This window comes from Microbacterium sp. 2FI (genome assembly GCF_005502885.1).
Lineage (GTDB): Bacteria > Actinomycetota > Actinomycetes > Actinomycetales > Microbacteriaceae > Microbacterium.
Map to the genome: position 1 here is coordinate 1 of NZ_SCMR01000027.1, position 55,063 is coordinate 55,063.

A 55,063-nucleotide genomic window follows, 5' to 3' on the forward strand; every position below is an offset into this window, starting at 1 on the left:
TCAAACTCTCCATAAAAAATGATTGCCACAACCCACCGGAAAAAGGCAGAGAAGCAGCGAGTTCGAACTGACCAAAAGGATGCCAAAACTGGCAATCCATAACGCCAACCCCCGGAAGGAGTTGGACTTGATCCAAAGGAATCTCACCCAACCAAACAAATGGTCAGGACGAGGTAATTTGGCATTTGACAAGTGCACGCTGTTGAGTTCTCAAGGATCAGACGCTCCCCCAACCAGCCTCACGACCAGCCCGAAGGGCAACCTCATAATCTTATCCATCTCGTTCCGTCTGTCAAATCGACGCGCCGGATCGTGAAGATCCTCGGCGGCGATCGATGACCGCGGTCCACGAGGTGGATTCCCCATCCTAGACCGCAACGGTCACAGTCTCAATGGACTGAGTGGAAGGGGATCGTTCTCCGCTTGAGGGGGGAAGGCTCTGGGCCTCTCCGCATCCCTGTGGGGCGAACAAGTAATACGTTACGTGGGGGTCTCGCGAGCTGGCAAATCCTGCGTGCAGCCCGGGCGTGTCGCACCCTGGGAGGCCCGGAATTCCGCGGCTCAGCGCGTCGGGCGCCGAGACTGCACGACGACGCACAGCGCGATGGTCAGCATCCCCCAGACTGCGCACGCCGGCGGCAGCACGCGGTACGCGAGGTGCGCGACGGTGAACTCCGCATCCAGTGGGCCGAGCGCAATCAGTCCGAACAGCCACGCCCCGATGAGCACGACAGGCAGCGAGACCCACCACCCCCACCGCCCCCATGCGGGGAGCGTGCGGGGCACCGCCGGTGCGGCATCCGTCCGCACGAGCCGAAGCACCGCCCAGATTCCGATGATCGCGAGGCCGAGCACGCTCGATCCGTGCTGTAGCCACTTGTAGCCGAGGAGTGGACCCCATTGCTCGGCGAGCGCGGGAATCATCGCAATGCCCCACCGGCCCTCATGCGTGAACAGGTCCCACACGATGTGGCTCACGACCCCGATGACGAGCGAGACGAGGAGCAGCAGCATCCCGCTCCATGACACCGTCCAGCGCTGCCGCCGACCGCGCTCGCGCATGGCCGAGATCGCGAGCGTGTCGCGCGTCGCACCCAGCGCGCCACGGTCCCACTCCCCCGGCAGGCGCCGCGCGAGCCAGTCGGGCGAGAGCTCGCGAACCACGGGACGCAGCACCGCGCGCCACACCAGGAGCAGCACGAGCGCGAGCAGCACGGTCGCCGGAAGCCACACCAGGTCGTGCGTTCGCCCGTAGTGCAGTGGAAGACCGCGCACGAACAGCGGCAGATCCGGCGCCATCGCACCGATCGCGATGGCCGCCGGCACCAGCGGCGTGCGGATGAACGGCAGCGCGACGACCGCGTGACTGGGCGTGAACGGCATGCCGTGTGCCGGGGCCTCAGCCGGTGACGAACACGCCCGCGAGCGTCTTCTTCCCGCGACGCAGCACCGACACACCGCCCGGAAGCGACCCGGTGACCGGCGCGGATTCGTCGTCGACTTTCGCGCCGTCGAGCGAGACGCCGCCCTGGGCGATCGCACGGCGACCCTCCGACAGACTCGCGACGAGTCCGGTCTCGACCAGCGCCTGGACGACGCCCGTGCCGGTGACCACCGACGCGTTCGGCAGCTCCTCGAGAGCGTTGCGCAGGGTTTCCGCGTCGAGCGCTGCCAGATCGCCCTGCCCGAAGAGCGCTTCAGAGGCGGCGATCACAGCATCCGCGGCATCCGTCCCGTGGACGAACGCCGTCACCTCGTGCGCGAGGCGCTTCTGGGCCGCGCGCCGGAACGGCTCGTCGGCGACGAGGCGCTCGTACTCCTCGATGTCGGCACGCGAGAGGAACGTGAAGATCTTGAGCCGCGGGATGACATCGGCGTCGTCGGTGTTGAGCCAGAACTGGTACATCCGGTACGGACTGCACATCGCGGCGTCGAGCCAGATGGCGTTGCCCTCGCTCTTGCCGAACTTCGTGCCGTCGCTGTTCGTGATCAGCGGCGTGCCGATCGCGTGGACGTGCGCGCCCTCGACGCGATGGATGAGATCGGTGCCGCTGGTGAGGTTGCCCCACTGGTCGCTGCCGCCGGTCTGCAGCACGCAGCCGTACTGCCGGTACAGCTCGAGGTAATCAAGGCCCTGCAGGATCTGGTAGCTGAACTCTGTGTAGCTGATGCCCGCGTCGGAGTTCAGACGCGCGGCGACCGCGTCCTTCTTGAGCATCGTGCCGACGCGGTAGTGCTTCCCGATCTCGCGGAGGAAGTCGATGGCGCTGAGCGGCGCGGTCCAATCGAGGTTGTTGACGATGCGCGCGGCGTTCTCGCCCTCGAAGCTGAGGAACCGCTCGACCTGCGAGCGCAGGTAGCCGACCCATTCGGCCACCGTCTCCTTCGTGTTGAGCGTGCGCTCGGCCGACGGCCGCGGATCGCCCACGAGTCCGGTCGATCCCCCCACGAGCCCGAGCGGCTTGTGACCGGCCAGCTGCATCCGGCGCATCGTCAGCAGCTGCACGAGGTTCCCCAGATGCAGGCTCGGCGCCGTCGGGTCGAACCCGCAGTAGTACGTGATCGGGTCGCCTGCGAGCAGGTCGCGCAGCGCCTCCTGGTCGGTGGACACGTGGACGAGTCCGCGCCAGACGAGTTCATCCCAGACGTTCTCGAACGTCGGATCGTTGGCGGGCGCGGTCGCGCTCAGGGCAGAAGACACGCGTTCGAGCGTATCAGCGGGGTTCGGGCGCGACGGCGAGCGGTAGCGTCAGATCGTCGCGAACGACCACCACACGAGGAACGCCGCGGCGAGGGCGATCACCCAGCTCACGAGGCTGCCGACGAGGAAGTACTCGGCCCGGTTGCCGAGCTCGCCGTCGCGCGAGATCTCGGGGAACCGCACGATGCCCTTCGCCGCGAGCACAGCCGCGAGGAGCGTGTAGATGCCCGCGAGGGTGAGTGCGAACACGACGATCCGCTCGAGCGGTCCGATGAGGCGTCCGCCCTTCAGGATCGGCGCAGCGAGGGGCTGCGTGACAGGCGCTGCGGTTGCCGCGCCGTGGTCGGGGGCGCCCTCGATGGAGTCTTCGATGACGGATGCCGCCAGCTGCGGCATCTCGACCGTGAGCGCCGCTCGCACCACGACGTTGCCGGACTCGAGCAGGAAGAGCACCGCACCGATCGCGAGCAGCGTGTGATCGACGGTCAGATCGCCGACCGGCGAGGGCAGCAGCCAGACGTCGCCGATGATCCCGGCATCCGCGCGCGCGCCGAGCGTCGCCGCGAACACGCCGCAGATGACGGCGACGGCGACGGCCGGCCAGAGCCCGGCCCGCGCCGGCGCGTCGGTCGGGAAGAGCCAGACCCATGCCCCCGTGACCGCGATGGCCAGCAGCGCCGCGAGCCACGCGCCGGCGAGCGCCCCGAGCGCGAAGACGAAAAGGGCGAGCAGTGCGTAGCCGATGGCCCGGTGCGCAGGCCGCAGGTACTGTCGCGCGATGTCGGCGACCCCGATGGCGACGAGGATCAGCGCGGCGACGATCATGCCGGCGCTCCCGGGACGAGGGCGAAGTAGCCCTCGACGACGGCCGCAGCGCCCGCCGCGGCGAGCGCCTGCGACACGGCAGGCTGGGAGATGCCCTCGGCCGCCGCGAGCTCTCGCTGCGGCACACGGCGGCACCGGCCGTAGGTGAGTCGCCGCGTGCGGTCGGTCATCGCGCCGACCACCTCATCGCGAGCAAGCAGGTACGCGTTCGCGAGTCGGGCGGCGTGGTGCATGTGGCCATCTTCCTCGGGGGCGGCGACCACCCACGTGCGCGCGCTCGGCGCGGCGCGCTGCTGCTTGGCGTGAACGGCGTCGATCGCCTCGCGCGCGGCCCACCAGCCCGGCCCTTCGTGGATGTCGCCCGCGGCGGTGGCGACACTGCCGACGGGCCCGATCCCGATGCCGAATCGGCACTCGATGCCGTCGGGGAGCGCGAGCTGCAGCAGCAGCAGGGAGGCGAGAGCGGAGTCGAGGGAGGAGTACACCGCCTGCTGCTCATCGCCGACGATCGGCCGCATCGGCACCGTCGCGACGGGCAGATCGCGCTCGACCCGTGCGATCGCGGTGTCCAGCTCGCGCTGAGCGGCTTCCCTGTCGGGAAGTCTCCGCGAACCGACGATGTCAGCGATCACAGCGATGGCCATGACATAAGCGTATCACTTATGCGGCATTCTTATAAGAATTTCGCTTATTCAATCGATCAATAAGCGCATCGCTTATGCTTGCGGACTATAACCGGAGAGCGTGGGCGGCGGCCTGGACGCGCTCGATGAGCTCCACCCGCTGCTCCGCCACACGCACGGGGGCCGTGCCGCCCACTCCCGTGCGGCTCGCGACGGAACCCTCGATGGTGAGCACCTCGCGGACATCCGGAGTGAGGTGCGTGGAGACAGACGCCAGCAGCTCGTCCGTGACCTCGTCCAACTCGATCCCCCGCTGCTCGCACACGCGCACGAGGTGGCCCGAGATCTCGTGCGCGTCGCGGAAGGGCACGCCGCGCTTGACGAGCCACTCGGCCACGTCGGTCGCGAGCGAGAATCCCTGCGGCGCGAGCTCTGCCATCCGATCGGTGTCGAAGCGCAGTGTCGCCACCATCCCCGCGAACGCGGGAAGGACGACCTCAAGAGTGCGCACCGAGTCGAAGACAGGCTCCTTGTCCTCCTGCAGATCGCGGTTGTACGCGAGCGGAAGCGCCTTGAGGGTCGCCAGCAGACCGGTCAGGTTCCCGATGAGCCGGCCGGCCTTGCCGCGCGCGAGCTCGGCGATGTCGGGGTTCTTCTTCTGGGGCATGATGCTCGAGCCGGTCGAAAAGCCGTCGTCGAGGCGCACGAAGCCGAACTCGCGTGTGTTCCAGAGGATGATCTCCTCGGCGAAGCGCGAGAGGTCGATGCCGATCATCGCCGTGATGAACGCGAACTCGGCGACGACATCTCGCGCCGCGGTGCCGTCGAGAGAATTCTCGGCCGGGCGATCGAGGCCGAGCTCGCGCGCGACCAGCTGCGGGTCGAGGCCGAGCGTGGATCCGGCGAGCGCTCCCCCGCCGTAGGGCGAGACCGCGGCGCGCACAGACCAGTCGCGCAAGCGCTCGAGGTCGCGCACGAGCGGCCAGCCGTGCGCCTGCAGATGATGGGCGAGGAGCACCGGCTGCGCATGCTGCAGGTGCGTGCGGCCGGGCATGATCGCCGCGGGATGCGCCTCGGCCTGTGCGACGATCGCGTCGACGAGCCGCAGGATCTCGCGCGCGATCGTGCGCGAGTGATCCAGCAGGTACATCCGCACGAGGGTGGCGATCTGGTCGTTCCGACTGCGCCCGGCGCGCAGCTTGCCGCCGAGTTCGGTCCCGACCTCGGCGATGAGCGCCTGTTCGAGAGCGCCGTGCACGTCTTCGTCGGACGGCGACGGACGGAGCGTCCCCGCGGTGATCCCCTGCGCGAGGACGTCGAGCCCCGCGCGCATCGCCGCCGCCTCGTCGGACGTGAGGTACCCGGCTGCGGCGAGCGCGGTGGTGTGGGCATGCGAGCCGGCGATGTCGTACAGCGCCAGATCCCAGTCGAAGTGGGTCGAGCGGCTGAGCTCGGCGAGCTCGGGCGACGGCCCCGTCGCGAAGCGGGCGCCCCACAGCGCGCCCTCGTTGGTCCCGTCACCCTTGCTGTCGCTCACCGCACCAGCCTAGCGACGGGGCGAGGAGTCGCCGACTGCGCGGTCGGACTCGAGCGCGCTGGGAACGATCAGCCGTGCCACGCGGTCGACCGCCCACTCGAGCGGACCGCGGCCGATCAGCAGCGCCCACGCCGTGCACAGCACGAGGGTCGCGAGGACGAACGGCCAGAACGGCTCGAGGTCGCGGAACCCGGTGAGGTCGCCCGTGCGGCCGAGCACCTCGAGCGCGATGAGCGCCCACACCACGAGCTGCGCCGTGTACGCGGTGAGCGGCATCGCTCCGACGGCGCGCAGCGGCAGCACGATCCACACGACGACCGAACGGCAGACGAGCATGCTCGCACCGATCACCGCCAGAGCGAATCCGCCCGATCCGATCACCTCGAGCAGACCACTGGAATGCGGGGCGGACGTCCAGGCCGCCGACCAGAGCGACGAGGGCTCGGATGCCGGGGCAGCAGCATCCGATCCCCCCGCCGAGTAGCCGACGAAGGCGAGCGCAGAGCCTGCGCCCAGCATCCAGAGCTGCACCGAGAGGCGCCGCACCCCCGCGCGCGCGACCCCGAGACCGGCGACGACGAAGGCGATCCACGTCGTGAACGGATAGTGCCATCCGATGGCCAGCGACAGATCGCCACCCGCGCGCGTGCCCCACACCGGCAGGTCGTCGAGCATCACCTGCAGGATCGGCATGACGATCGCGAGCGCAGCCGCGAGCGGCAGCAGCACGCGCGCACGGAGTCCGGTGAGCGGGATGGCGAGGAGGAAGAGGATCGCGTACGCGGGGAGGATGACGTAGACCGGCACGCCGGTGAGGATCAGCAGGATGCCGAGCAGCCATAGGAGTCCGGCGCGCACCCCCAGCCGCCACCGCGCGGTCGCCATGGCGTCCCACTGCAACGGAGTGCGTCCACCGGTGACGATTCCGATCGAGACGCCTGCCAGAGTCGCGAACAGGATCGACGACCGCCCATCGACGACGGCGATCCAGGTCGCCTGGTCGGACCAGTCGAAGTCCTCGCGGATCCACAGCAGATGCGCGGCGAACATCCCGAGCACCGCGAGCCCACGGGCGAGATCCACGCCCGCGATGCGCTGGGGTCCGTTCAGGCGCTCCCAGCGCGTCGCGAGCCGCGAACGTCGGTTCGTCAGTCCTGCCGAAGCAGCCATACCAGCAGCGCCTTCTGGGCGTGCAGGCGATTCTCGGCCTCATCCCACACGACGCTCTGCGGACCGTCGATGACCTCGGCCTCGACCTCGTACCCGCGGTCTGCGGGAAGGCAGTGGATGAAGATCGCGTCATCCTTCGCGAGCGACATGAGATCGCGCGTCACCTTGTACGCGCCGAGATCACGCAGGCGCGCGAGCTTCTCCTCTTCCTTGCCCATCGACACCCACGTGTCGGTCACGATGACGTCGGCACCTGCCGCAGCCTCGTTCGGGTCGGTGTAGAGCGCGACGGAGCCGCCGGTCTCGGCGGCGCGGCGGTCGGCATCGGCGATGAGGTCGTCGCGGGGGGCGTACTCCTCCGGCGAGGCGACGCGCACGTGCATGCCCGCCGTGACGCACGCGAGAACATAGGAGTGGGCCATGTTCGACATGCCGTCGCCGAAGAACGCCAGCGTGAGGCCGGCGAGGTCGCCCTTGTGCTCCTTGATCGTGAGCAGATCCGCAAGCAGCTGGCACGGGTGGAAGTCGTCGCTCAGGGCGTTGACAACCGGCACGCGGGTGCCGCGCGCCATCTCCTCGAGGCCTGCCTGCGCATACGTGCGCCACACGATCGCGGCGACCTGACGCTCGAGCACGCGCGCCGTGTCGGCGGGAGTCTCCTTGCCGCCGAGCTGGCTGTTCGCCGTCGAGATGATCAGCGGCGAACCGCCGAGGTCGGCGATGCCGACCGCGAACGACACGCGCGTGCGGGTCGAGGACTTGTCGAAGATGACCGCGACCGTCTGCGGCCCTTCGAGCGTCTTGAGCTTCCAGCGATCCTTCTTCAGGGCCAGCGCGAGATCGAGGATCTCGTCCTGCTCGGCCTGGGTCAGATCGTCGTCGCGCAGCAGATGGCGGGTCACGCGGGAACCTCCGTCGTCGGGGTGGATGAGTGCTCGTCGAGCAGCAGCGCATCGGCGACGGTGTGCAGGCTCGCCGTGAAGAGTGCGATGAACTCGTCGATCTCGACGTCGCCGATCGTGAGAGCGGGAACGAGGCGGATCGTGTCGTCGTTCGGCGCGTTGATGATGAGGCCGTGCACCTGCGCGGCGGCGACGACGGCCTTGGCGACCGGGTGCGCGAGGGCGATGCCGATCAGGAGACCCCGGCCGCGGCATCCGCTGATCAGGGGTGAGCCGATACCGAGGATCGCCGCGCGCAGCTGGTCGCCTCGCTCCGCGGCGTTTCGGACGAGGTCGGCACGCTCGATCTCGCCGAGGACGGCGCCGGCGACGGCCGTGCCGAGCGCATTGCCCCCGAACGTCGACCCGTGAGTGCCCGGATAGAACAGCTCGCTCGCCTCGCCGAAGGTGATGAGCGCGCCGATCGGGAATCCGCCGCCGATGCCCTTTGCGACCGTGATCGCATCCGGCGTGATCCCGGCGTGCTGGAAGGCGAACCACTCGCCGGTGCGACCCGCACCGGTCTGGATCTCGTCGATGATGAGCAGCACACCGTGGCGCCGTGTGATCTCGCGCGCCGCCTCGAGGTAGCCCTCGGGGAGGTCGATGACGCCGGCCTCGCCCTTGACGGGTTCGACGAAGAGAGCGGCCACGCGATCGTCGATCGCCGCCTCGAGCGCCTCGATCGTCGAGTCGATGAACTCGACGCCGGGGGTCATCGGCAGGAAGGGCTGCTGCATGTAGGGCTTGCCGGTGAGGGCGAGCGTTCCCATCGTGCGCCCGTGGAACGCATCGGTGAGGGCCAGGATCCGCGGCCGCCCGGCGCTGCTCTCGGTGGCAGCGCCGTGCAGTCGCGCGAGCTTGAAGGCCGCCTCGTTGGCCTCGGCGCCGGAGTTGCCGAAGTACACCCGGCCTGACTCCCCCGTGCCCGCGAGGCGCTTCAGCTGCGCCGCGAGCTCGAGCTGCGGCGGTGTGGCGAAGTAGTTCGACACGTGCGACAGGGTCGCGGCCTGGGTCGCGATCGCGTTCACGAACACCGGGTGCGCGTGCCCCAGGGAGTTCACCGCGATCCCGGCGAGGAAGTCGAGGTAGCGCTTGCCGTCGGCATCCCATACGTACGCGCCCTCGCCGCGCACGAACATCGCCATCCGGTCGCCGAAGCTCTTCACGAGGTCGCGCCCCGCATCGTCCTGCCATGTCATCCGAGCACCACCTCTGTTCCGATTCCCTTACTGGTGAAGATCTCCACGAGCACCGAGTGCGGCACCCGCCCGTCGATGATCGCGGCCGTCTCGACGCCGCCTTCGACGGCCTCGAGGCACGCCTGCATCTTCGGGATCATGCCCGATTCGAGCTTCGGCAGCATCGCGCGCAACTCGGTGGACGTCAGGTGCGAGACGAGCGAGTCGCGGTTCGGCCAGTCGGCGTAGAGACCGGCGACGTCGGTGAGGACGACGAGCTTCGCGGCGCCGAGGGCGGTGGCGAGGGCGGATGCCGCGGCATCCGCATTCACGTTGAGCGAGTGTCCCGGGTGGTCGAGGTCGGGCGCGATCGACGAGACGACCGGGATACGACCGGCGGCGATCTGGTCGAGGACCGGCTGCGGATCGACCTCGACGACGTCGCCGACGCGGCCGAGATCGTGCTCGACACCCTCGATGACGACGCCGCGGCGGCGGCCGCCGAAGAGGCCGGCATCCTCACCGCTGAGGCCCGTCGCGTGCGGACCGTGCGCATTGATCTTCGCCACCAGTTGAGGGTTGATCTGACCGGTGAGCACCATCCGCACGACGCTGATCGCCTCGGTGCTGGTGACCCGGTACCCGCCCTTGAACTCGCTCGGGATCGCGAGCCGGTCGAGCATCGACGAGATCTGCGGCCCGCCGCCGTGGACGACCACGGGCTTGACCCCGACGTAGCGGAGGTAGGCGATGTCGGCGGCGAACGCGTCCTGCAGTTCGTCCGAGACCATGGCGTTGCCGCCGTACTTGATCACCACGATCTGATCGCTGAACCGGCGCAGCCACGGCAGCGACTCGATGAGCGTGACGGCCTTGTGGCTCGCCTCGGCGGGATCGGTGTCCTGGATGTCGGTCATGAGGAGTAGGCGCTGTTCTCGTGGACGTAGTCGTGTGTGAGGTCGTTGGTGAGGATCGTCGCCGTCGCGGCGCCGACCTTCAGATCGATCACGAGGTCGGTGGCGCGCGGGGTGAGGTCGACGTCCTCACGCGGGGCGTCGGGGCCGCCCTGCGTGCACACGCGCACCCCGTTCATCCAGACGTCGACGTCGTACGGGTCGAAGGCGGCATCGGTCGTGCCGATCGCGGCGAGCACCCGGCCCCAGTTCGGGTCGTTGCCGAAGATCGCGGCCTTGAAGAGGTTGTTGCGGGCGACCGAGCGGCCGACCTCGACGGCGTCCTCCTCGGACGCGGCATTTCGGACCTCGATCGTGATGTCGTGGCTCGCGCCTTCGGCGTCGCCCTGCAGCTGGCGGGCGAGGTCGGCGCTCACCTCGGCGAGAGCGGCGGCGAACTCGTCCGGGTCTGGCGCGATGCCCGAGGCGCCGCTGACCATGAGGGTCACCTGGTCGTTCGTCGACATGCAGCCGTCGGAGTCGAGCCGGTCGAACGTGCGCCCGGTCGCGGCGCGCAGCGCCGCGTCGGCCTGGGTGGCATCCAGTACGGCGTCGGTGGTGATGACGACGAGCATCGTGGCAAGGCCCGGCGCCAGCATCCCGGCGCCCTTCGCCATGCCGCCGATCGACCAGCCGTCGCGTGCGACGTGGGAGCGCTTGGCCTTCGAATCCGTCGTCATGATGGCCTCGGATGCCACGACCCCGCCCTCGGGATCGAGAGCGGCGATCGCCTGCTCGGTGCCCGCGAGCACCTTCGCGCGGAACACCTCGTCGCCGGTCCCGATGAGCCCCGTCGAGCAGATCAGCACGTCACCCGCGCTGACGCCGAGGAGATCGGCCGCCTTCTCGGCGGTCTGGTGGGTCGTCTGGAACCCGAAGGCCCCCGTGAAGCAGTTCGCCCCGCCGGAGTTGAGCACGATCGCCTCCACGACGCCGTCCTGGATCGCCTGCTGAGACCAGATGATCGGGTTCGCCTTCGCGCGGTTGGACGTGAAGACCGCGGCGCCGACCTTGAGCGGCCCCCGGTTGACGACGACCGCCACATCGGGCTTGCCGCTCGACTTCAGTCCGACCGCGACACCGGCGGCCTCGAATCCCTGGGGTGCGGTGACGCTCATGGCGCAACTCCGTTCACACTCAGCGCGATGCCCTCGGAAAGGCCCAGCGCGATGTTCATGGACTGGATCGCGGCGCCCGCCGTCCCCTTGACGAGGTTGTCGACAGCGGTGACGACGACGACCCGGTTCGCGGCGCGATCGATCGCCAGCCCCATGAGCGCGGTGTTGGCGCCCACGACGTCGGCGGTGCGGGGGAACTCCCCCGCCGGCAGCAGCTGGACGAAGGTCTCGTCGGCGTAGGCCGCCTCCCAGGCGGCGCGGATCTCGGCATCCGTCACGCCATCGGCGATGGGGGCCGTGGACGTCGCGAGGATGCCGCGGGCCATGGGCACGAGGACGGGTGTGAAGGAGATGCGGATGCCGTCGGCGGGTGCTCCGGCGTGCGCGAGAGCCTGGCGGATCTCGGGGATGTGCCGGTGCGAGCCGCCGACCGCGTACGGATTGGCGCTGCCGAGGATCTCGCTCGCGAGCAGGTTGGTCTTGAGGCTCTTTCCCGCACCGGAAGGCCCGACCGCGAGGACCGTGACGATGTCGGACGGGTCGATGACGCCCGCCGCGACGCCCGGCGCGAGGCTGAGGCTGACGGTCGACGCGTTGCAGCCGGGCGCCGCGATGCGGGTCGCGCCGACGAGGTTCGCGCGCTGCTTGCCGGCGCCCGTGCCGATCAGGAGTTCGGGGACGCCGTACGTCCACGGGGTGTGGAAGGCGCCGCCGTAGAACGCGTCCCACGCGGCCCCGGATTCGAGCCGGTGGTCGGCGCCGGCGTCGATCACGAGCGGCGTATCACCCAGCGCGTCGGTGTATTGGCCGGATTGGCCGTGCGGCAGCGCGAGGAAGACGATGTCGTGCCCCGCGAGCACCTCGGGCGTCGTGTCGGAGAGCGTCAGGTGCGCGAGCGAACGCAGATGAGGTTGATGCTGGATGAGCGGCTGTCCCGCGTTCGAATGCGCGGTGACGGTGCGGATCTCGACGTCGGGATGTGCGGCGAGGATCCTCAAGATCTCGCCGCCCGCATAGCCGGATGCGCCGGAGACGGCGACCGAATATGTCATGGATTCCACCTTAGGGTCTGGGGGTCGGGAGCCGGAGACGGCGACGCCCGCAGAGTCCATGACAGGACCGCACGCAGGGTCGCCTAGAGTCGGCGGCCGTCCAGACGTCGGCGCGCGGGAGCGAGGCTCGTAACGAGCGTCGCGGATCCCTGGGTCGCCGAAGGCATGGGCCGACGATAGCGGCCGGGTCGCGGCATCCGCAAATCGAGGGATGGGCGGATGCCGGGCGGTGTTCTCTCGGGTTTGGGGCGCCCCGCGTGCTCGACACGCCGTAGGGGGCGGCGTGTCGAGCACGGATCGCGCCCCGAACCGGAAAGGGGGCGGATGCCGAGGTCAGGTGAGCTCGGCGATGAGAGCCAGTTCGTCCTCACGTGAGAGGCCGGCGCGGCGGTCGCGGTCGAGGCCGCGCTCGCGCTCGTCGGAGAGAGTGCGCTCGAGCGTCTCGCGCAAGGGTCGCAGCACGCCGCCGGCCGCGCGGAACCGGTCGTTGCGGTGCGTCATGAACCCCGGCATGTCGGCCGGGAGCCACAGCGGCAGCGAACGCGGCCCCGCCCAGTGGGCGACTTCATGCTCGACCAGCCAGTCGTCGGCGGCCACCACTGTCGCGCCGGTGTGCCCGGCTGCCTCGCGGGCGAGGTCGAGCACGTCTTGGAGTGGGATCACGTCGCCGATCGCGTTTGCGGTTCCCATCCATCCGCGCTGGGCTGCCGCGACGACGAAGTCCACGAGATCGTCGACGTCGATGACCTCGGCGAGACGGGCGTCGGCATCCGGAACCAACACCGGACCTTCCCCAGCGAGCGCGAAGCGCGACACCCAATAGCCGAAGCGGTCGGTCGGGTCGCCCGGGCCGACGATGAGCCCGGGACGGACGATTGCGGCGCGATCCCCCAGCGCCGCACGGACGGCTTCCTCACACGCGACCTTGTCGCGGCCGTAGTCGGGCTCGTCGCCCGGAGCCGTCGGGATGAGCAGCTCAGCCGACTCGTCGGGGCCGATCTCATCCGAGCGCGCGTAGACCGACAGGCTCGAGAGGTAGGTCCAGTGCCGCGCCGCGCCGGCCAGTGCGCCGACGGCCGACACGACGTGCGCGGGGCGCGACGAGATGTCGACGACTTCGTCCCAGTCTCGCGACGCGAGCGGATCTAGTGCGCCTGTGTCGTCGCGATCGGCGATGACCAGCTCGGCACCGACAGGACCCGGGCGCCCGCCGCGGGCGACACAGGTCACCGATGCTCCCGCGTCGAGCCACGCGCGCGCGATGCGTCCGCTCAGCCAGCCCGTTCCGCCCAGGATCAGCACATCCGTCATGGCGGAGATTCCACCAGATGCGTCGCGTCGCGGCATCCGATTCCGCCGTCGGCGCAACCAAGGTGGAGGCGCCGGCCTGACCCGGGGTTCGGGGCGCCGTACGCGCACGACACGCCGACCCGTCCGGCGCGCCGTGCACCGAACGCGCCCTAATCCCGGCGGGCTACTCCCGGATCGTCGCGCCGAAGCGCTCGGCGGCGACGGCCACTCCGGCGAGCTTCGCCCCGGTCGCTTCCGCGGCCGTGAGCGTGCGGTCGTCGGCGCGGAAGCGCAGTGCGAAGGTCAGGCTCTTGGTGCCGTCGGGCAGCCCCTGACCGCGATAGTCGTCGACCAGCCGCAGCGACTCGAGCAGCTCCCCCGCACCCGAGACGAGGGCCGCGCGCACCTCGGCCGCCGGCACATCGGCGGCGACGACGAGCGATACGTCCTGCGTCGCCGCCGGATAGCCCGACAGCGTCTCGGCCACCACGTTGCCGCCCGCGAGTGAGATCACGAGGTCGAGATCGAGCTCGGCCACGATGACGCGACCCGGAAGATCGGATGCCGCGGCCACCGCCGGCAGCACCTCGCCGACGTAGCCGACCTCGGTGCCCGCGACCGAGAGCGTGCCGGTGCGTCCGGGATGCAGCGCTGCGCGCTCGGCCTGGACGACGTCGATCGATACTCCGGCCGCGGCGGCGATCGTCCGGACCGCTCCGAGAGCGTCGGCGAGGTCGGCCGCGACAGCCGCCTGACCGGGCTGTTTCGGGACGCTGTTCCCGGCGAGCAGCACCGCGACGTGCCGGTGCTGCGGCGGGATCGACGCATCGAGGGCCGCCAGAGTCGCGGCATCCGGCCGAACGGCGCCCGGCGGGACGCTCGCCGTGCCGTACACGACGCCCGCCGCGGGCAGGAAGACGGCGCCGGTCTCGAACAGCGCGAGGTCGGTGAACCCGCGCGAGACGTTGCGGTGCGCGATCTGCAGCAGTCCCGGGATCAGCGAGCGGCGCAGGAACGGCGCCTGGCCGTCGAGCGGGTTGGCGAGCTTCACGCTCGGCAGGTGCTCGCCCGACGCCGAGCCGTGGAGGTCGTTGGCCTCTTCGGTCGTGAACGGGAACGACGGCGTCTCGACGAAGCCGGCCGCGGCGAGCGCGTTGCCCACGCGGCGCCGGCCCTGCTGGGCCACGGTGAGCCCGCGACCCGACGGCGGCAGCGGCAGCACCGAGGGGATGCGGTCGTAGCCCTCGATGCGGGCGACTTCTTCGGCGAGCGTCCACTTGTCGGTGAGGTCGGGGCGCCACGACGGCGGCAGCACCGCCCAGCCGCCGACGGCCTCGGCGACCTCGCACCCGATCGTCTCGAGCGCGGCGACGATCTCGACGGCCGTGTAGTCGACGCCGATCAGTCCGTCGGTGAAGCCGCCCGGAAGCAGGATCGCGTCGGTGGAGATCTCGGCGAAGAGCGCCCCGCCGAAGCCCCGGTCGAGCGTTCCGCCCGCGTATTCGACCATGAGCTCGGCCACGCGCAGCGCCGCGACGAACGGGATCCCGGGGTCGACGCCGCGCTCGAAGCGCCGCGACGCCTCGGAGGGCAGCTTGTGGCGTCGCGCGGTGCGCGCGATCGAGACGGTGTCGAAGGTCGCGGCCTCGATGAGGACGTTCCGCGTCGTGCCGCTCATCTCGGTCGTGCCGCCGCCCATGACGCCGGCGAGGCCGATGGGGCCGGACTCGTCGGTGATCAGCAGATCCTCGACGTGCAGCGCCCGCACCTTGCCGTCGAGCGTCTCGATGCTCTCCCCCGGCGTCGCGCGGCGCACGGTGATGCCGCCGGTGAGCTTGTCGAGGTCGTAGCCGTGGATCGGCTGGCCGAGTTCGATCATCACGTAGTTGGTGATGTCGATGAGGATGCCGAGCGAGCGGATGCCGGCGAGCGTGAGGCGCGCGACCATCCACGCCGGCGTCGGCTTGGTGGGGTCCACGTCGCGCACGACACGCGCGACGAACTCGCTGGCGCCGACGCGTCCTCGGATCGGCGCGACGTCGTCGACGGCCACCGCGAATCCGCTGCCGGGCTCGAGGTCGTCGGTGGTGCGCAGCGCGGGGTCGCGGAACGCGGCGCCCGTGGCGTGCGAGTACTCGCGCGCGACGCCGCGGATCGACAGCGCGTAGCCGCGGTCGGGCGTCACGTTGATGTCGACCGCGACGTCGTCGAGACCGAGGAGCGCGATGGCGTCGGTGCCGACGGGTGCGTCGATGCCGAGTTCGACGAGGCGAAGGATGCCGGAGTGCTCGTCGCCGAGGCCGAGTTCCTTCGCCGAGGCGATCATTCCGTCGGACACGTGGCCGTAGGTCTTCCGCGCCGCGATCGGGAACGGGCCGGGGAGCACGGCTCCCGGAAGCGTCACCACGACCTTGTCGCCGACGAAGAAGTTGCGGGCGCCGCAGACGACCCCGTGCACGGCTGGGCCACCGTCGGCGGCAACCTCGGACCCGGGCGCGACACGCACCTGGCACCAGCGGATCGTCTTGCCGTTGGACTGGGGCTCTTCGACGAAGTCGACGACCTCGCCGACGACGATGGGGCCCTGCAGCTCGAAGCGGAAGACGTCCTCCTCCTCGAACCCGACGCGCACGAGCGCCGCCAGGACGTCTTCGGGTGCGGCATCCGCCGGCACATCGACGAATTCACGCAACCACGACAGCGGGACGCGCATCAGACCACCATTCCGAACTGCTCGCTGAAGCGCACATCGCCCTCGGCCATGTCGCGCATGTCCTGCACGTCGCTGCGGAACATCAGCGTCCGCTCCACGCCCATGCCGAAGGCGAAGCCCGAGTACTCCTCGGGGTCGATCCCGGCCGCGCGCAGCACGTTCGGGTTGATCATTCCGCAGCCGCCCCACTCGATCCAGCGCGCCCCGCCCGCGAAGGTCGGGTGCCACAGGTCGAGCTCGGCCGACGGCTCGGTGAAGGGGAAGTAGTTGGCGCGGAATCGCGTCTTGGCCTCGGGGCCGAACAGCACCTTCGCGGCGTGGTCGAGCGTGCCCTTGAGATGGGCCATCGTGATGCCCTTGTCGACGACGATGCCCTCGAACTGCGTGAAGGCCGGCAGGTGGGTCGCGTCGAATTCGTCGGTGCGATAGGCCCGCCCCGGGCACAGCACGTAGAGCGGCACCTCGCGCTCGAGCATCGAGCGCACCTGGACGGGGCTCGTGTGCGTGCGCATGACGAGGTGGCGGTCGACAGGCTCGATGAAGAACGTGTCCTGCATCTGGCGCGCCGGGTGGTCTTCGTCGAAGTTCAGGGCGTCGAAGTTGTACCACTCGTGCTCGAGCTCGGGCCCCTCGGCGATCTCCCATCCCATCCCGACGAAGATCTGCGCGATCTCCTCCTGGAGAAGCGAGATCGGATGCCGCGCGCCGACGCGCCCGCGGGGCGCGACCGCTGTGATGTCGATGCGCTCGGCCTCGAGCTTCGCAGCGGTCTCGGCCGCGGCGAGCTCTTCCTCGCGCGCCGCGAGCGCCTGGTTCACCCGCCCGCGAGCCTGACCCACGAGCTTGCCGAACGCGGCCTTGTCGGCCGGAGCGACGTCGCGCATGCGGGCGTTCAGGCGCGCCAGCGCCGATCCCTCGGCGGTGTGGGCGGACCGGGCGGCCTTCAGCGCGGCGGTGTCGCCGGCCGCGGCGATGGCGGCGAGCGCTGCGTCGACGGCGGCATCCACCGCCTCGGGGCTGATGTCGGGGTTCTCAGGAGCGTCGGACACGAGAGACGAGTCTACCGACGAGCGGATGCCGCACCCGCCGCGCAGAGACCTGACGCCCCGCCGCGCCTACTGGCCGTGGCCGTCGTACTTGCCGAGTCCCCTGCTCGCTGCGATGCGGTCGGCCACGGCCTCTGCCTCGAGGAGTGCCGCCGGGTTCGTCGGATCGGTGACCTTGCCGCGACCCTTGCCGCCGCCGTAGCCCGAAGCCGTGCGGCGTGAGAGCCAGCGCGCGAACCACGACAGGGTGAGGTTGATCGCGAGATAGATGACGAGGGTCACCACGAACAGCGAGAACAGGTACCGGTTGCCGTAGAACGAGCCGAGGTTGTTGATGTTGGTGCGGATGATCTCGTTGTAGCCGACGATGAATCCGAGCGACGTGTCCTTCAGCAGCACGACGAGCTGCGCGACGATGATCGGCAGCATCTGGCGGAACGCCTGCGGGAACTCCACCAGCATCTTCGATTGGAACTCGCGCATGCCGACCGACAGCGCAGCTTCCCGCTGTCCGCGCGGGAGCGAGGCCAGCCCGGCTCGCAGGGCCTCGCCGATGAGCGCGCCGTTGTACAGCACGAGCGCGATGACCACGGCCCAGAAGGCCCCGGTCGATGCCACCAGCAGGATGAAGAGCATCATCAGCAGCACGGGCATGCCGCGGAGGAATTCGAGCAGCCATGCCGTCGGCACGCGCACCCATGCGATCAGCGAGCTGCGCAGCAGCGAGAACGCGATGCCGAGGAGGATCGCACCGACTGCGGCGACGGCCGCAGCCTGCAGCGTCGCGACGACGCCGCGGCCGATCGCGCCCCACACCTCGGGGTCGGTGAAGATGTTCCAGCGGCTCGGGTCGAACATGCCCGGCAGGGTGATCCCGCCGGACTCGCGCGGCGCCGCCAGTGTCATGATCACCCAGGCGATGCCCGCGAGGATCACGACACCGGCGATGATCGACGCGATCAGCGAGACCCTGCGCGCCCGGGGTCCGGGGGCGTCGAACAGCACACTCGCGCCGGTCATCGCTTCACCACGTACTTCCGCTCGAGCGCCCCGGCGGCGATGCCGAGCGGGACGGTGATGACGAGGTACAGACCGGCGGCGGTCAGCAGGATCGGGATCACCATGTTGCCGTTGTCGTTGGCGAGCTGGCGCGTGACGCCGAACAGTTCGAGCACGAAGAAGCCTCCGGCCACCGAGGTGTTCTTCGTCAGCGCGATGAAGACGTTGATGAGGGGCGGGATGGTCATGCGGAACGCCTGCGGCAGCACCACGAGCGACACCGTCTGCCCGAAGCCGAGCCCGATCGAGCGGGCTGCCTCGGCCTGCCCGACGGGCACGCCGTTGATGCCGGAGCGGAGGGCCTCCGCCACGAAGGGCGACGTGTAATACGTCAGCGCGATGAAGGCGAGGATGATGAACGGCATCCGGACGCCGAGCATCGGCATCACGAACGTCGTGAAGATGAAGACGAGGGTGAGCGGGGTGTTGCGCGCGATCTCGGTCCAGAAGGCCGCGAATGTCCGGAGCGCCGCCACGGGCGAGATCCGCATCGCCGCGATCACGGTGCCGAGCACGAGTGCCATGACACCCGAGACGGCCAGCAGCAGCAGCGTCACCCGGAAGCCCTCCAGGAACGTCGGCCACAACGACAGGTACTGCTCCACGACGCCTCCTCTCTCATCCGTCGGGGTGATGCCCCGGATCCGGCGGTCACCGGATCCGGGGCATCGCGTGCATCAGTAGCGGTCGGGTGCCGGCGGATCGATGAACGGCAGCACGGTGCCGGCCGTCGCGTTCCAGGCCTCTTCGTAGCGACCGTCCTCGTACGCCTCTTCCAGCACGTCGTTGATCCAGTTGCGGAACTCGGTGTCCTCGAGTTCGAGGCCGATGCCGTACGGCTCTTCCGTGAACGGCTCGCCGACGACCTTGAACTCGCCCTCGTTCTGCGCGGCGAGGCCGGCAAGGATGACGTTGTCGGTCGAGACGGCCACGACGGCGCCGCTGCGCAGCGGCTCGAGGCAGTTCGAGTAGGTGTCGGTGAGCACCGGCTCTGCGCCGATCTCCTCGAGCTTGGCGGCCGGGGTCGAACCGGTCACGGAGCAGACTGGCTGACCGACGAGGTCGTCCTCGCTCGTGATGTCCTCGTTGTCGGCGAGCACGAGGATCGACTGACCCGCCATGTAGTACGGCCCCGCGAAGGAGACGACCTCCTTGCGCGTGTCGTTGATCGTGTAGGTGGCGATGACGATGTCGACCTCGCCGTTCTGGATGAACGGCTCGCGGTTGGCCGAGACCGATTCCTTCCAGTCGATGTCGTCCTCGGCGATGCCGAGCTCGGACGCGATGATCTTGCCGATCTCGACGTCGAAGCCCTCGGGCGTACCGGAGGGGCCCATCAGGCCGAACAGCGGCTGGTCGAACTTCGTGCCGATGGTGATGGTGCCGGCCTCGTTGAGGGCGGCCATCGTGGTGCCCTCGTCGAAGGACACCTCCTCGGGCTCGGGCGCCATGCTCTCGTCGCCGCCGCCGCCGCTCGCGCACGCCGACAGTGCGAGGGCGCTGGCTGCCGCCAGGGCGATCAAGGGGATTCTCGTTCGCTTCATGTCTCTCGTCCTTTGCTGTGATCGGAGCCGCTCGTGACAGCTCCTGTCCTTCCCGGCCGCTGGGGACGGCGGGAGCTTCGGTCAGTGGTCGAGGATCTTCGACAGGAAGTCCTTCGCCCTCTCACTCTGCGGGTTCGTGAAGAACTGCTCGGGCGTCGCCTCTTCCACGATCGCGCCGTCGGCCATGAAGAGCACCCGATCGGCGGCCTTCCGTGCGAAGCCCATCTCGTGGGTGACGACGATCATGGTCATGCCGTCGGCGGCGAGCCCGATCATGACGTCGAGCACCTCGTTGATCATCTCCGGGTCGAGCGCGCTCGTCGGCTCGTCCATCAGGATCACCTTCGGATCCATCGCGAGCGACCGCGCGATCGCGACGCGCTGCTGCTGACCGCCTGAGAGCTGGTTCGGCATCTTCGTTGCCTGATTGGCGACGCCGACGCGGTCGAGCAACTGCATCGCCTTGGCCTCGGCATCCTTCTTCTTCATGCCTCGCACCTTGATCGGGCCGAGCGTGACGTTCTCGAGGACCGTCTTGTGGGCGAAGAGGTTGAAGGACTGGAAGACCATCCCGACGTCGGCGCGCAGGGTCGCCAGGCCGCGACCCTCTTCGGGGAGCTTCGCGCCGTCGATCGTGATCACGCCGGAGTCGATCGTCTCGAGGCGGTTGATCGCGCGGCAGAGCGTGGACTTGCCGGATCCGGAGGGGCCGATCACCACGACGACCTCGCCGCGGTTGACGACCGTGTTGATGTCCTTCAGCACATGCAGCTCACCGAAGTGCTTGTCGACGTTCTCGACGACGACGAGGGGCTCACCGCGCCGCACGTTGATGTTCGACGTGCGAGGAGCGGGCGTCGGTGCAGCAGGAGTCGCCATGACGTCAGCCTATGGGGCCGCTGTGCCCGGGCCGCAGGGGCTTGACCGTACCTTTACCGACTTGTAACAGGACCGGAATGGGTCACGCGCGGCTCGCCGCGCGCTGCGCGAAGGCCGTCTCGTACAGGCAGACGCTCGCGGCAGTGGCGAGATTGAGCGACTCGGCCGCTCCGTAGATCGGCAGACGCAGGGCGAGGTCGGCGAGCGCGAGCGCATCGTCTTCGAGACCGCGCGCCTCGTTGCCGAACAGCCACGCGGTCGGCCTCGCGAGCACGTCGCGCGCGGCGAGGAAGTCGCTGCCGCCCACATCCGCCGCGATCACCTGCACGCCCGCGGCGTGGGCCTTCGCCACGACGGCGGCGAGGTCGACGCCCACGGCGACCGGCAGGTGGAAGAGCGATCCGGTCGTCGCGCGCACGACCTTGGGGTTGTAGGGATCTACGGTGCGGCCGGTGAGCACGACCGCATCGGCGCCCGCGGCATCCGCTGCCCGGATGATCGTGCCGAGGTTGCCGGGGTCGCGCACCTCCTCGCAGATCGCGATGAGACGGGGGGATGCCGCGAACACATCGCGCAGCGACGTCGGCGACTGCCGCGCGACGGCGACGATCCCCTGCGGAGTCACCGTGTCGGCCATCGCGTCGAGCACGGCCTCGGTGGTGAAGATCACCTCGATGCCGGCATCCTCCGCCGCCTGGCTCACGTCGACGTGCCGCTCCATCGCGGTCGGCGTCGCGAACAGCTCCACGAGAGTGTCGGGGCGATAGCGCAGCGCCTCGCGCGCGGCCTGAGGACCCTCGAGAAGGAACAGCCCCGTCTCCTGGCGCGCGCTGCGCTTGGTCAGCTTGGCGACGGCCCGCACACGCGGCGAGCGAGGATTCTCCAGCACACGTTCAGTGTAGAGACAGAAAGGGCGCCCTCCCGAAGGAGGACGCCCTTTCGACGACGGATGCCGAGATTACGCGCTCTTGGGAGCGTTGACGTTCTCGGGGAGCGCCTTCTTGGCGGTCTCGACGAGCGAGGTGAAGGTCGCCGCGTCGTTCACCGCGAGGTCGGCCAGCATACGGCGGTCGACCTGCACACCCGCGAGGCCGAGGCCCTGGATGAGGCGGTTGTACGTGAGGCCGTTCTGACGGCTCGCAGCGTTGATGCGCTGGATCCACAGGCGGCGGAAGTCGCCCTTGCGCTTGCGACGGTCGCGGTACGCGTAGACGAGCGAGTGGGTGACCTGCTCCTTCGCCTTGCGGTACAGACGCGAACGCTGTCCGCGGTAGCCGGACGCGCGCTCGAGGATGACGCGACGCTTCTTGTGGGCGTTTACCGCCCGCTTGACTCTAGCCATTTCTTCTGTTTCCTATTCGTGCGTCGGCGCTCAGAGGCCGAGGAGCTTCTTGGCCTGCTTGGCGTCACCCGGGGCCAGGACCTGCTCCTGGTTGAGGCGGCGGGTACGACGGCTCGACTTGCCCTCGAGGTTGTGGCGCATGCCGGCCTGCTGCTTCATCAGCTTGCCGCTGCCGGTGACCTTGAAGCGCTTCTTGGCACCCGAGTGGGTCTTCTGCTTCGGCATCTCTTCTTCCTTCGTTTCACATCTCGCCGGGGCGAGAGTCGGGATCCCGCGGTGCGGGAGTCTGTGGGGGTCCTACTCGGCGGGTGCCGGCTCGGACTCGGCGGCAGGTGCCGCCTCGGCACCGGCGGTGCCGGTGCGGGCGGATCGGGCCGCCTCCTTGTTCGCGGCGCGCTGAGCGTTCTGCTCGGTCTTCACCTCGGACTTGTTCTTGTGCGGGGCGACCACCATGACCATGTTGCGGCCGTCGATCGTGGGGTTCGATTCGACGGTTCCGAACTCGGCCACGTCTTCCGCGAACTTGCGGAGGAGACGCACGCCCTGCTCGGGACGCGACTGCTCGCGACCTCGGAACAGGATCATGGCCTTGACCTTGTCGCCTGCCTGCAGGAAGCCCTCGGCGCGCTTGAGCTTGGTTATGTAGTCGTGTGCTTCGATCTTCAGACGGAACCGGACCTCCTTGAGGACGGTGTTCGCCTGATTGCGACGCGCTTCCTTGGCCTTCTGCGCAGCCTCGTACTTGAACTTGCCGTAGTCCATGATCTTCACCACGGGGGGCTTCGAGTTCGGGGCCACCTCGACGAGATCGAGGTCGGCCTCCTGGGCCAGGCGCAGTGCCACCTCGATGCGGACGACGCCGACCTGCTCACCCGCGGGTCCGACGAGGCGGACCTCGGGGACGCGGATGCGGTCGTTGGTGCGGGGATCGCTGATGCGGAGCTCCTTCGTGCGGGTGTTCTCACCGCGACACAGGGTGCATCGCGGGTGGAAGAGGTTCTCATTCCACCCGGCAGGCGCACGAGCGCCGGCTCTTCGCACCCGGATTCCGACCTGCGGAACGACCCCGGACGCGCAGCGAACGGGGCGGAGTGCTTGACCCGGTAGCCTGGAGCGGCAAGCGCGGGTGGGATGTGATCCTCTTTCGGTCCGGTGCAGAACGCACCGGAGCCCGCATGAGTCTAGCAGAGAGAGCGGCGTGGACACGATTCGAGGCACCGACGACGGCACGACGAGCGCGGAGGCGGTGCGGGATGCCGAGCGCGAGGCGCGCTGGGAGGAGCAGGAGCGGGCCGCATCCTCGGCGACGCGCGACATCGCCGACGTCGGCGCGGTCGAGGTCATCACCACCACCGCCGTGCACCTCATGAGCGCCGCAGCCGTCAAGGTCGGCCTCGCCGACGACCCGGCGACCCAGACCGACCTCGACGAGGCGCGCAAGCTCATCAACGCCCTCGCCGGGCTCATCACCGCCGGCGCCCCCGAGATCAGCGACATGCACGCGCGGTCGCTCCGCGACGGACTCCGCTCGCTTCAGCTCGCCTTCCGCGAGGCATCCGTCATCCCCGACCCGATCGGCAAGGGTCCCGGCGAGAAGTGGACCGGCCCGGTCACCTAGGCCCGCAGGTCGAGCGCGGCAGCGCCGCGGCGCACGGCATCCACCGTCCGCGCGACCGCCTCGGCGTCCGTGCCGTGATTGCTCACGGCGAATCGCACCACGGTACGACCCTGCCACCGCGACGACGACGCCCAGACGGTGCCCTCCGCGCGCAGCCACTCCCCCAGCGCCGCCGTCGTGTCGTCGTCACGAGCCGCGAGGCACACCTGCGTGAACACGACGTCGTTGAGCACTTCGAGCCCCGGAATCGCGCGGAACCCGTCGGCGAGACCGGTCGCGGCTTCCGCAAGCCCGTCGACCAGCGCCACCACGCCGTCGCGCCCGAGTGAGCGCAGCGCCGCCCACACCGGCACCCCGCGTGCGCGCCGCGAGAGCTCGGGTGCGCGGTCGTACGGATCCGAGATGCTCGCGACGGCGGGCAGGTAGGCCGCGTGCGCGCCGAGCGACGCGGTCATCGCGGCTTCGTCGCGCACGATCGCCACGCCGCAGTCGTACGGCACATTGAGCGTCTTGTGGGCGTCGGTCGCCCACGAGTCGGCGTCTTCGAGTCCGGCGGTGAGGTGGCGCAGGTGCGGACTCGCCGCCGCCCACAGCCCGAACGCGCCGTCGACGTGCACCCATGCGCCGGCAGCGCGGGCAACTGCGACCGCCGCAGCGAAGTCGTCGAAGGCGCCCGAGTGCACGTCGCCGGCCTGCAGTGCGACGATCACCGGGCCGGAGCTATCGGCGAGAGCGCGTTCGAGGCCGCCGACGTCGATGCGACCCTCGGCATCCGCTCCCACCGTCCGCGGCACGCCGAGACCCGCCAGCCGACCGGCGAGCACGACCGAGGTGTGCACGGCATCGCCTGCGAGGAAGGTGATCGGCGGAGCCTGCTGGATGCCGGCCGATGGATCGAAGCCGCGCGCACGCACCACCGCGTCGCGCGCGACGACCAGGCACGCCATGTTCGCACTCGTCGCACCGGTCACGAATCCGACACCGCTCTCCGCAGGAAGCCCGAGGAGTTCGAGAAGCCAGGCGGCGGCGACCTCCTCGACAGCCGCGGTCGCCGGCGTCGGCTGGCGCGACCCGGTGTTCTGGTCCCACGCCGAGACGAGCCAGTCCGCCGCGATGGCTGCGGGATACGCGCCGCCCATGACGAATCCGTAGAAGCGGGACGACCCGATCGCCATGAGGCCCGGCAGCGCCGCGTCGGCGAGCTCTTCGACGACCGCGGCGGGGTGGGCGCCTTGGGCGGGCAGAGTGCGAACGAGTGAATCGAGGATGCCGTCGACATCCGCCTCCGGCCGGATCGGACGCTCGTCGACGGTGTCGAGCCAGCTCAGGGCGTGCCGGTGCGCGACCTCGAGCGCCTGCCGGTACTGGTCTTTCGTCGCGCTGCGGTCCATCGCGTCACCTCCGGGTGCCGATCTTCCGCCGGTACGCGGTCGGCCGCAAGGGCACTCCGGGTGCGGACTACTCGGCCGCGCGAATGAGCTTGACGGTCAGCGAGTCCACGAGCACCGCGATGCGGTCATCGGCGGACCAGCGCTTCGCGAGCCGCTGGAGCACGGCATCCAACTCCTCCTGGGCGAGGCCGTGAATGAGGTGCAGCCGCACGACGAGCTCGGGTCCGCGGAGCCGCGCGTCAGGGTCGCCCGGCTCGACCGAGAGGTCGATGACGGCCAACTCGCCGCCGATGCTCGCCTGAAGTCCCGCGAACACCTCGGGCGAAGCGAAGCTCGGCTCCCACGTGTGACCCTGCGCGAGCGCCCACACCGCGGGGCGGCGGATGACGAACTCGGTCGGCGAGCCCGGGTCGATGACGATGAGGTCGGTGTCGTCGGCGGATGCCGCAACCGCCGTGCGGGCGCCGTCGGCGGGCACCGGACGGGCGACGGGATCCCACGTTCGCATCGCGCCCACCGAGGTGAAGACCGGAAGCACTCGTCTCCCGTCGGGAGAAGCGACCGTCACGATCGACAGTTCCTGCGTCTTGTCGACGGCGAGCCCGTGCTCGCCGATCGCCGGCTCCGTCGAGTCGGGATCCTCACCGAGGGCGGCGATGAGCGGGATCAGCAGGCGCGCCGGCCGGTACGCCGCGACGACGTCGGCCTGACTCCCCGACCCGTCGCGGAAGGCCGTCAGTGCGGCCAGCAGCGCCGGATCGGCCGAGCCGTCATCACCGGAGTGCGGGTTCGCGTGAAAGCTCCGCCCCTCCCAGGGGACGCCGGCGGAGTCGCCGTGCGCGTGCGGATCAGTGTCCGGCGACATCCAGCGCCTCGGCGAGCGTGAACGCGCCCGCGTAGAGGGCCTTGCCGACGATCACGCCTTCGACGCCGAGGGGCACGAGGTCGCGCAGCGCCACGATGTCGTCGAGGCTCGACACGCCGCCCGAGGCGACGATCGGCTTCGGAGTGCGCGAGGTCATCTCGCGGAGGAGTTCGACGTTCGGTCCCTGGAGCGTGCCGTCCTTGGTGACGTCGGTGACGACGTAGCGGCTGCAGCCGGCCGACTCGAGGCGGTCGAGCACCGTCCAGAGGTCACCACCCTCGCGGGTCCAGCCGCGGGCGGCGAGCGTCGTGCCGCGGACGTCGAGGCCGACGGCGATGACGTCGCCGTAGCGGCCGATCACATCGGCTGCCCACTCAGGGTTCTCGAGCGCCGCGGTGCCGAGGTTGATGCGGGCGGCTCCGCTCTCGAGGGCCGCCTCGAGCGAGCGGTCGTCGCGGATGCCGCCCGAGACCTCGACCTGCACGCCCTTGACCTGCCGGATGACCTTGCGGAGCACGTTCGTGTTGCTGCCCCGGCCGAAGGCCGCATCGAGGTCGACGAGGTGGATCCACTGCGCGCCCTGGCGCGCGAAGTCGAGCGCGGCGTCGACGGGGTCGCCGTAGTTCGTCTCGGTGCCCGCCTCCCCCTGTGTCAGGCGCACAGCCTTGCCGTCGGCGACGTCGACGGCGGGCAGCAGGATCAGTTCGGGCGTAGACGCGAAATCGTTCATGGCTCCTCGTGCGGGAAGGTCTCGGAAGAGTTGCACTTCCGCAGACGGCACGAGTTCAGAGGGTAGCCCTGCTGAGCCCGTCGATCCAATTCGCGAGGAGTCGGATGCCGGCTTCCCCCGATTTCTCGGGGTGGAACTGGGTCGCCGACAGCGGACCGTTCTCGACTGCCGCGAGGAACGGCTCGCCGTAGTCGCACCACGTCAGCACCGGCTGCGGGAACGGCGGCTGCACGTCGAGCAGCCACTGCCGCGCGCCGAACGAGTGAACGAAGTAGAAGCGCTCGTGCTCGATGCCGCGGAAGAGTCGCGAACCCTCGCCCGGCTCGACGGTGTTCCAGCCCATGTGCGGCAGCACCGGGGCCTCGAGCTCGGTGACGACACCGGGCCACTCCCCGAGCCCTTCGGTGTCGACGCCGCGCTCCACGCCTCGCTCGAAGAGCACCTGCATGCCGACGCAGATGCCGAGAACGGGGCGCCCGCCCGCGAGGCGCCGGCCGATCAGCTCATCACCGCGGCTCGACCGCAGGGCCGCCATGACGGCCTGATACGCGCCGACTCCGGGAACGACGAGGCCCTCGGCTTCCAGGACGAGCGCTCGGTCGCTGGTCAATCGCGCATCCGCACCGGCCGCATCGAGCGCCTTCACCGCGGAGTGGACGTTGCCCGAGCCGTAGTCGAGGACGGCCACGACCGGCCGGGAACCGCCGGAGCTCGAGCTCACAGCGCGCCCTTGGTGCTCGGGATCCCCTCGACGAGGGGGTCGAGGGACTTCGCCTGGCGGAACGCGCGCGCGAACGCCTTGTACTCGGCCTCGGCGATGTGGTGCGGGTCGCGACCCGAGATCACGCGCACGTGCACGGTGAGCGCGGCGTTGAACGAGATCGCCTCGAAGGTGTGACGCACGAGCGAGCCGGTGAAGTGCCCGCCGATCAGGTGATGCTCGAAGCCGGCGGGTTCACCCTCGTGCACGAGGTACGGGCGCCCGCTGATGTCGACGACCGCCTGAGCGAGCGCCTCATCGAGCGGGACGAGAGCATCGCCGTACCGCGAGATGCCGGACTTGTCGCCGAGCGCCTCGCGGATCGCCTGGCCGAGCACGATCGAGATGTCTTCGACGGTGTGGTGCGCGTCGATGTCGGTGTCGCCGGAGGCGCGCACCGTGAGGTCGGTGAGCGAGTGCTTCGCGAACGCGGTGAGCATGTGGTCGAAGAAGGGGACCGTGGTGTCGATTCGGCTGCGGCCGGTGCCGTCGAGGTCGAGCTCCAACTCGACGGTGGACTCGCTCGTGGTGCGCCGGAGAGAGGCGGTGCGGCCGGGCTCGGATCGTTCGGCGGTCATGAGGCCGAGTCTATCGACGCGAGTGCGTCGAGGAACGCGGTCGTCTCGGCTTCGGTTCCGGCAGTCACACGCAGGTGATGAGGGATGCCGACATCGCGGATCAGCACGCCCTCGTCGTACAGCGCCTGCCAGGTCGCCGCAGGATCATCGACGCCCCCGAAGAGCACGAAGTTCGTCCAGGACTCGTGCGGGTCGTACCCGAGCGCCTCGAGGGTCGCCGAGATGCGGTCGCGCTGTGCGACGATCTCGTCGACCATTCCGAGCATCGTCGGCGCGTGGCGCAGCGCCGCGGTCGCCGCCGCCTGAGTCAGCGCGCTCAGGTGGTAGGGCAGACGCACGAGACGGAGCGCATCGATCACGGCCGGATCCGCGGCGAGGTAGCCGACACGCGCACCGGCGAACGCGAACGCCTTGCTCATGGTACGCGACACCACAAGGCGCTCCCGACCCGGAAGCAGCGTCAGCGCAGAGCGCTCCTCGCGCGGCGCGAACTCCTGATACGCCTCGTCGACGACGACCACGCCGCGCGATGCCTCGTAGACGGCCTCGATGACGTCGAGGCGCAGCGGGGTGCCGGTCGGGTTGTTCGGCGCGCACAGGAAGACCACGTCGGGCGACGCTTCGGCGACCTGCGCCGCCGCGCTCTCGGCACTGATCGTGTAGTCCGACTCGCGTTCGCCGGCGACCCACGAAGCCCCCGTGCTACGGGAGAGAAGCGGGTACATCGAGTAGGTCGGGGCGAAGCCGAACGCGGTGCGTCCCGGGCCCGCGAATGCCTGCAGGACGTGCTGGAGCACCTCGTTCGAGCCGTTCGCAGCCCAGATCTGGTCGCTCGTGAGGCCGTGACCGAGGTATCCGGCGAATCCCTCGCGAAGCGCCGTGAACTCGCGGTCGGGATAGCGGTTGACCTCGCGCAGTGCGACTGCGATCGAGTCGAGAATGTCGTCGGCGACCTCGCTCGGAACCGGGTGCGTGTTCTCGTTGACGTTCAGGGCGACCGGCAGTGGTGCCTGCGGTGCGCCATACGGCTTCATGCCGCGGAGATCGTCGCGAAGGGGGAGGTCGTCGAGGCCAGCGCTCATCCCACCCATCGTAGAGGCGCGGCCGCGGTGCGATCCCTCGTCGTGCGGTGTCGCGGTGGTCGTCCCTCAGAACCGCTCAGGGCGCGGGAGCGTACTCCGCGGGGATGGCGAGACGCTGTCCGGCGAGAATCGCGCCACCGTCGAGGCCATTGAGACGGACGATGGCGTCCACGACGTCGCGCGGGTCGGCTGCGGGCGCGACCTCTTCCGCGATCGACCACAGCGAGTCACCCGCACCGACCGTGACGCTCGTGAAGGACTCCTCAGCGACTCCCCCGTCACGGGACGCGAGGGCGGACCCGCCGCTGATCATCGCCAGACTCAGTGCGATGACCGCCGGCAGCGCTGCCAGCGCAGCGAGCACGCGCCGACCGCGAACCGTCAGACGCAGCCGCGTGACGTGCGCAGCCGCCGCCCGCGGTGTGGTCAGTGCCGGAGACGTGATGCCGATCGCAGTCATGGGACCCTCCTCTGGTGGGGAGAGATTCGCATCCGCCGTTCGGCCGGGAACGGCGGATACGAACCTCTCTTCCGAAGCTATCTTCGATTCTATATGCTGTCAAGCAGGTGATTCGAACCCGTGTATTCGAACGCGACACGCGAGCGATTTGCTCACGCGGTGCGCCGCATCCGGATACGGTTTCGATACGAGAACCACATCACCGACCTCCGACATTCGAAGACCGCTCCCTCGCAGATGAGGGCCACACGCAGACAGGAGCCGCACATGAGCGAGTCGAGCGGGCGCGAGAAGCCCCAGACCAGACGCCGGAAGAGCCTCAGCGACAAGCAGATGGCGATCCTCGAGGTGATCCAGCGCTCCATCGCGCGGCACGGTTATCCGCCGAGCATGCGCGAGATCGGGGATGCCGTCGGCCTCAAGTCGCTCTCGAGCGTGACGCACCAGCTCAACCAGCTCGAATTGAGCGGCTACCTGCGGCGCGACGCCGGCAAGACCCGCGCGATGGAAGTGCTCATCGACCTGCCAGGCACCGCGACCGAGAATCCGGCTGACACGGCCCCCAGCGTCGGCGATGCCGCGCTCGTGCCGCTGGTCGGCCGGATCGCCGCCGGCGTGCCGATCACCGCCGAGCAGCAGGTCGAGGAGATCTTCCCGCTCCCCCGTCAGCTCGTCGGCAAAGGGGACCTGTTCATGCTGAAGGTGGCGGGCGAGTCGATGATCGACGCCGCGATCTGCGACGGCGACTGGGTCGTCGTTCGTACGCAGCCGACGGCCGAGAACGGCGACATCGTCGCGGCGATGCTCGACGACGAGGCGACGGTGAAGACCTTCCGCCAGCGCGACGGCCACACCTGGCTGCTCCCCCGCAACTCCGCCTTCGAGCCGATCCTCGGGGACGATGCGGTCGTGCTCGGCAAGGTCGTCGCGGTGTTGCGCGCGGTCTGATCGGCGATCCGAATCGCCAAATCGGTGCGCGCCGTGTCGGCATCCGACAGAATGGCGCCATGACGGACGCCGACGCCACTGTGACCGAAGATCTGACTGAGCGCATTCGCGCACTCGAGGCCGAGAACGCCCGGCTCGCTGCGGCCGAGCCGAAGTCGGCGAAGGACCGCCCCGACGGCCCCTGGTGGCGCGCGCTCGTGTCGGCGCTCATCATCGTGATCGCCACGATCCTCGTTCCGATCTCGATCGTGACGGCGTGGGCCCGCGTTCAGCTCGTCGACGAGGAGGCGTTCGTCGCCACCCTCGCGCCGCTGGCCGCCGATCCCGCGGTCCAGGACATGATCATCGACGAGACGATGCAGGCCATCACCACGCAGGTCGACTTCGATGAGATCACCGCGAACGTCTTCGAGGGCATTGCAGGCCTCGGCCTGCCGCCCCGGGCCGAGGACGCACTCATGCTCCTGCAGGCGCCCGCTGCGAACGGCCTGACCAGCCTCACGACCAACGCGGTCACGCGCGTGGTCGAGTCCGAGGCCTTCGTCGACGTGTGGGCCACCGCCACCCGCGCCGCCCACCGCGCGCTCACCGTCGCCGCGACCTCGGACGGCGGCGGCCTCGTCGTGCGCACGGATGACGGCGTCGGCATCCAGCTCGGCGCGATCGTCGAGCGGGTCAAGACGAACCTCGTCGACAACGGCGTCGGCATCGCGCAGCTGATCCCGACGATCGACAAGGTCGTGATCCTCGGCGAAGGCGACAACCTCGCGATGCTCCGCACCGGATACGCCGTCGCCTCGGCCGTCGGATTCTGGCTGCCGGTGATCACCCTGGGGCTCTTCGGCCTCGGCATCCTCATCGCCCGCCGCCGCAGCACCGCCATCGTGGGGACCGGCGTCGGCTTCGCGATCGGCGCGGGATCGCTGGCGCTCGGATTCGGCGTCGGCGCCGGCGTCGTCGGCATCGTCGCGGGCGACCTCGACCTGTCGCCCGACGGACTCGGCGTCATCTACGACCAGATGGTCGGCGCGATGGCGCAGACCGCCACGGTGCTCGCCCTGTTCGGCGTCTTCATCGCCGTCCTCGGCTGGGCGATGGGCCGCTCGCGGACAGCAACGGGTCTGCGAGGCTCGGTCCGCAGCCTCAACGCCACCGCGCGGCGCAACCTCGCCGGCCGCGGCCTCGACACGGGCGGATTCGGCACCTGGCTCGCGCGCCAGAAGATCCTGGTGCGCACGGTCATCGCCGTGCTCGCGGTGCTGTGGCTCTTCGCGCTGCGACCGCTGTCGATCGGCGACATCATCCTCGTCGTGCTGGTGGCCTTCGCCGTCGCCTGGATCCTCGAACTGCTCCAGCGGCGCGACGACGAGGTCGTCGAAGCGACGGTCATCGAACCCGTCGTCGTCGAGGATGCGCAGGGCGAGACCGTCGGCGACGGCGACACCCTCGTGATCGAGCCTCTCGAGACGGCGGATGCCGCGACCTCGAAGGCCGCGGCATCCACGTCGGAGGATTCCTCGCGCTGAATCAGGCGGGAGCGCCCACCTTCTCCCTGATCGACCGCGTCGCGTCGATGAGGTTGCGCAGCGACTCGACGGTCTCGTCGTAGCCGCGTGTCTTCAGGCCGCAGTCGGGGTTGACCCACACTTGGCGCAGCGGCAGCTCGGAGACCGCGCGGTCGAGCAGCTCGGCGATCTCGTCGACGGCGGGCACGCGCGGCGAGTGGATGTCGTAGACGCCCGGGCCGACGCCATGTGCGAAGCCCGATGTCGCGATGTCGCCGATCACCTCGCCGCGACTGCGCGCGGCCTCGATCGAGGTCACGTCGGCGTCGAGCGCTGCGATCGCGTCGATCACGACGTCGAACTCGGAGTAGCAGAGGTGGGTGTGCACCTGGGTCGCCGGGGCTGCACCGGCCGTCGCGAGGCGGAACGAGCCCACCGACCACTCGAGGTACGCCGGCTGATCGGCGCGCTTGAGCGGCAGGAGCTCCCGCAGCGCCGGCTCGTCGACCTGGATGACGCCGATTCCGGCGGCCTCGAGGTCGGCGATCTCGTCGCGCAGGGCGAGAGCAACCTGATCGGCCGTCTCGCCGAGCGGCTGGTCGTCGCGTACGAACGACCACGCGAGGATGGTCACCGGCCCCGTGAGCATGCCCTTCATGGGCTTGTCGGTGAGCGACTGCGCGAACGCCGACCACGCGACCGTCATCGGCGCCGGGCGAGACACGTCGCCCCACAGGATCGAGGGGCGCGTCGCGCGCGACCCGTACGACTGCACCCAGCCGTGCTGTGTCACCGCGAACCCGTCGAGGTTCTCGGCGAAATACTGCACCATGTCGTTGCGCTCCGCCTCGCCGTGCACGAGCACGTCGAGTCCGAGGTCCTCCTGCAGCGTCACGACGCGGGCGATCTCTTCGCGGAGGAACTCCTCGTACTCGTCGGTCGAGACCTCGCCCCGGCCGTGCCGCGCACGCGCGCGGCGGATGTCGCCGGTCTGCGGGAACGACCCGATCGTGGTGGTCGGCAGCACCGGCAGCCCGAGCGCCTCGTCCTGGGCAGCGACCCGGTCGGCGTAGTCACCGCGGTCGTAGTCGGCCGCCGTGAGCGCGAGGGCGCGCGAGCGCACCGCGCCGTCGCTGACGCCCGGTGCGCTGCGACGGTCGGCGAGGGCTGCCGCCGCCTCGGCGACCTCGGCATCGATCGCCGGACGCCCCTCGGCGAGCCCGCGAGCGAGCGCCGTCACCTGCACGGTCTTCTGATCGGCGAAGGCGAGCCACGACGCCAGTCGCGGGTCGAGCGCGGTCTCGTCGGCGACGTCGTGGGGCACGTGCTGAAGCGAGGTCGAGGTTCCGGCGGAGACGGATGCCGCACCCAGGGCGGTCAGCGCGTCGAGCTTCGCCCAGGCCCCGGCGAGATCGCCGCGCCAGATGTTGCGGCCGTCGATGACGCCCGCGACGAGCGTCTTGCCCGCCAGACCCGGCGCGGGCGCGGGCTGGGACCCGCGAGTCAGGTCGATCGCGATCGCCTCGACGGGCGCCGCGGCGAGCGCGGTCCATGCCTCGGGCGACAGCTGCGCGTACCCCGACGCGACGAGGATCGCAGGCCGGTCGACTGCCGTGCCGAGAACCTCGTAGGCGCGCTCGGCAGCAGCGGCGAGTGCCTCGGGCGTCACGGGCAGGCTCTCGCTCACGAGCGCCGGCTCGTCGAGCTGCACCCAGTCGGCTCCGGCAGCGGCCAGCGACGCGAGAAGCTCGGCGTACACGGGCAGGAGGTCGTCCAGGCGGCTCAGCGGGTCGAATCCGTCGGGTGCGGCATCCGTCGCCTTGGCGAGCGCGAGGAGCGTGACCGGGCCGACCACGACGGGCCGCACCGTGAATCCCTCGGCCTTCGCCTCGGCGACCTGGCGCGCGAAGCGGTCGTGCGAGAGCGCGAACGCGGTCTCGGGGCCGATCTCGGGCACGAGGTAGTGGTAGTTCGTGTCGAACCACTTCGTCATCTCCAGCGGCGCGCTCTCGCCTTCGCCGCGCGCGGCCGTGAAGTACGCATCGAGGCCGATCGAGCCGTCCTCGCCGCGGAGCGCGGCGAAGCGCTCGGGAAGGGCGCCCACGGCGAGCGCGGCGTCGAGCACCTGGTCGTAGAACGAGAACGACTCGGGGATCGACGAGTCGTCCCGGCCGAGGCCGAGTTCGGCCAGGCGCGTGCGCGTCGCGCGGCGCAGGTCGGCGGCCGTCGCCTCGAGGGCTGCGGCGTCGGTGGCGCCGGACCAGCGCGACTCGACGGCGCGCTTGAGCTCGCGGCGCCGACCGATGCGCGGGTAGCCGAGGATCGTGCCACGGGGGAAGGCGGGGCGAGGGTCGGTCATCGGATGTGCTCCTTCGATGTGGTGATGATGCCGGCGTCGCGGAGGGCCGCGAGCACCGTGTCGTGGTTGTTGAACGCGTAGAGGTGCACGCCGGGCGCGCCGCCGTCGACGACCTCGCGGATGAGCCCGGCCGCGTGCTCGATCCCGATCGCACGCTGACCTTCGGGTGTCGGCTCGACCTCGAGCGCGATGGCGAGCTCGGCGGGCTGCTCCTCGCCGCTGAGCTCGAGCACGCGCCGCAGCCGCGAAGGCGAGGTGATCGGCATGATCCCCGGCAGGATCGGGATGCTGACCCCCGCCGCGCGCGAGCGCTCGACGAACGCCAGATAGTCGTCGGCGTGGAAGAACAGCTGTGTGATGGCCATGGTCGCGCCCGCCGCCTGCTTCGCGAGGAGCGCATCGATGTGCTCGTTCGGATGCCGCGACCGCGGGTGGCCGTTGGGGAAAGCGGCGACGGCGATGTCGACCGTGGGCCGACGCGCGACGCGGACCGCTCCCGGGATGCCGGGGAACTGAGCCTCCCCGTACGGGGCACGCTCGGCCTGCACGCGATCGATCAGCTGGACGAGCTGGGCGGCGCTCTCGAGGTCGCCGAGGAACGGCTCGCCCTCGGCGGCGCCGGCCGGCGGGTCGCCCCGCAACGCGAGGAAGCTCGTGATCCCGGCATCCAGGAATTCGCGGATGAGAGCGGTCGCCGCGGCATACGTGCTGCCGACGCACGTCAGGTGGGCGAGTGGCGCGATGTGCGTCTCGGCGAGGATGTGTCGGAGCAGATCGAGTGAGCGCCCGCCGGTCGATCCCCCCGCGCCGAAGGTCACGGAGATGAAGCGCGGGGAGACGGCCGCCAGGTGGCGGATGGTCTCGTGCAGCGCCAGCATGCCCGCGTCGGAGCGAGGCGGATACACCTCGAACGAGAACGGCACCGGCGGCGCGGTGAGGTCGATGGACATCGTGCTGCTCGAATCTGGGGAGGGGCGGAGGCCGGACGGCCGCGGACCGCGCTGCGTCGGCAAGCCGACGCAGCGGTGTCATCGCGGGCGGGTGCCGGGCTCGGCTGTCGCTCCCTGCCCGGACCCCGAGACCAGCTCAGGGTGTCGGCGCGAATGCGCTGACGACCGGGCGACGATGCGTTCACGGTATCGGAGGCGACCGCGCCCGCGCCGACTGTGACGATGTGTTTCGTCGGACCCCATCCCCCCGCGCGCCGCCTGCGCGTACCGTGGAGTCATGCCCGAGGCGCTTCCCTACGGTTCCTGGCCCTCCCCGCTGTCCGCCGCCGACGTCTCGGCGTCGGCACCGCGGATCGAGGGCGCCCGCTTCGTCGGCGACGACGTCTGGTGGGGTGAGTCGGTGGCCACCGAGGGTGGGCGCAGCGCTGTGCGCCGGCGCGCGGCATCCGGTGCCGTCGAAGACGTGCTGCCTGCCCCCTGGAGTGCCCGCTCGCGCGTGCACGAGTACGGCGGCGGTGCGTGGACCACGACGGATGCCGGCGTGCTGGTGTTCGTGGAGAAGTCCGACCAGCGCGTGTGGGCGCTGACTCCGGGCGGCGAGCCCCGTGCCCTGACCCCCGTCGACCCGTCGACCCGCTACGGCGGTCTGTCGTGGCAGGAGGGCGTGCTGCTGGGGGTGCGCGAGCGCCACGGGAAGACCGTCGTACCCCGCCGCGACATCGTGCGGATCGGGCTCGGCGACCGCCCCGACGTGGTCGACCTCACCGCCGACAGCGACTTCCTCGCTCAGCCCTCGCTCTCGCCCGGGGGCCATCACCTGGCCTGGATCGCGTGGAATCACCCGGCGATGCCGTGGGACCGCGCGGAGCTGCGCGTCGGCCGTATCGAGGACGGCACCGTGGCGGAGTGGGCGACGCTGGCCGGCGGAGACACGTCTCCCCTGCAGCCGAGCTGGCTGGACGCCGACGACCTCGTCTACCTCGACGACCCGACCGGGCGCTGGAACCTCTGGCGCATGCACCTGTCGGCCGACCTCGACCACGCGCCGATCGCACCGGCCGACGCCGACACCGGCGGCCCGCTGTGGGTACTGGGGCTGCGCTGGTACACGGTGCTCGCCGACGGCCGCATCCTCGCGGTCCGCACGAACGGCGACGACGAGCTCGTCGTCATCGACCCGGCCACCGGCGACGCCCGCGTGCTCGAGACCCCGGTCACGGCGAACGCGAACGTGGAGGATGCTGCCGGCTCACGCGTGCTCGTGTCGGGTGCTGGTGCCTCCGCCGCTTCGGGGCTCTGGATCATCGACGTCGACGAGCCTGCCTCAGCGGTCGCGGTGCGCGGCGGCGAAACGGCGTGGGGCGACGAGTGGATGCCGCGACCCCGGGCCCTGACCTTCGAAGGCCCTCGGGGGCGCGTGCACGCCTTCGCCTACCCGCCGACCAATCCCGACGTCTCTGAAACGGACGGTGAGCTTCCGCCCTACCTGGTGTTCGTGCACGGCGGCCCCACCACGCACGTCGCGGGGTCGGCGACGCCGAAGATCGCGTACTTCACGAGCCGCGGGATCGGCGTGCTCGACGTCAACTACGGCGGTTCGAGCGGCTACGGGCGGGCGTACCGCGAGCGGCTCCTCGGGCAGTGGGGCATCGTCGACGTCGACGATGTGATCGCCGCCGCCCGCGGACTCGTGGCCGCAGGCCACGCCGACGCCGCGCGCCTCGCGATCGCGGGCGGGTCAGCGGGCGGATGGACGGTGCTGTGCGCGCTGGCGGCGTCCGACGACTTCGCGGCGGGCATCAGCCGCTACGGGGTCGCCGACCTCCGGCGCCTCGCCGAAGACACCCACGATTTCGAATCGCGCTATCTCGACAGCATGGTCGGGCCGCTGCCGGAGGCGGAGGAGCTCTACATCGCGCGTTCGCCGCTGACCCGGCTCGACACGCTGACGACGCCCCTGCTGATCGAGCAGGGGCTCGACGACGAGGTCGTGCCCCCGTCGCAGTCCGAAGCGGTGCGCGACGCCCTCGCCGCGAACGGCGTGCCTCATGCGTACCTCGCCTTCGCGGGCGAGGGGCACGGCTTCCGCCGCTCCGAGACGGTCATCCGCCAGCTCGAGGCCGAGATCGCCTTCCTCGGCCAGGTGCTGGGGTTCGAGGCGCCCGGGGTGGACCCGCTCGAGCTGCGCTGAGGGCTCAGACCGCGAAGGGCGCGAGGCGCGCCGCCAGGTGCTCTCCAACACGAGCATGGATGGCCGTGCCGCCCTCCTCGTGCTCCTGCGACAGGATGATCCCGCTCTCGTGGACGGCCGACACGAGGTCGCCGCGGTCATAGGGCACGAGTGCGCGCACCTCGACCGCGGGGAGGGGCAGCATCCCCTCGATCACCGCCCGCAGCTCGTCGATGCCCTCACCGGTGCGCGACGAGGCGAAGATGGCCGCGGGCTCGAGCCCGCGCAGCACCAGACGCGTGTCGTCGTCGACGAGGTCGGACTTGTTGAAGACCACGAGCTCCGGGATGTCGCGGGCACCGACATCGCCGATCACGTCGCGCACGGTCGCCAGCTGTGCGGCGGGATCGGGGTGCGACCCGTCGACGACGTGGACGATGACGTCGGAGCCGCCGACCTCTTCGAGCGTCGAGCGGAACGCCTCGACGAGCTGGTGCGGAAGGTTGCGGACGAACCCGACCGTGTCGGTGAGCGTGTAGACGCGGCCGTCGGTCGTCTCGGAGCGACGGACGGTGGCATCCAGCGTCGCGAACAACGCGTTCTCGACGAGCACGCCGGCGCTCGTGAGCCGGTTTAGCAGACTCGACTTGCCGGCGTTGGTGTAGCCGGCGATCGCGACCGAGGGGATCGTGTTGCGCTTGCGCTCGGCGCGCTTGGCATCGCGCGCGGGCGCGAAGTCGCGGATCTGACGGCGCAGCAGCGCCATCTTGGTGCGGATGCGGCGGCGATCGAGCTCGATCTTCGTCTCACCGGGTCCGCGCGATCCCATGCCGGCACCGCCGGCGCCGACCTGACCACCGGCCTGACGACTCATCGAGTCACCCCAGCCGCGCAGGCGCGGAAGCAGGTATTCGAGCTGCGCGAGCTCGACCTGGGCCTTGCCCTCGCGGCTCTTGGCGTGCTGGCTGAAGATGTCGAGGATGACGGTGGTGCGGTCGATGACCTTTACCTTCACCACGTCTTCGAGCGCACGCCGCTGGCTGGGTGCGAGCTCGGTGTCGGCGATCACGGTGTCGGCGCCGACGGCGGCGACGATGTCCCGCAGCTCCTGCGCCTTGCCGCGTCCGACATAGGTGGCGGGGTCGGGATGCGGCCGCCGCTGCAGCACGCCGTCGAGGACGACGGCGCCGGCGGTCTCGGAGAGCGCCGCGAGCTCGCGGAGGGAGTTCTCGGCATCCTCCTGCTCGCCCTGAGCATGCACGCCGACCAGCACGACGTTCTCGAGGCGCAACTGCCGGTATTCGACCTCGGTGACGTCTTCGAGCTCTGTCGACAGGCCTGGAACGCGGCGCAGCGCCGCGCGCTCCTCGCGGTCCCACTGGGCGCCGTCCGAGTGAGCATCGCCGATCGTGGCGTCGTCCTGCAGCGCCTGAGCGGCCCCGAACACCCGCACACCTGACCGCGCCTCGGCGTTTGCGAGAACGCGGTCGACCGGATCGATCGGCGTCTCGTCGGTGCTGTGCGAAGTCGTGGTGTCCGTCATGTGTTCCTTTCGGGATGCCGCGTGGCCGCGCATCTCGGGTGGGGCGCCGAAGCGCTCGTGAATTCTAGCCTCCCGCAGTGCGGAGGTCCTCCGGTACGCTCGACACCCATGGGGAACGACCACTACTTCAGTGCGTCCCCCGCCAGTGCCGAGAGTCTTCGCCGCATCACCGTCACGCTCGCCGGTTCTTCCGTCGAGGTCACGACGGCGGGCGGCGTGTTCAGTCCCGACCATGTCGACTCCGGCACGGCGGTGCTGCTCGCGAACACTCCCCCGCCCCCTGCGGGCGGGCAGATCCTCGACCTCGGCTGCGGATGGGGACCGATCGCGCTCAGCGTGGCGATGGAGTCTCCGCGGGCCACGGTGTGGGCGGTGGACGTGAACGAGCGGGCGCTCGATCTCGTCCGTCGCAACGCCGAAGCGCTCGGACTCGACAACGTCAACGCGTCACTGCCCGACGATGTTCCCGACGACGTCGTCTTCCGCTCGATCCGGTCGAATCCGCCGATCCGCGTGGGCAAGGCGGAGCTGCACGGTCTGCTCGAGCGATGGATCCCGCGTCTGGACGAACGATCCGACGCGTGGCTCGTCGTGCAGCGCAATCTCGGCTCGGACTCGCTGCAGCGCTGGCTCGAGGGGTCGTTCGAGCGCGGGTACAGCGTGCACCGCGCCGCGACTGCGCGCGGCTTCCGGGTGATCAAGGTGCGCCGGCATGGCTCGCCGCAGAGCGAGCCGATCGACCTGCCCTGAGCAGGACCCGCGGCGCTCAGGCGAGCGTGACCTCGCCCGAGTAGACGAGGGTCGCCGGGCCCGACAGCAGCACGTGGCGTTCGCCGTCGACCTCGGGCATGCGAACCCCGAGGACACCGCCGGGCACCGTCACGCTCCACTGATCCGGAGCGGCAGGACCCGCCCACTCCCGCACCGCGAGGGCGGCCGCTGCGACACCGGTGCCGCAGCTGAGCGTCTCGCCCACACCGCGCTCGAACACCCGCATGCGGATCGACCCCACTCCGGCGTGGACGAGCGGGTCGCTCGGCACCACGAACTCGACGTTCGCGCCGTGGACGGGCGCAGGATGAAGCTGCGGAAGAACCGTCAGGTCGAGGCCGTCGAGCTCTGCTTCATCGGGAAGTGCGACGACGATGTGCGGATTGCCGACGTCGATCCCCATGCCGGGGCGCGGAGCACCGATGCCGCGGGCGCGCACAAGGACGTCGCCCGGCTCGACGCGCCAGGGTCCGAGGTCCACCTCGAACCCGAGATCGCTGCGGGTGACGGTCTTCACCCCGGCACGGGTGCCGATCGCGAGCGGCCCGTCGTCGAGCTGCGCCCAGCCGACGTCGACGAGGTAGCGCACGAACACGCGGATGCCGTTGCCGCACATCTCGGCCTTCGAGCCGTCGGCGTTGCGGTAGTCCATGAACCATTCGGCGCCGGCTGCCGCCGCCTCGCGGCCCTCGGCGATCGACGCGGCACGCACGACACGGAGGATGCCGTCGCCGCCGATGCCGAAACGCCGATCGCATAGGATCGCGACGTGATCGTCGGACAGGTCGAGTGCGCCGTCGGGATCGGGGATGATGACGAAGTCGTTCCCGGTGCCGTGGCCCTTCGTGAACGAGACGGTCTGCGGCATCCCCTCATTCTAGGTCGACGCCGCGCCGCGGCGCGGATCAGTCCGCGATGAGGCGCTTGCCCGTCGTCCAGGTCTCGAACGACTCATAGCCGAGGGCGGCGTAGAACCCGCGCGCGATGCCGTTCTCGGGCCGCACCATGAGCTGCACCTTCGGACATCCCATCTCGAGGAGCGCTTCCTCGACGCGCTCCACGAGGCGCCGCGCGATCCCCTCGCCTCGGCGGGCGGGTGCGGAGGCGAGATAGTACAGCCAGCCGCGATGCCCGTCGTAGCCGGCCATGACCGTTCCGACGACCTCGCCGTCCGCCTCCGCCACGAGGAAGAGCTCGGGCTGCACCGTGAGCTTGCGGCTGATGTCCTGGTACGGATCGTTCCAGGAGCGGGTGAGACCTGTCTCACGCCAGAGTTCCACGACCGCCTCGGTGTCGGCGACGGAGAAGGGACGGATTCCGATGCTCATACCCTCGAGTCTGCCAGGGCGGCGGCATCCGCTCCGTGCTCACTCCGGGAAGCGGGTCTCCTTGTGCGGCGCGCCGGTCTTGTCGTACGTGGTCCAGACGCCCACCTGGCGGCCGCGGTCGAAGGTGCCGCTGCGCATGAGCGTGCCGTCGAGACGGAACCACTCCCAGTAGCCCTCCATGTCGTCGCCGGCCATGAAGCCGCGGGCCCATACGCTCCCGTCGCGATGAAGCTTCACGTACGGTTCGGGGTCGGGTTCGGTCATCAGTCGGTCCTTCCATCGGCCAGGTGTGCGGCATCCGCGCCCGGCTCGACCCATGCGATGTCACGGTATCGGCGGAACCATGAGACCTGCCGCCGCGCATAGCGGCGGGTGAGCGCCTGCGTCTCGGCGATCGCCTCGGCTTCACTCAGCTCGCCGCGCAGCTGGGCCAGCGCCTGGGCATAGCCGATCGCGCGGCGCGCGGTGATGCCCCGCTCGAGACCCGCTTCACGCAGGGCATCGACTTCGGCGAGCAGTCCGTCCCGCCACATGCCGACCACACGCTCGTCCAGCCGCTCGACCAGCTGCTCTCGTGGCATCCCGACGCCGACGATGCGGGTGTCGTCGTGCCAGAGCGCGGGCTCGTCCGGAAGGGCTGCCCCGTGGGTCTGCGCGCCCTGCGCGAGCACCTCGAGCGCGCGGACGATGCGGCGACCGTTCTTGGGGTCGATGCGTGCGGCCGTCGCCGGGTCCGCCTCCCGCAGGCGCGCGAACAGCATGCCGGGGCCGTCGCGCTCGAGGTCTGCCTCGAGCTGTGCACGGAGAGCATCGTCATGGGGCGGGAAGCGGAAATCGAACACGACCGCCGAGACGTACAGCCCGGATCCCCCGACGAGAATCGCGTCGGCGCCCCGCTCGTGGATCTGCTCGATCATCGCCCGCGCCGTGGGCTGATACCAGGCGACGGCGGCTTCGTCGGTGACGTCAAGGGCGTCGAAGAGATGATGCGGGATGCCGCGACGCTCGTCCACGGGGAGCTTCGCCGTGCCGACGTCCATGCCGCGGTACAGCTGCATCGCGTCGGCATTGACGATCTCGGCCGTTCTCCCCTGTGCGGCCAGCGCCTCGGCGAGATCGAGCGAGAGCGCCGTCTTGCCGGTTCCGGTGGCACCGACGATCGCCCACAGGCGGGGTGAGCGCTCGGCCTCGCTCTGCTCGCTCAGGGCGAGGGACGAATCAGACACCGATGCGGAGCGTCGGCAGGCCGAGCGACACCGCGCGCGGCGTGCCGGCCTCGGATGCCGGTGCCGGGACCGCACAGGACTCCGCCTGGCTGCGGTCCCACGCGTCGCCGGCACGGGTGCGTCGGATGCGGAGCGGGGCGCCGTCGACGGAATCGGCGAGCAGATGGAACGGGGCGGCATGCGTCACGACGACCGAGACGACGTCGCCGGGGCGGGGCACAGCGGAGCCTGCGGGCACCTCGAAGTGCACGAGCCGGTTGTCTTCGGCGCGACCGGTGAGGCGGTGGGTCTCGGCGTCCTTCTTGCCTTCGCCCGTCGAGACGAGCACCTGCAGCTCGCGACCGAGCTGCTTCTCGTTCTCTTCGCGCGAGATGCGGTCCTGGAGGGCGGCGAGACGCTCGTACCGTGTCTGAACGATCTCCTTCGGAACCTGATCCGGCATGGTCGCCGCAGGCGTCCCCTCGCGGATCGAGTACTGGAACGTGAAGGCGCTCGCGAAGCGCGCCTGCTCGACGACGCGCATCGTCTCTTCGAAGTCCTCTTCGGTCTCACCGGGGAAACCGACGATGATGTCGGTCGTGATCGCAGCGTTCGGGATGCGCTCGCGAACGCGGTCGAGGATGCCGAGGAACTTCTCGCTGCGGTAGGACCGGCGCATCGCCTTGAGGATGCGGTCGCTGCCGGACTGCAGGGGCATGTGCAGCTGCGGCATGACAGCCGGAGTCTCGGCCATGGCGTCGATGACGTCGTCGGTGAACGCGGCGGGGTGCGGGCTCGTGAAGCGGACGCGCTCGAGACCCTCGATCTCACCGGCGGCGCGCAGGAGCTTGCCGAACGCCTGGCGATCGCCGAACTCGACGCCGTACGAGTTCACGTTCTGGCCGAGGAGGGTGACCTCGATGGCGCCGTCGTCGACGAGCAGCCGGATCTCGTTGAGGATGTCACCCGGGCGACGGTCCTTCTCTTTGCCGCGGAGGCTCGGCACGATGCAGAACGTGCAGGTGTTGTTGCAGCCCACCGAGATGGACACCCAACCGGAGTGGACGCTGTCGCGCTTGGTCGGCAGCGTCGACGGGAAGATCTCGAGCGACTCGAGGATCTCGAGCTCGGCGTCGCCGTTGTGGCGGGCGCGCTCCAGCAGACTCGGCAACGAGCCCATGTTGTGGGTGCCGAAGACGACGTCGACCCATGGCGCCTTCTGCTGGACGGCCTCTTTGTCCATCTGAGCGAGGCAGCCGCCGACGGCGATCTGCATGCCGTCGTGCTTGTCCTTGCGGGATTTGAGGTGCCCAAGCGTGCCGTAGAGCTTTCCGGCGGCGTTGTCACGCACAGCGCACGTGTTGATCACGACGACGTCGGCGTCTTCGCCGGCATCCGCCCGCACGTACCCGGCGCTCTCGAGCGAGCCCGACAGGCGTTCGGAGTCGTGGACGTTCATCTGGCAGCCGAACGTGCGCACTTCGTAGGTGCGCGCCCGGCCGTCGATGCCGAGCGCGGCCGCAGAGGGCGCGATGAGAGTCGGTGAGCTGGATGGGGTGGTCATGATGAGGGCCATTCTACGAGCCGGGGATGGGAGCCCGGCCCGGAGGGGTGTCAGTGACGCTCACGCCCGAAGGCCCGCCCTCATCGGAACCGCACCCCGGTCGAGCTTCCCGACCCCTCGTCGAGCGCCGTGCGCGCCGCGGTCATCGCCAGCGAGCCGCCGTAGCCGCGTCGTGCGAGCTGGCCGGTGAGGCGACGCAGCGCCGTGTCACGGTCGAGGCTGCTCATCGACCGTGCCTTGCTGCGCGCATACTCGAGCGCCCGTTCGAGGTCGTCGTCGGGCATGGTCGCCAGCGCCGCGTCGGCGACATCGCGCGGGATGCCGCGCTTCGCGAGTGTCTGGGCGATGACCTGCCGGCCCTGACCCTTGCGATCGACGCCGGCGTGGACGAGCTGCTCGGCCAGCGCGGCATCGTCGAGGTAGCCGTATGCCTCGAGCGAGGCGAGCACGTGCTCGACTCCGGCGGCGTCCAGCTCGTGCTCGCGCAGCTGCGTGCGCGCCTCGGCGATCGACATCGAGCGCGTACGCAGCTTCTTCAGCAGCGCCTTCTCGGCGGCCTCGACGTTCGGTGCGTGTTCGTCGCCGTCGTCGTCGTACGTCGGCCGATCCACACTCCACGTGGGGTGCCACCCCGCCGCGTGCTCATCGCTCGGCGCGTCATATCCCCCATCGACAACCGGCTCGTCACGGCGCGGGCCGCCGAAGAGCGGGATGACGGGGGCGAGTCCTTCGGACTCACCCCCGTGATCGCTGGTCGACACGTCAGGCCGGGCGTCGGGCGGCCAACTCGTCCGCGGCGGACTCGCCGACCGCCTTCGGCTGACCGATGCCCAGCTTCGCCTTGATCTTCGACTCGATCTCGGCCGCGACGTCCTCGTTCTTGATGAGGAAGTTGCGGGCATTCTCCTTGCCCTGTCCGAGCTGCTCGCCGTCGTACGTGTACCAGGCCCCCGACTTCTTGACGATGGCGTGCTCGACGCCGAAGTCGATGAGGCTGCCCTCGCGGGAGATGCCGACGCCGTAGAGGATGTCGAACTCGGCCTGCTTGAACGGCGGTGCCATCTTGTTCTTGACGACCTTGACGCGGGTGCGGTTTCCGACCGCGTCGGTGCCGTCCTTCAGCGTCTCGATGCGACGGATGTCGAGGCGTACCGACGCGTAGAACTTCAGCGCCTTTCCGCCGGCCGTGGTCTCGGGCGAGCCGAAGAACACGCCGATCTTCTCGCGGAGCTGGTTGATGAAGATCATCGTGGTGTTCGTCTGGTTGAGACCACCGGTCAGCTTGCGGAGAGCTTGCGACATGAGACGCGCCTGCAGACCGACGTGCGTGTCGCCCATCTCGCCCTCGATCTCTGCCTTGGGGACGAGCGCTGCGACCGAGTCGATGACGACGAGGTCGATCGCGCCGGAACGGATCAGCATGTCGGCGATCTCGAGAGCCTGCTCACCGGTATCGGGCTGCGACACGAGAAGGGCATCGATGTCGACACCGAGCTTGTGTGCGTAGTCGGGGTCGAGGGCGTGCTCGGCGTCGATGAACGCAGCGATCCCGCCCTGCTTCTGGACGTTGGCGATCGCGTGGAGGGTCAGCGTCGTCTTACCCGACGACTCGGGACCGTAGATCTCGATGATGCGGCCGCGGGGAAGTCCGCCGACGCCGAGGGCGACGTCGAGGGCGATCGAGCCGGTGGGGATGACCTCGACCGGAGCGCGCTCATCGGAGCCGAGTCGCATGACCGAGCCCTTTCCGAACTGCCGGTCGATCTGGGCGAGGGCCGATTCGAGGGCCTTCTCGCGGTTCTCAGCTGAGGGCATGTCGTGCTCCTTATACTCGCGTTCCGTCGCCTGTAGGCTGTCGCGCTCCGCCCCGGATGGGCGGGATGCTGCGACAAGGCGTGGGGTGTCGTTCGACGCTGCTCACGTTAGGGAGGGGCTCCGACATCGGTCTTCGCTCCTCCGTGACTGTGGACAGATGCGTCCTCGACACCCGCTGTGCAGGAGCCTACGCGGCATTCGAACGTCTATTCGATGACACGCCGCGAAGCGGCTCCTGCTGGTTCCTGAGTAGGCGAGGAACGAGCCGTATCGAAGGACGATGACACGCCGCGAGGTGCGCTACCCAGTCGCGTCAGTGACGCCGCGGTTCCAGCCGGCCTGCGCCATAGCGGCGCTGAAGCGGCACGTCGGTCTCCTCGCACAGCGCGACCCACACATCGCGAGGCGCCTCCCCCGAAGAGAGTGCTTCGGCGGCCGTCCTGCCGCCGAACTGCGGGAGTGCGAGATCCGCGATCAGCGACGACCCGCGCGCGCCGAACTCATCGGCGACGGCGCGCTCGAACTCACTGCGACGCACGTGCCGGTCAGCGCAGCGACAGTTCGGCGTCGACCGAGGCGACGAGGTCGTCGGGAACGACGTCGGGGAACGTCTGCAGGCCTTCGAGCACCGAGATGCGGTCGCCGACCTCGCGCATGATGATCGAGATGGGAACGTCGAGGGCCTCGGCGACCGAGGCGAGGATCTCGCTCGATGCTTCTTTCTGGCCCCGCTCGACCTCGCTCAGGTACCCGAGCGCGACACTCGCGCGACCGGCGACCTGACGGAGGGTGCGGCCCTTCTGCTGGCGGAAGTCACGAAGCACTTCGCCGATCTCTTGACGTACCAGGATCATGATGGGCCCCCTCCTCACGTATGATTCCGCCGCTGTCCGGGTGGACAACAGTACAGCACCGGATGATGCCAATCTAATCCCGTCGACTGGGATATGGGTGGGAATCGCTGAATGTAACCGAGACGAAACACGCTCTGTTCCCGATCTCGCGCGGACATTCAACCGAGCCGATCGCGGCAGAGCCGGAGGGCGACGGCCACGCTCTCGGCACGGATCTCGGCGCGCGATCCGGTGAGTGCGATGGCTGCGACTTCCGTGGACTCCGGCGTCGCAATAGCGATGAACACCGTGCCGACGGCCTGTCCGTCCTGCGGGTCGGGCCCGGCAACGCCCGTGGTGGCCACGCCGACGTCGGCGCCGAGCACGCCGCGCACACCCTCGGCCATCTGGCGTGCGACGGCCGCGTCGACCGCTCCGACGGCGGCCAGGAGGGCGGCGTCCACGCCCAGCACGCTCCGCTTGAGATCCGTCGCGTAGGCGACGATTCCTCCGCGCACGTGCGCGGAGGCGCCGGGTACATCGACGAGGGCGGCGACCAGCAGACCGCCGGTCAGCGACTCGGCCGTCCCGATCGTCCAGCCGCGCCGATCGAGCGCTGCGAGCACGCCGGCGGCGGCATCCGTCACGCCTTCGCGCCCTTCCGGCGGCCACGCGTCTCGCTCACGATGTAGTCGATCCCGCTCGCGATCGTGAGGATCACGGCGATCGTCATCGTGACACCGTTGACCCACCAGATCCACTCGCCGACGAGCGTCCACAGCGGCAGCAGCGCGAGCGACAGGGCGAGGGCCTGCGCGACCGTCTTGAGCTTGCCCATCCACGCCGCCGCGAGCACGTGGTCGCTCACCACGGCGAAGCGATAGATCGTGATTCCGATCTCGCGGATGAGCACGACGATCGTGATCCACCAGTCGAGCTCCCCCAGAATCGACAGCCCGATGAACGCGAAGCCGGTGAGCACCTTGTCGGCGATCGGATCGAGGAGCTTGCCGAGATCCGTGACGATGTCGTGCTTGCGGGCCAGATAGCCGTCGATGCCGTCGGTCGCGATCGCGACGATGAACAGCGCCGCGGCCCACCAGCGCAGTGCCCCGTCGGCGCCGCCGTCGGCGAGCAGCATCCACAGGAAGACCGGCGCGCAGAAGATGCGGACGATCGTGATCGCGTTCGGAAGCTGCCTCGGGATCGCCATGCGCCGAGCCTATCGGGGGCGGTCGTCAGCGGCGATCAGTCGCGGCCGGTGAGGCCCCATGCGTCTTCGTCGCCTTCGGCCTCGACGACGGGGTAGCCGTGGAACTGGGCGTCGACGGCATCGGCTCCATAGGGATCGGATGCCGCTCCCCCGCCCTCGCCGGGCACGTCGTCGCCGCGCAGCCGAGCCAGGATCGCCGGGAGCTGCTCGACGGTCACGAGCACGTCACGCGCCTTGGAGCCCTCGGATGGGCCGACGATCTCGCGGGATTCGAGCAGGTCCATGAGGCGACCGGCCTTGGCGAAGCCGACACGGAGCTTCCGCTGCAGCATCGAGGTCGATCCGAACTGGGTCGACACGACGAGCTCGGTCGCCGCCAGCAGCAGCTCGAGGTCGTCTCCGATGTCGGCATCGATCTCCTTCTTCTCGGCTGCCACCGCGACCTCGCGGTACTCGGGGCGCGCCTGGGCCGTGACGTGCTGCACGACCTTCTCGATCTCCTGCTCGCTCACCCATGCGCCCTGAACGCGGATCGCCTTCGAGGCCCCCATCGGCAGGAACAGACCGTCGCCCTGGCCGATGAGCCGGTCGGCGCCGGGCTGGTCGAGGATGACGCGGGAGTCGGTGACACTCGTCACGGCGAAGGCCAATCGCGAGGGCACGTTGGCCTTGATGAGCCCCGTGACGACATCGACGCTCGGTCGCTGTGTCGCGAGGACCAGATGGATGCCGCTCGCTCGCGCCAGCTGGGTGATGCGCACGATCGAGTCCTCGACGTCGCGCGGTGCCACCATCATCAGGTCGGCGAGCTCGTCGACGACCACGAGCAGGTACGGATACGGCTTGAGCACGCGCTCGCTGCCGACGGGGAGCTTCACTTCGCCCGCGACCACCGCGCGGTTGAAGTCGTCGATGTGGCGGAAGCCGAAGGACGCGAGGTCGTCGTACCTCATGTCCATCTCCTTCACGACCCACTGCAGCGCCTCGGCGGCCTTCTTGGGGTTCGTGATGATGGGCGTGATGAGGTGCGGAACACCCGCGTACGACGTGAGCTCGACGCGCTTGGGGTCGATGAGCACCATGCGCACGTCGGCGGGCTTCGCCCGCATGAGGAGGCTCGTGATCATCGAGTTCACGAAGCTCGACTTGCCCGAGCCGGTGGAACCGGCCACGAGCAGGTGGGGCATCTTCGCGAGGTTGGCGACGACGTAGCCGCCGCCGACGTCCTTCCCGACGCCGATCGTCATCGGGTGCGTCGACTGCGCGGCGTTCTGCGAGCGCAGCACATCGCCGAGCGTGACGATCTCACGGTCGGCGTTGGGGATCTCGACGCCGATGGCACTCTTGCCCGGGATGGGGGCGAGGATTCGCACCTCGTTCGAGGCGACCGCGTACGCGAAGTTGTTCTGGAGCGCCGTGATGCGCTCGACCTTGACGCCGTGGCCGACCTCGATCTCGTACTGGGTCACTGTCGGACCCCGTGAGAAGCCGGTGACCTTCGCGTCGACGCCGAACTGCTGCAGCACGCTCGTGATCGCCCGGACCGTGTCGTCGTTGGCTTGCGAGCGCGCGACGTGGGGCGACCCGGCGGCGAGCGCGTTCACCGACGGTAGTCGATAGGTCGCCGACGGCGGGTGGGCGGCAGCATCCGCGCCGATCCCATCGATGCCGGGGAGCACGCCGTCGTCGAGCGGATCGACGTCACTGTCGTCGCGCAGCGACGTCGTCGCCCGCTTGCCGGGCTTGGTCGCCCCCGTCAACGCCGCGTGGTCGATGATCTCTGTGAGCGCGTCCGGGCCGGCCGGCGGCGGAACCGCAGGCGCCAGCGCCTGATCGAAGCCGCCCTGCGTCGAACTCGGGGAGAGCAGGGTCGTGAGGTCCTGCGAGCCGAGCCCGTCTTCGGGATCCTTCTCGCGCCCGGTCTTGTTGCGGCGCCACCACGGCAGCGACGTGTCGTCGGATGCCGCGGCCGCGGCATCCGCCTCCGCCTTCTCGGCGCGCGGCTCGGCGTCGAACATCCACGCGTAGAGCTGGCCGAGGCGGCGCCCGATGCGGTTGGGCGGCGTCTTCGTGATGATCAGGATGCTGAGCGCTGCGAACAGCGACAGGACGATGTAGGCCCCGACGTCGGTGAGCAGCAGTGCGAGCGGCTCGCCGACCATCCATCCGAAGAGCCCTCCTGCCGCACTGAGTGCGGGCAGCCCCTCATTGGGTTGCGGCCGGCCGCCGGCGACGTGACAGAAACCCGCGATCGTGAGCACGAGGAGGCCGAATCCGACGCCGATGCGGCCGTTGTCGTGCACGGACGACGGATGCCGGAACATCCATCCCGCCAGCAGCAGGAGCAGGACAGGCAGGATGAAGGCCTCGCGGCCGAGGAGGAAGCCCACGGTGTACGCGCTGATGAGCCCCGCTGCCTCGGTGCCGATGAAGAACCACTCCACGGTTGCGCCGGCGATCGCGAGCAGCACGAGCAGGAACGGAAACCCGTCGCGACGCTGATCCTTCTCGAGTGTCTCGGGTCCGAAGGCGCGGAACAGTCCGCCGGTCGCGTGCGCGAGACCGAGCCAGGCCCGCACGACCACGGGCGGCTTGTCGGAGTCGCCGACGTAGCGTTTCGGTGCCGGTGCGGGCTTCTTGGCGCGTGCGGATGGCGCGCTCGAAGGCGTGCGTGCGCCCTTGGTCGGACTGGTGCTCCTGGCCATTCCCCCACGGTAGGCGCGACCGGCGACATTTCCCCGGAACCACGCGGCGCTTCGGCAGCGCCGATGATGCGGGATTCCGCGCGTCAGCGCAGGCGCTTGACCATGGTGTCGCGGCCCATGCCGCTCTGCGTCACGGCGAATCCCTCGCTGCGGTAGAGCGTCGTCGCGAAGTTCCCCCGCTCGACGCTCAGACTCAGCCGGCCGTAGCCCTCGGTGCGAGCCTGGTCGCACAGGCGGTGCAGCAGCGCCCGCCCGACCCCGTGCGCGCGCCAGATCGGACGCACGCCGATGATGAGCTCGGGCACGCCGGTGCCGACGTAGCCGAATCCGGGGTCGCTGCGCGGCAGCATCCGATACCAGGCGGCTCCGATCGGCTCGCCGTTGTCGTCCTCCGCGACGAAGCCGGCGTCACCGGGACGCTTCCATCCCGCGACGTACCTGCTGTGCTCCGACCCTGTGATCACCTGGTGCTTCGGCAGCGCACCGCCCTGCCGCCAATTGACGGCCTCGACGACCATGTCGCCGAGGAACGCGCCGTCCGCCTGGGTGGCGGCGCGAAGGCGGAAGGATGCGGGCATGTGCCGAGTGTAGGGCTGCCGTGTTTCAGGCCCGTATCCGGGCCGGAAATCGACTACGCCTCGATGACCAGCGGGACGATCATGGGGCGCCGGCGCAGCGACTGGTTCACCCAGCGGCCGATCGTGCGCCGCACGATCTGCGACAGCGCGTGCGAGTCGCGCACACCCGAACTCGCCGCTTCGGCGAGCGCCGCGGCGATCTTGGGCTTGACGCTCTCGAACACCGCGTCGTCCTCGGCGAACCCCCGAGCGTGGATCTCGGGGCCCGTGATGATGCGGCCGGTGGCGGCATCCACGACGACGATGACCGAGATGAAGCCCTCTTCGCCCAGGATCCGGCGGTCCTTGAGGTCGGCATCCGTGATCTCGCCCACCGTCGACCCGTCGACGTAGACGAAGCCGAGGTCGAGCTGGCCGACCACCGAGGCGGTGCCGTCCTTGAGGTCGATCACCGTGCCGTTCTCGCCCAGGATCGTGCGGTCCGGGTGGATGCCGGTGTCCTGCGCGAGCTTGGCGTTGGCCATCAGATGGCGATACTCGCCGTGCACGGGAAGCACGTTCTTCGGCTTGAGGATGTTGTAGCAGTACAGCAGCTCGCCCGCGGCGGCGTGGCCCGAAACGTGCACCTTCGCGTTGCCCTTGTGGACGACGTTCGCGCCGAGCTTCGTGAGACCGTCGATGACGCGGTACACGGCGTTCTCGTTGCCGGGGATGAGGCTGGAGGCGAGGATGACCGTGTCGCCCGGGCCGGGCTCGATCGCGTGGTCGTTGTTGGCCATGCGGCTGAGCACCGCCATCGGCTCGCCCTGCGACCCGGTCGACATGTAGACGATGCGGTCGTCGGGAAGATCCCGGGCCTTGCGATAGTCGATCAGCACGCCCTGGGGCACGTGGAGGTACCCGAGGTCTTCCGCGATCGTCATGTTGCGCAGCATGCTGCGGCCGAGGAGCGCCACGCGGCGGCCGTGCGCCGCTGCGGCGTCGAGCACCTGCTGCACCCGGTGGACGTGACTCGAGAAGCTCGCGACGATGACGCGGCGGGGCGAACTGCCGATGACCTGTTCGAGCACCGGGCCGATCGAGCGCTCGAGCGGAGTGAAGCCGGGGACGTCGGCGTTCGTGGAGTCGACGAGGAACAGGTCGACTCCCTCCTCACCGAGGCGCGCGAACGCGCGCAGGTCGGTGAGACGGCCGTCGAGGGGCAGCTGATCCATCTTGAAGTCGCCGGTGGCGAGGACGAGGCCCGCGGGCGTCCGGATCGCGACGGCGAGCGCGTCGGGGATCGAGTGGTTCACCGCGACGAATTCGAGATCGAACGGGCCGATCCGCTCGGTCTGACCCTCTTTGACGGTGAGGGTGTACGCCTTGATGCGGTGCTCTTTGAGTTTCGCCTCGATGAGGGCGAGGGTGAGGCCCGACCCGATCAGGGGGATGTCCTGCTTCAGCCTGAGAAGGTAGGGAACGGCCCCGATGTGGTCCTCGTGCCCGTGGGTGAGGACGACGCCGACGATGTCGTCGAGGCGCTCCTTGAGCGGCTCGAAGTCGGGCAGGATCAGGTCGACGCCGGGCTGATGCTCCTCCGGGAACAGCACTCCGCAGTCGACGATGAGGAGCTTGCCCTCGTACTCGAAGACCGTCATGTTGCGACCGACCTCTCCGAGTCCGCCGAGCGGTGTGACGCGGAGCGTCCCCGGCTCGAGGGCGGGCGGGTCGTAGACCGTGCTGGGCATCGTTTTGCCTCCTCGGGATGCCGTGGCATCCGATCGGTTCTTCTGTCGCGTCGTCTGCCTCAGGGGGCGTGGCGGCGCGCGGACGTCATCTCGTCGTGCCGGACACCTTCGGCAGGGCGCCGCCGGCGGCGGCATTGCGGTCAGGACGGAAGTTGGAGAAGTCGGCGCCGGGCACATCGACGACGAGCGAGAGTTCGTCCTCGATCATCGCGGCCTCCCACTCCTCGGGTCCGACCAGCGGCAGCCGCACCCGCGGGCTCGTGATGCGCCCGAGTCCGTGCAGGATGTACTTCGCCGACACCGTGCCGGGCACGTGGGTCATCACGGCCCGAACGAGCGGTTCGAGCTTCATGTGGGCTGCGGTGGCGGCCTGCAGGTCACCGCGGTTCACAGCATCGACGATCACGCGGTACGGCTGGGCGGCGATGTTCGCCGTCACCCCGATGAGGCCGGACGCCCCGATCGCGAGGTGCGGCAGGATGTTCGCGTCGTCGCCCGAGAAGTACATGAGGTCGGTCTGGTTGAGCACGCGGCTCACCTCGCTGAAGTCGCCCTTGGCGTCCTTGATGGCGAGGATGTTCGGGTGCTTCGCGAGCCGCAGGATCGTCTCGTATTTGATCGGCACCCCCGTGCGCCCGGGGATGTCGTACAGGATCACCGGCAGATCGGTGGCATCGGCCACGAGCCGGAAGTGGGTGAGGATGCCGGCCTGCGTGGGCTTGTTGTAGTACGGCGTGACGATCATGATGCCGTCGGCGCCGGCCTTCTCGCTGGCCTTGTAGAGCTCGATCGCGTGGGCGGTCTCGTTCGAGCCGCCGCCCGTGATGATCGATGCCCGGCCTGCGGCGACATCCTTGCCGACCTCGACGAGCCGGAGCTTCTCGGCATCGGTGAGAGTGCTGGTCTCACCGGTCGTGCCGGTCACGACGATGCCGTCGGCACCGGCGGTGATGACGTCGTCGATGTGCTTCTCGACGGCGGGCCAATCGACTTCGCCGTCGGCCGTCATCGGAGTGACGAGCGCGACGAGAACCTGTCCGAAGGGGTTTCCCGTGTGCGTCATCCCCTCAGGTTATCGGGATGCCGCGCGCGTTGTCGCCGCGCGTTTCGACGTGCTGTGCCGAAAACCCGCTCGGTGATACGACACGCCGGTCTCCGGCATCCGTCACCGGGGTGTCGACGTGACGGACCGGATTTTCGGTACACCGGCGGTGGATGAGCGACGTCGACGGCCGGGCTCACCAGGTGAGGCCGGCCCTGCTGCGGTGCAGGTTGCGGGAGACGGCGGAGAGGATCGCGGCCTCGACGAGCTCCCAGTCGTGGACGATCAGCGCGTAGTCGAATCTGAGGGTGTTGAATCCGAGGGCCGCTGCCGCAGCATCCCGAACCCGGTCGGCGTGTCTGCCGGCACCATCGTGTGTCTCGCCGTCGGCCTCGAGGATCAGGCAGTCGCCGAGCACGAAGTCCACGACTCCCACGCCCGGAACGGGCACCTGGCTCGTGAGCGACAGCCCGAGGTGGTGCAGGCGCAGCCGCAGAAGGGACTCGAGACCGCTGTCGGCGTCGAGGCGGGCGAAGTCGACGAGCCATCGCGACTCGGCCGGGATGGCCTCGCGCAAGATCTCGCGCTGCCCGACGTCGATCTGCCGGAGCCTCAGCGCGGACTCGAGGGCTGCGAAGAACGGCTCATCGCCGCGGCATCGCTGGATCTGCACGAGGCAGTGAAGGATGCCGACCCGCTGCAGGTCGGGCGGATCGAGGGGTGTTTCGCGATGGAACAGGCAGCATGCTCCTTCGCCTGGGTGGGGTTCGATCGCGACGCGAGTGGGGCGATGATCGGGGTGCACCCAGGTATGGGCCGGCTCCTCCGCGCCTCGATCGAGCGTCCACAGCCCGTAGTCCCGGGCCGCCGTGACGCACGCGATCACGCCACAGTGGCGGAGCGACTCGATGATCGCCTCGCTGGTGTCGGGAAGGACGTACACGCCATTGCGAGGTCGCAGCAGCATCCCGTCGCGCACGGCGCGGGCAAGGTCTCGGCGACTCAGCCCTGCCGCCCGGAGCGCCGCCGTGCGAGCCGCCCCGCCGCGACGCCGCACCGCGGTAACAGCGGATTCCCTGGACATGGATCGAGCGTGCGGCCGGACGGCACACGACACAGCTCCGACGACGAGATTGGGGACGGATGCCGCCCGAGCCGTCTCTGGGGAGGAACCTGTGGTTCCGACCCCGTGGCCTCACTCCTCCCCCGCCCCGGGCCGAAAACCCGCTCCGTCATCCGACACGCCGGGCGCCGGCATCCGTCACCGGCGTGTCGCTGTTACCGAGCAGGTTTTCGGTACGGATCAGGGATCAGCGCCCGCGGGCGGCGGCGCGGGAGACGAGGGC

The 55,063-nt window shown here is 69.8% G+C and carries 53 protein-coding genes; 5 read left to right on the forward strand and 48 right to left on the reverse strand.

From position 1 onward, the window contains the following. Positions 1–561 precede the first annotated feature (561 nt). From FFS15_RS16710 to infC, 22 genes are all read right to left on the reverse strand, one after another. Positions 562–1,383, reverse strand: coding sequence for a DUF4184 family protein (locus tag FFS15_RS16710; RefSeq protein WP_137846182.1), 822 nt, complete (start codon positions 1,381–1,383; stop codon positions 562–564). Positions 1,384–1,399: 16 nt separating this feature from the next. Continuing rightward, on the reverse strand, positions 1,400–2,701 hold the full coding sequence (tyrS, locus tag FFS15_RS16715; protein ID WP_137846183.1) for a tyrosine--tRNA ligase: 1,302 nt from the start codon (positions 2,699–2,701) through the stop codon (positions 1,400–1,402). Positions 2,702–2,749: 48 nt separating this feature from the next. Further along, entirely contained in the window at positions 2,750–3,526 is a 777-nt protein-coding gene (locus tag FFS15_RS16720; RefSeq protein ID WP_137846184.1) for a hypothetical protein, read from the reverse strand. Next, positions 3,523–4,170 (reverse strand): SatD family protein, encoded by a 648-nt coding sequence (locus FFS15_RS16725; RefSeq protein WP_137846185.1) that lies wholly within the window; start codon positions 4,168–4,170, stop codon positions 3,523–3,525. Before FFS15_RS16725 ends, FFS15_RS16720 begins: the two co-directional genes overlap by 4 nt. An 85-nt stretch (positions 4,171–4,255) precedes the next feature. Beyond that, positions 4,256–5,686: an argininosuccinate lyase gene (argH, locus tag FFS15_RS16730; RefSeq protein ID WP_137846186.1), complete on the reverse strand. Its 1,431-nt coding sequence runs from the start codon at positions 5,684–5,686 to the stop codon at positions 4,256–4,258. A 9-nt stretch (positions 5,687–5,695) separates the two neighbouring features. Next, positions 5,696–6,856 carry a heparan-alpha-glucosaminide N-acetyltransferase domain-containing protein gene (locus FFS15_RS16735; RefSeq protein ID WP_137846187.1) on the reverse strand — a complete coding sequence of 387 codons (1,161 nt, stop codon included), beginning with the start codon at positions 6,854–6,856 and terminating at the stop codon, positions 5,696–5,698. Beyond that, positions 6,835–7,758: an ornithine carbamoyltransferase gene (argF, locus tag FFS15_RS16740; RefSeq protein ID WP_137846188.1), complete on the reverse strand. Its 924-nt coding sequence runs from the start codon at positions 7,756–7,758 to the stop codon at positions 6,835–6,837. The genes FFS15_RS16735 and argF overlap by 22 nt, the downstream gene beginning before the upstream one ends. Beyond that, entirely contained in the window at positions 7,755–8,999 is a 1,245-nt protein-coding gene (locus FFS15_RS16745) for an acetylornithine transaminase (RefSeq protein ID WP_137846189.1), read from the reverse strand. The genes argF and FFS15_RS16745 overlap by 4 nt, the downstream gene beginning before the upstream one ends. Beyond that, on the reverse strand, positions 8,996–9,895 hold the full coding sequence (gene argB, locus FFS15_RS16750; protein ID WP_137846190.1) for an acetylglutamate kinase: 900 nt from the start codon (positions 9,893–9,895) through the stop codon (positions 8,996–8,998). The genes FFS15_RS16745 and argB overlap by 4 nt, the downstream gene beginning before the upstream one ends. Beyond that, positions 9,892–11,049 carry a bifunctional glutamate N-acetyltransferase/amino-acid acetyltransferase ArgJ gene (argJ, locus tag FFS15_RS16755; protein WP_137846191.1) on the reverse strand — a complete coding sequence of 386 codons (1,158 nt, stop codon included), beginning with the start codon at positions 11,047–11,049 and terminating at the stop codon, positions 9,892–9,894. Before argJ ends, argB begins: the two co-directional genes overlap by 4 nt. Then, complete coding sequence (gene argC / locus FFS15_RS16760; protein ID WP_137846192.1) at positions 11,046–12,101, reverse strand: N-acetyl-gamma-glutamyl-phosphate reductase; 1,056 nt, start codon at positions 12,099–12,101, stop codon at positions 11,046–11,048. The genes argJ and argC overlap by 4 nt, the downstream gene beginning before the upstream one ends. A gap of 333 nt (positions 12,102–12,434) precedes the next feature. After that, positions 12,435–13,412 carry an NAD-dependent epimerase/dehydratase family protein gene (locus tag FFS15_RS16765; RefSeq protein WP_137846193.1) on the reverse strand — a complete coding sequence of 326 codons (978 nt, stop codon included), beginning with the start codon at positions 13,410–13,412 and terminating at the stop codon, positions 12,435–12,437. A 163-nt stretch (positions 13,413–13,575) separates the two neighbouring features. Continuing rightward, positions 13,576–16,104, reverse strand: a complete 2,529-nt coding sequence (gene pheT, locus FFS15_RS16770) for a phenylalanine--tRNA ligase subunit beta (protein ID WP_137846194.1) — start codon at positions 16,102–16,104, stop codon at positions 13,576–13,578. Further along, entirely contained in the window at positions 16,104–17,153 is a 1,050-nt protein-coding gene (gene pheS / locus FFS15_RS16775) for a phenylalanine--tRNA ligase subunit alpha (protein ID WP_137846195.1), read from the reverse strand. The genes pheT and pheS overlap by 1 nt, the downstream gene beginning before the upstream one ends. Before the next feature lie 66 nt (positions 17,154–17,219). Next, on the reverse strand, positions 17,220–18,170 hold the full coding sequence (locus FFS15_RS16780; protein ID WP_137846196.1) for an ABC transporter permease subunit: 951 nt from the start codon (positions 18,168–18,170) through the stop codon (positions 17,220–17,222). Beyond that, positions 18,167–18,814 carry an amino acid ABC transporter permease gene (locus FFS15_RS16785; protein WP_137846197.1) on the reverse strand — a complete coding sequence of 216 codons (648 nt, stop codon included), beginning with the start codon at positions 18,812–18,814 and terminating at the stop codon, positions 18,167–18,169. The genes FFS15_RS16780 and FFS15_RS16785 overlap by 4 nt, the downstream gene beginning before the upstream one ends. Positions 18,815–18,886: 72 nt before the next feature. Beyond that, the gene (locus FFS15_RS16790) at positions 18,887–19,753 is read right to left on the reverse strand and encodes a glutamate ABC transporter substrate-binding protein (RefSeq protein ID WP_137846198.1); all 867 of its coding nucleotides are present in this window, start codon (positions 19,751–19,753) and stop codon (positions 18,887–18,889) included. Positions 19,754–19,834: 81 nt separating this feature from the next. Continuing rightward, complete coding sequence (locus tag FFS15_RS16795; RefSeq protein ID WP_249354171.1) at positions 19,835–20,632, reverse strand: amino acid ABC transporter ATP-binding protein; 798 nt, start codon at positions 20,630–20,632, stop codon at positions 19,835–19,837. Between the two features lie 82 nt (positions 20,633–20,714). Further along, positions 20,715–21,521, reverse strand: a complete 807-nt coding sequence (locus tag FFS15_RS16800; RefSeq protein WP_137846199.1) for an RNA methyltransferase — start codon at positions 21,519–21,521, stop codon at positions 20,715–20,717. Positions 21,522–21,590: 69 nt separating this feature from the next. Continuing rightward, positions 21,591–21,974, reverse strand: coding sequence for a 50S ribosomal protein L20 (gene rplT / locus FFS15_RS16805; protein WP_137846200.1), 384 nt, complete (start codon positions 21,972–21,974; stop codon positions 21,591–21,593). Between the two features lie 30 nt (positions 21,975–22,004). After that, entirely contained in the window at positions 22,005–22,199 is a 195-nt protein-coding gene (rpmI, locus tag FFS15_RS16810; protein ID WP_137846201.1) for a 50S ribosomal protein L35, read from the reverse strand. A gap of 72 nt (positions 22,200–22,271) precedes the next feature. After that, positions 22,272–22,910: a translation initiation factor IF-3 gene (gene infC / locus FFS15_RS16815; protein WP_212743182.1), complete on the reverse strand. Its 639-nt coding sequence runs from the start codon at positions 22,908–22,910 to the stop codon at positions 22,272–22,274. Between the two features lie 310 nt (positions 22,911–23,220). On the opposite strand from infC, the gene FFS15_RS16820 reads away from it, so the two are divergent. Next, positions 23,221–23,592, forward strand: coding sequence for a DUF1844 domain-containing protein (locus FFS15_RS16820; protein ID WP_137846233.1), 372 nt, complete (start codon positions 23,221–23,223; stop codon positions 23,590–23,592). Here the strand turns inward: FFS15_RS16820 and FFS15_RS16825 are convergent. The 7 genes from FFS15_RS16825 to FFS15_RS16855 form a co-directional block, all read right to left on the reverse strand. Continuing rightward, on the reverse strand, positions 23,589–24,983 hold the full coding sequence (locus FFS15_RS16825; RefSeq protein ID WP_137846202.1) for an aminotransferase class V-fold PLP-dependent enzyme: 1,395 nt from the start codon (positions 24,981–24,983) through the stop codon (positions 23,589–23,591). The two genes, FFS15_RS16820 and FFS15_RS16825, sit on opposite strands and share 4 nt — an antisense overlap. 67 nt (positions 24,984–25,050) lie before the next feature. Beyond that, positions 25,051–25,848: an SseB family protein gene (locus FFS15_RS16830; RefSeq protein WP_137846203.1), complete on the reverse strand. Its 798-nt coding sequence runs from the start codon at positions 25,846–25,848 to the stop codon at positions 25,051–25,053. After that, a complete protein-coding gene (gene priA / locus FFS15_RS16835; RefSeq protein WP_137846204.1) occupies positions 25,832–26,578 on the reverse strand; it encodes a bifunctional 1-(5-phosphoribosyl)-5-((5-phosphoribosylamino)methylideneamino)imidazole-4-carboxamide isomerase/phosphoribosylanthranilate isomerase PriA in 747 nt (248 codons plus the stop codon). The genes FFS15_RS16830 and priA overlap by 17 nt, the downstream gene beginning before the upstream one ends. 55 nt (positions 26,579–26,633) lie before the next feature. Beyond that, on the reverse strand, positions 26,634–27,299 hold the full coding sequence (gene hisH / locus FFS15_RS16840; protein WP_137846205.1) for an imidazole glycerol phosphate synthase subunit HisH: 666 nt from the start codon (positions 27,297–27,299) through the stop codon (positions 26,634–26,636). Beyond that, the gene (gene hisB / locus FFS15_RS16845; protein ID WP_137846206.1) at positions 27,296–27,916 is read right to left on the reverse strand and encodes an imidazoleglycerol-phosphate dehydratase HisB; all 621 of its coding nucleotides are present in this window, start codon (positions 27,914–27,916) and stop codon (positions 27,296–27,298) included. The genes hisH and hisB overlap by 4 nt, the downstream gene beginning before the upstream one ends. Beyond that, a complete protein-coding gene (locus tag FFS15_RS16850; RefSeq protein WP_137846207.1) occupies positions 27,913–28,998 on the reverse strand; it encodes a histidinol-phosphate transaminase in 1,086 nt (361 codons plus the stop codon). Before FFS15_RS16850 ends, hisB begins: the two co-directional genes overlap by 4 nt. A gap of 76 nt (positions 28,999–29,074) precedes the next feature. Continuing rightward, complete coding sequence (locus tag FFS15_RS16855; protein ID WP_137846208.1) at positions 29,075–29,458, reverse strand: LysM peptidoglycan-binding domain-containing protein; 384 nt, start codon at positions 29,456–29,458, stop codon at positions 29,075–29,077. Between the two features lie 267 nt (positions 29,459–29,725). Here FFS15_RS16855 and lexA point away from each other — a divergent pair, with 267 nt between their 5' ends. Together lexA and FFS15_RS16865 are read left to right on the forward strand one after the other, a co-directional pair. Continuing rightward, complete coding sequence (gene lexA, locus FFS15_RS16860) at positions 29,726–30,406, forward strand: transcriptional repressor LexA (RefSeq protein ID WP_171013251.1); 681 nt, start codon at positions 29,726–29,728, stop codon at positions 30,404–30,406. A 59-nt stretch (positions 30,407–30,465) separates the two neighbouring features. Beyond that, entirely contained in the window at positions 30,466–31,932 is a 1,467-nt protein-coding gene (locus FFS15_RS16865; RefSeq protein ID WP_137846210.1) for a hypothetical protein, read from the forward strand. Position 31,933: 1 nt separating this feature from the next. Here the strand turns inward: FFS15_RS16865 and metE are convergent, their stop codons facing one another. Both metE and FFS15_RS16875 read right to left on the reverse strand, forming a co-directional pair. Beyond that, on the reverse strand, positions 31,934–34,270 hold the full coding sequence (gene metE / locus FFS15_RS16870) for a 5-methyltetrahydropteroyltriglutamate--homocysteine S-methyltransferase (RefSeq protein ID WP_137846211.1): 2,337 nt from the start codon (positions 34,268–34,270) through the stop codon (positions 31,934–31,936). Continuing rightward, entirely contained in the window at positions 34,267–35,220 is a 954-nt protein-coding gene (locus FFS15_RS16875) for a methylenetetrahydrofolate reductase (RefSeq protein ID WP_137846212.1), read from the reverse strand. The genes metE and FFS15_RS16875 overlap by 4 nt, the downstream gene beginning before the upstream one ends. Positions 35,221–35,497: 277 nt before the next feature. Here FFS15_RS16875 and FFS15_RS16880 point away from each other — a divergent pair, with 277 nt between their 5' ends. After that, entirely contained in the window at positions 35,498–37,411 is a 1,914-nt protein-coding gene (locus FFS15_RS16880; RefSeq protein ID WP_137846213.1) for a prolyl oligopeptidase family serine peptidase, read from the forward strand. Positions 37,412–37,415: 4 nt separating this feature from the next. Here FFS15_RS16880 and hflX read toward each other — a convergent pair whose 3' ends face one another. Then, the gene (gene hflX, locus FFS15_RS16885) at positions 37,416–38,933 is read right to left on the reverse strand and encodes a GTPase HflX (RefSeq protein ID WP_137846214.1); all 1,518 of its coding nucleotides are present in this window, start codon (positions 38,931–38,933) and stop codon (positions 37,416–37,418) included. Positions 38,934–39,041: 108 nt separating this feature from the next. Between hflX and FFS15_RS16890 the strand changes: the two genes are divergently transcribed. Then, complete coding sequence (locus FFS15_RS16890; protein ID WP_137846215.1) at positions 39,042–39,683, forward strand: methyltransferase; 642 nt, start codon at positions 39,042–39,044, stop codon at positions 39,681–39,683. A 16-nt stretch (positions 39,684–39,699) separates the two neighbouring features. Here the strand turns inward: FFS15_RS16890 and dapF are convergent, their stop codons facing one another. The 16 genes from dapF to FFS15_RS16970 form a co-directional block, all read right to left on the reverse strand. Next, complete coding sequence (gene dapF / locus FFS15_RS16895; protein WP_137846216.1) at positions 39,700–40,572, reverse strand: diaminopimelate epimerase; 873 nt, start codon at positions 40,570–40,572, stop codon at positions 39,700–39,702. 37 nt (positions 40,573–40,609) lie between these two features. Further along, positions 40,610–41,032, reverse strand: coding sequence for a GNAT family acetyltransferase (locus FFS15_RS16900; RefSeq protein WP_137846217.1), 423 nt, complete (start codon positions 41,030–41,032; stop codon positions 40,610–40,612). Between the two features lie 39 nt (positions 41,033–41,071). Then, a complete protein-coding gene (locus FFS15_RS16905) occupies positions 41,072–41,296 on the reverse strand; it encodes a hypothetical protein (RefSeq protein ID WP_137846218.1) in 225 nt (74 codons plus the stop codon). After that, positions 41,296–42,258, reverse strand: coding sequence for a tRNA (adenosine(37)-N6)-dimethylallyltransferase MiaA (gene miaA, locus FFS15_RS16910; RefSeq protein WP_249354176.1), 963 nt, complete (start codon positions 42,256–42,258; stop codon positions 41,296–41,298). Before miaA ends, FFS15_RS16905 begins: the two co-directional genes overlap by 1 nt. Then, positions 42,251–43,801, reverse strand: a complete 1,551-nt coding sequence (gene miaB / locus FFS15_RS16915) for a tRNA (N6-isopentenyl adenosine(37)-C2)-methylthiotransferase MiaB (RefSeq protein ID WP_137846219.1) — start codon at positions 43,799–43,801, stop codon at positions 42,251–42,253. The genes miaA and miaB overlap by 8 nt, the downstream gene beginning before the upstream one ends. Before the next feature lie 80 nt (positions 43,802–43,881). Beyond that, entirely contained in the window at positions 43,882–44,562 is a 681-nt protein-coding gene (locus FFS15_RS16920; RefSeq protein WP_137846220.1) for a regulatory protein RecX, read from the reverse strand. Position 44,563: 1 nt separating this feature from the next. Next, positions 44,564–45,616 (reverse strand): recombinase RecA, encoded by a 1,053-nt coding sequence (gene recA, locus FFS15_RS16925; protein WP_137846221.1) that lies wholly within the window; start codon positions 45,614–45,616, stop codon positions 44,564–44,566. Between the two features lie 313 nt (positions 45,617–45,929). Next, complete coding sequence (locus FFS15_RS16930) at positions 45,930–46,154, reverse strand: DUF3046 domain-containing protein (protein ID WP_137846222.1); 225 nt, start codon at positions 46,152–46,154, stop codon at positions 45,930–45,932. Positions 46,155–46,161: 7 nt separating this feature from the next. After that, the gene (locus FFS15_RS16935) at positions 46,162–46,470 is read right to left on the reverse strand and encodes a helix-turn-helix transcriptional regulator (protein WP_137846223.1); all 309 of its coding nucleotides are present in this window, start codon (positions 46,468–46,470) and stop codon (positions 46,162–46,164) included. Between the two features lie 158 nt (positions 46,471–46,628). Then, on the reverse strand, positions 46,629–47,096 hold the full coding sequence (locus FFS15_RS16940; protein ID WP_137846224.1) for a CinA family protein: 468 nt from the start codon (positions 47,094–47,096) through the stop codon (positions 46,629–46,631). After that, positions 47,093–47,662, reverse strand: coding sequence for a CDP-diacylglycerol--glycerol-3-phosphate 3-phosphatidyltransferase (pgsA, locus tag FFS15_RS16945; protein ID WP_137846225.1), 570 nt, complete (start codon positions 47,660–47,662; stop codon positions 47,093–47,095). The genes FFS15_RS16940 and pgsA overlap by 4 nt, the downstream gene beginning before the upstream one ends. A gap of 35 nt (positions 47,663–47,697) precedes the next feature. After that, positions 47,698–50,367, reverse strand: coding sequence for a DNA translocase FtsK (locus tag FFS15_RS16950; RefSeq protein ID WP_137846226.1), 2,670 nt, complete (start codon positions 50,365–50,367; stop codon positions 47,698–47,700). Between the two features lie 83 nt (positions 50,368–50,450). Further along, the gene (locus FFS15_RS16955; protein WP_137846227.1) at positions 50,451–50,945 is read right to left on the reverse strand and encodes a GNAT family N-acetyltransferase; all 495 of its coding nucleotides are present in this window, start codon (positions 50,943–50,945) and stop codon (positions 50,451–50,453) included. A 53-nt stretch (positions 50,946–50,998) separates the two neighbouring features. Next, on the reverse strand, positions 50,999–52,675 hold the full coding sequence (locus FFS15_RS16960) for a ribonuclease J (RefSeq protein WP_137846228.1): 1,677 nt from the start codon (positions 52,673–52,675) through the stop codon (positions 50,999–51,001). An 85-nt stretch (positions 52,676–52,760) separates the two neighbouring features. Further along, positions 52,761–53,738, reverse strand: coding sequence for a 4-hydroxy-tetrahydrodipicolinate synthase (gene dapA / locus FFS15_RS16965; protein ID WP_137846229.1), 978 nt, complete (start codon positions 53,736–53,738; stop codon positions 52,761–52,763). A 175-nt stretch (positions 53,739–53,913) separates the two neighbouring features. After that, complete coding sequence (locus FFS15_RS16970; RefSeq protein WP_137846230.1) at positions 53,914–54,801, reverse strand: type IV toxin-antitoxin system AbiEi family antitoxin domain-containing protein; 888 nt, start codon at positions 54,799–54,801, stop codon at positions 53,914–53,916. Positions 54,802–55,063 lie beyond the last annotated feature (262 nt).

Excerpts from the sequence above, each read along its gene's own strand:
- FFS15_RS16710 (WP_137846182.1), bottom strand. The coding sequence starts at position 1,383 with ATGCCGTTCACGCCCAGTCACGCGGTCGTCGCGCTGCCGTTCATCCGC.
- FFS15_RS16720 (WP_137846184.1), bottom strand. The coding sequence starts at position 3,526 with ATGATCGTCGCCGCGCTGATCCTCGTCGCCATCGGGGTCGCCGACATC.
- FFS15_RS16725 (WP_137846185.1), bottom strand. The coding sequence starts at position 4,170 with ATGGCCATCGCTGTGATCGCTGACATCGTCGGTTCGCGGAGACTTCCC.
- FFS15_RS16735 (WP_137846187.1), bottom strand. The coding sequence starts at position 6,856 with ATGGCTGCTTCGGCAGGACTGACGAACCGACGTTCGCGGCTCGCGACG.
- FFS15_RS16745 (WP_137846189.1), bottom strand. The coding sequence starts at position 8,999 with ATGACATGGCAGGACGATGCGGGGCGCGACCTCGTGAAGAGCTTCGGC.
- argB (WP_137846190.1), bottom strand. The coding sequence starts at position 9,895 with ATGACCGACATCCAGGACACCGATCCCGCCGAGGCGAGCCACAAGGCC.
- argJ (WP_137846191.1), bottom strand. The coding sequence starts at position 11,049 with ATGAGCGTCACCGCACCCCAGGGATTCGAGGCCGCCGGTGTCGCGGTC.
- argC (WP_137846192.1), bottom strand. The coding sequence starts at position 12,101 with ATGACATATTCGGTCGCCGTCTCCGGCGCATCCGGCTATGCGGGCGGC.
- FFS15_RS16765 (WP_137846193.1), bottom strand. The coding sequence starts at position 13,412 with ATGACGGATGTGCTGATCCTGGGCGGAACGGGCTGGCTGAGCGGACGC.
- pheT (WP_137846194.1), bottom strand. The coding sequence starts at position 16,104 with ATGCGCGTCCCGCTGTCGTGGTTGCGTGAATTCGTCGATGTGCCGGCG.
- FFS15_RS16780 (WP_137846196.1), bottom strand. The coding sequence starts at position 18,170 with ATGACCGGCGCGAGTGTGCTGTTCGACGCCCCCGGACCCCGGGCGCGC.
- FFS15_RS16790 (WP_137846198.1), bottom strand. The coding sequence starts at position 19,753 with ATGAAGCGAACGAGAATCCCCTTGATCGCCCTGGCGGCAGCCAGCGCC.
- FFS15_RS16795 (WP_249354171.1), bottom strand. The coding sequence starts at position 20,632 with ATGGCGACTCCTGCTGCACCGACGCCCGCTCCTCGCACGTCGAACATC.
- rplT (WP_137846200.1), bottom strand. The coding sequence starts at position 21,974 with ATGGCTAGAGTCAAGCGGGCGGTAAACGCCCACAAGAAGCGTCGCGTC.
- rpmI (WP_137846201.1), bottom strand. The coding sequence starts at position 22,199 with ATGCCGAAGCAGAAGACCCACTCGGGTGCCAAGAAGCGCTTCAAGGTC.
- FFS15_RS16825 (WP_137846202.1), bottom strand. The coding sequence starts at position 24,983 with ATGGACCGCAGCGCGACGAAAGACCAGTACCGGCAGGCGCTCGAGGTC.
- FFS15_RS16830 (WP_137846203.1), bottom strand. The coding sequence starts at position 25,848 with ATGTCGCCGGACACTGATCCGCACGCGCACGGCGACTCCGCCGGCGTC.
- priA (WP_137846204.1), bottom strand. The coding sequence starts at position 26,578 with ATGAACGATTTCGCGTCTACGCCCGAACTGATCCTGCTGCCCGCCGTC.
- hisB (WP_137846206.1), bottom strand. The coding sequence starts at position 27,916 with ATGACCGCCGAACGATCCGAGCCCGGCCGCACCGCCTCTCTCCGGCGC.
- FFS15_RS16850 (WP_137846207.1), bottom strand. The coding sequence starts at position 28,998 with ATGAGCGCTGGCCTCGACGACCTCCCCCTTCGCGACGATCTCCGCGGC.
- FFS15_RS16855 (WP_137846208.1), bottom strand. The coding sequence starts at position 29,458 with ATGACTGCGATCGGCATCACGTCTCCGGCACTGACCACACCGCGGGCG.
- lexA (WP_171013251.1), top strand. The coding sequence starts at position 29,726 with ATGAGCGAGTCGAGCGGGCGCGAGAAGCCCCAGACCAGACGCCGGAAG.
- FFS15_RS16865 (WP_137846210.1), top strand. The coding sequence starts at position 30,466 with ATGACGGACGCCGACGCCACTGTGACCGAAGATCTGACTGAGCGCATT.
- metE (WP_137846211.1), bottom strand. The coding sequence starts at position 34,270 with ATGACCGACCCTCGCCCCGCCTTCCCCCGTGGCACGATCCTCGGCTAC.
- FFS15_RS16875 (WP_137846212.1), bottom strand. The coding sequence starts at position 35,220 with ATGTCCATCGACCTCACCGCGCCGCCGGTGCCGTTCTCGTTCGAGGTG.
- FFS15_RS16880 (WP_137846213.1), top strand. The coding sequence starts at position 35,498 with ATGCCCGAGGCGCTTCCCTACGGTTCCTGGCCCTCCCCGCTGTCCGCC.
- hflX (WP_137846214.1), bottom strand. The coding sequence starts at position 38,933 with ATGACGGACACCACGACTTCGCACAGCACCGACGAGACGCCGATCGAT.
- FFS15_RS16890 (WP_137846215.1), top strand. The coding sequence starts at position 39,042 with ATGGGGAACGACCACTACTTCAGTGCGTCCCCCGCCAGTGCCGAGAGT.
- dapF (WP_137846216.1), bottom strand. The coding sequence starts at position 40,572 with ATGCCGCAGACCGTCTCGTTCACGAAGGGCCACGGCACCGGGAACGAC.
- FFS15_RS16900 (WP_137846217.1), bottom strand. The coding sequence starts at position 41,032 with ATGAGCATCGGAATCCGTCCCTTCTCCGTCGCCGACACCGAGGCGGTC.
- FFS15_RS16905 (WP_137846218.1), bottom strand. The coding sequence starts at position 41,296 with ATGACCGAACCCGACCCCGAACCGTACGTGAAGCTTCATCGCGACGGG.
- miaB (WP_137846219.1), bottom strand. The coding sequence starts at position 43,801 with ATGACCACCCCATCCAGCTCACCGACTCTCATCGCGCCCTCTGCGGCC.
- recA (WP_137846221.1), bottom strand. The coding sequence starts at position 45,616 with ATGCCCTCAGCTGAGAACCGCGAGAAGGCCCTCGAATCGGCCCTCGCC.
- FFS15_RS16935 (WP_137846223.1), bottom strand. The coding sequence starts at position 46,470 with ATGATCCTGGTACGTCAAGAGATCGGCGAAGTGCTTCGTGACTTCCGC.
- pgsA (WP_137846225.1), bottom strand. The coding sequence starts at position 47,662 with ATGGCGATCCCGAGGCAGCTTCCGAACGCGATCACGATCGTCCGCATC.
- FFS15_RS16950 (WP_137846226.1), bottom strand. The coding sequence starts at position 50,367 with ATGGCCAGGAGCACCAGTCCGACCAAGGGCGCACGCACGCCTTCGAGC.
- FFS15_RS16955 (WP_137846227.1), bottom strand. The coding sequence starts at position 50,945 with ATGCCCGCATCCTTCCGCCTTCGCGCCGCCACCCAGGCGGACGGCGCG.
- FFS15_RS16960 (WP_137846228.1), bottom strand. The coding sequence starts at position 52,675 with ATGCCCAGCACGGTCTACGACCCGCCCGCCCTCGAGCCGGGGACGCTC.
- dapA (WP_137846229.1), bottom strand. The coding sequence starts at position 53,738 with ATGACGCACACGGGAAACCCCTTCGGACAGGTTCTCGTCGCGCTCGTC.
- FFS15_RS16970 (WP_137846230.1), bottom strand. The coding sequence starts at position 54,801 with ATGTCCAGGGAATCCGCTGTTACCGCGGTGCGGCGTCGCGGCGGGGCG.